This window comes from Brevundimonas sp. TWP1-3, assembly GCF_049896085.1.
Lineage (GTDB): Bacteria > Pseudomonadota > Alphaproteobacteria > Caulobacterales > Caulobacteraceae > Brevundimonas.
In genome coordinates, this window is the sequence record NZ_JAFCTP010000004.1 from 1 (window position 1) to 47,216 (window position 47,216).

Annotated in this window: 41 protein-coding genes; 19 read left to right on the forward strand and 22 right to left on the reverse strand. The window is 65.7% G+C overall.

From position 1 onward, the window contains the following. Positions 1-76 (forward strand): hypothetical protein (locus tag ACP693_RS17320; protein ID WP_425991018.1); only part of this gene is annotated, 76 nt, incomplete at its 5' end. A gap of 334 nt (positions 77-410) precedes the next feature. Here ACP693_RS17320 and ACP693_RS17325 read toward each other — a convergent pair. From ACP693_RS17325 to ACP693_RS17335, 3 genes are all read right to left on the reverse strand, one after another. Then, on the reverse strand, positions 411-1,307 hold the full coding sequence (locus tag ACP693_RS17325; RefSeq protein ID WP_426016355.1) for a pentapeptide repeat-containing protein: 897 nt from the start codon (positions 1,305-1,307) through the stop codon (positions 411-413). 81 nt (positions 1,308-1,388) lie between these two features. Continuing rightward, entirely contained in the window at positions 1,389-1,880 is a 492-nt protein-coding gene (locus tag ACP693_RS17330) for a pentapeptide repeat-containing protein (RefSeq protein ID WP_426016356.1), read from the reverse strand. 574 nt (positions 1,881-2,454) lie between these two features. After that, a complete protein-coding gene (locus ACP693_RS17335; RefSeq protein WP_426016358.1) occupies positions 2,455-5,073 on the reverse strand; it encodes a TSCPD domain-containing protein in 2,619 nt (872 codons plus the stop codon). Positions 5,074-5,280: 207 nt separating this feature from the next. On the opposite strand from ACP693_RS17335, the gene ACP693_RS17340 reads away from it, so the two are divergent. The 3 genes from ACP693_RS17340 to ACP693_RS17350 are packed head-to-tail and all read left to right on the forward strand — an operon-like array spanning position 5,281 to position 6,691. Continuing rightward, entirely contained in the window at positions 5,281-5,673 is a 393-nt protein-coding gene (locus ACP693_RS17340) for an NADH:ubiquinone oxidoreductase subunit NDUFA12 (RefSeq protein ID WP_346496641.1), read from the forward strand. Next, entirely contained in the window at positions 5,670-6,326 is a 657-nt protein-coding gene (locus ACP693_RS17345; protein ID WP_426016359.1) for a DUF2155 domain-containing protein, read from the forward strand. The genes ACP693_RS17340 and ACP693_RS17345 overlap by 4 nt, the downstream gene beginning before the upstream one ends. Positions 6,327-6,346: 20 nt before the next feature. Beyond that, positions 6,347-6,691, forward strand: coding sequence for an EF-hand domain-containing protein (locus ACP693_RS17350; protein WP_426016360.1), 345 nt, complete (start codon positions 6,347-6,349; stop codon positions 6,689-6,691). Between the two features lie 181 nt (positions 6,692-6,872). On the opposite strand, the gene lepB is transcribed toward ACP693_RS17350, so the two are convergent. From lepB to aroQ, 5 genes are all read right to left on the reverse strand, one after another. Then, a complete protein-coding gene (gene lepB, locus ACP693_RS17355; RefSeq protein WP_426016362.1) occupies positions 6,873-7,646 on the reverse strand; it encodes a signal peptidase I in 774 nt (257 codons plus the stop codon). A gap of 92 nt (positions 7,647-7,738) precedes the next feature. Next, entirely contained in the window at positions 7,739-8,329 is a 591-nt protein-coding gene (gene aat, locus ACP693_RS17360; protein ID WP_426019560.1) for a leucyl/phenylalanyl-tRNA--protein transferase, read from the reverse strand. 86 nt (positions 8,330-8,415) lie between these two features. Then, positions 8,416-9,768, reverse strand: coding sequence for an acetyl-CoA carboxylase biotin carboxylase subunit (gene accC / locus ACP693_RS17365; protein ID WP_426016364.1), 1,353 nt, complete (start codon positions 9,766-9,768; stop codon positions 8,416-8,418). Between the two features lie 9 nt (positions 9,769-9,777). Further along, complete coding sequence (gene accB, locus ACP693_RS17370; RefSeq protein WP_346496651.1) at positions 9,778-10,266, reverse strand: acetyl-CoA carboxylase biotin carboxyl carrier protein; 489 nt, start codon at positions 10,264-10,266, stop codon at positions 9,778-9,780. A gap of 47 nt (positions 10,267-10,313) precedes the next feature. Further along, positions 10,314-10,772 (reverse strand): type II 3-dehydroquinate dehydratase, encoded by a 459-nt coding sequence (aroQ, locus tag ACP693_RS17375; RefSeq protein ID WP_426016366.1) that lies wholly within the window; start codon positions 10,770-10,772, stop codon positions 10,314-10,316. 341 nt (positions 10,773-11,113) lie between these two features. Here aroQ and thiS point away from each other — a divergent pair, with 341 nt between their 5' ends. Further along, positions 11,114-11,314, forward strand: a complete 201-nt coding sequence (gene thiS, locus ACP693_RS17380) for a sulfur carrier protein ThiS (RefSeq protein WP_426016368.1) — start codon at positions 11,114-11,116, stop codon at positions 11,312-11,314. On the opposite strand, the gene ACP693_RS17385 is transcribed toward thiS, so the two are convergent. Beyond that, on the reverse strand, positions 11,315-11,461 hold the full coding sequence (locus ACP693_RS17385; protein WP_426016369.1) for a type II toxin-antitoxin system Phd/YefM family antitoxin: 147 nt from the start codon (positions 11,459-11,461) through the stop codon (positions 11,315-11,317). 105 nt (positions 11,462-11,566) lie between these two features. On the opposite strand from ACP693_RS17385, the gene ACP693_RS17390 reads away from it, so the two are divergent. Then, on the forward strand, positions 11,567-12,349 hold the full coding sequence (locus tag ACP693_RS17390; RefSeq protein WP_426016371.1) for a thiazole synthase: 783 nt from the start codon (positions 11,567-11,569) through the stop codon (positions 12,347-12,349). A 658-nt stretch (positions 12,350-13,007) separates the two neighbouring features. Beyond that, positions 13,008-13,268, forward strand: a complete 261-nt coding sequence (locus ACP693_RS17395; RefSeq protein WP_426016373.1) for a hypothetical protein — start codon at positions 13,008-13,010, stop codon at positions 13,266-13,268. Here ACP693_RS17395 and udk read toward each other — a convergent pair. Then, positions 13,265-13,912: a uridine kinase gene (gene udk, locus ACP693_RS17400; protein WP_426016375.1), complete on the reverse strand. Its 648-nt coding sequence runs from the start codon at positions 13,910-13,912 to the stop codon at positions 13,265-13,267. The genes ACP693_RS17395 and udk overlap by 4 nt on opposite strands. Before the next feature lie 157 nt (positions 13,913-14,069). Here udk and ACP693_RS17405 point away from each other — a divergent pair, with 157 nt between their 5' ends. After that, entirely contained in the window at positions 14,070-15,698 is a 1,629-nt protein-coding gene (locus ACP693_RS17405; protein ID WP_426016376.1) for a long-chain-fatty-acid--CoA ligase, read from the forward strand. Positions 15,699-15,714: 16 nt separating this feature from the next. After that, positions 15,715-16,383, forward strand: coding sequence for a DUF1499 domain-containing protein (locus ACP693_RS17410; RefSeq protein ID WP_426016378.1), 669 nt, complete (start codon positions 15,715-15,717; stop codon positions 16,381-16,383). Here ACP693_RS17410 and ACP693_RS17415 read toward each other — a convergent pair. Then, positions 16,380-17,282, reverse strand: a complete 903-nt coding sequence (locus ACP693_RS17415; RefSeq protein WP_426016380.1) for an MBL fold metallo-hydrolase — start codon at positions 17,280-17,282, stop codon at positions 16,380-16,382. The two genes, ACP693_RS17410 and ACP693_RS17415, sit on opposite strands and share 4 nt — an antisense overlap. 66 nt (positions 17,283-17,348) lie before the next feature. Between ACP693_RS17415 and ACP693_RS17420 the strand changes: the two genes are divergently transcribed. Continuing rightward, on the forward strand, positions 17,349-17,495 hold the full coding sequence (locus ACP693_RS17420; protein ID WP_426016382.1) for a hypothetical protein: 147 nt from the start codon (positions 17,349-17,351) through the stop codon (positions 17,493-17,495). Positions 17,496-17,501: 6 nt separating this feature from the next. On the opposite strand, the gene ACP693_RS17425 is transcribed toward ACP693_RS17420, so the two are convergent. Further along, entirely contained in the window at positions 17,502-17,999 is a 498-nt protein-coding gene (locus ACP693_RS17425) for a hypothetical protein (protein ID WP_426016384.1), read from the reverse strand. Positions 18,000-18,294: 295 nt separating this feature from the next. Here ACP693_RS17425 and ACP693_RS17430 point away from each other — a divergent pair, with 295 nt between their 5' ends. After that, entirely contained in the window at positions 18,295-21,252 is a 2,958-nt protein-coding gene (locus ACP693_RS17430; RefSeq protein WP_426016385.1) for a TonB-dependent receptor domain-containing protein, read from the forward strand. Positions 21,253-21,391: 139 nt separating this feature from the next. Next, positions 21,392-21,946 carry a hypothetical protein gene (locus ACP693_RS17435; RefSeq protein ID WP_426016386.1) on the forward strand — a complete coding sequence of 185 codons (555 nt, stop codon included), beginning with the start codon at positions 21,392-21,394 and terminating at the stop codon, positions 21,944-21,946. Between the two features lie 48 nt (positions 21,947-21,994). On the opposite strand, the gene metH is transcribed toward ACP693_RS17435, so the two are convergent. The 4 genes from metH to ACP693_RS17455 all read right to left on the reverse strand — a co-directional run bounded on the left by metH (position 21,995) and on the right by ACP693_RS17455 (position 27,950). Beyond that, on the reverse strand, positions 21,995-24,661 hold the full coding sequence (metH, locus tag ACP693_RS17440; RefSeq protein WP_426016387.1) for a methionine synthase: 2,667 nt from the start codon (positions 24,659-24,661) through the stop codon (positions 21,995-21,997). Between the two features lie 151 nt (positions 24,662-24,812). Next, complete coding sequence (locus ACP693_RS17445; RefSeq protein ID WP_426016388.1) at positions 24,813-25,895, reverse strand: homocysteine S-methyltransferase family protein; 1,083 nt, start codon at positions 25,893-25,895, stop codon at positions 24,813-24,815. A 160-nt stretch (positions 25,896-26,055) separates the two neighbouring features. Next, positions 26,056-26,991: a methylenetetrahydrofolate reductase [NAD(P)H] gene (gene metF / locus ACP693_RS17450; protein WP_426016389.1), complete on the reverse strand. Its 936-nt coding sequence runs from the start codon at positions 26,989-26,991 to the stop codon at positions 26,056-26,058. Then, positions 26,991-27,950 carry an ArsR/SmtB family transcription factor gene (locus ACP693_RS17455; RefSeq protein WP_426016390.1) on the reverse strand — a complete coding sequence of 320 codons (960 nt, stop codon included), beginning with the start codon at positions 27,948-27,950 and terminating at the stop codon, positions 26,991-26,993. Before ACP693_RS17455 ends, metF begins: the two co-directional genes overlap by 1 nt. 119 nt (positions 27,951-28,069) lie before the next feature. Here ACP693_RS17455 and ACP693_RS17460 point away from each other — a divergent pair, with 119 nt between their 5' ends. Further along, positions 28,070-28,456, forward strand: coding sequence for an EF-hand domain-containing protein (locus ACP693_RS17460; protein ID WP_426016392.1), 387 nt, complete (start codon positions 28,070-28,072; stop codon positions 28,454-28,456). Positions 28,457-28,470: 14 nt separating this feature from the next. On the opposite strand, the gene ACP693_RS17465 is transcribed toward ACP693_RS17460, so the two are convergent. The 4 genes from ACP693_RS17465 to ACP693_RS17480 form a co-directional block, all read right to left on the reverse strand. Beyond that, positions 28,471-29,397, reverse strand: coding sequence for a 2-hydroxyacid dehydrogenase (locus tag ACP693_RS17465; RefSeq protein ID WP_426016393.1), 927 nt, complete (start codon positions 29,395-29,397; stop codon positions 28,471-28,473). Positions 29,398-29,426: 29 nt separating this feature from the next. Then, complete coding sequence (gene ettA / locus ACP693_RS17470; RefSeq protein ID WP_135195668.1) at positions 29,427-31,094, reverse strand: energy-dependent translational throttle protein EttA; 1,668 nt, start codon at positions 31,092-31,094, stop codon at positions 29,427-29,429. Positions 31,095-31,206: 112 nt separating this feature from the next. Continuing rightward, on the reverse strand, positions 31,207-32,208 hold the full coding sequence (locus ACP693_RS17475) for an alpha/beta fold hydrolase (RefSeq protein ID WP_426016395.1): 1,002 nt from the start codon (positions 32,206-32,208) through the stop codon (positions 31,207-31,209). Positions 32,209-32,264: 56 nt separating this feature from the next. After that, entirely contained in the window at positions 32,265-32,819 is a 555-nt protein-coding gene (locus ACP693_RS17480; protein ID WP_426016397.1) for an FKBP-type peptidyl-prolyl cis-trans isomerase, read from the reverse strand. 340 nt (positions 32,820-33,159) lie between these two features. Here ACP693_RS17480 and rpoB point away from each other — a divergent pair, with 340 nt between their 5' ends. Continuing rightward, positions 33,160-37,275, forward strand: coding sequence for a DNA-directed RNA polymerase subunit beta (gene rpoB / locus ACP693_RS17485; RefSeq protein WP_346495969.1), 4,116 nt, complete (start codon positions 33,160-33,162; stop codon positions 37,273-37,275). 195 nt (positions 37,276-37,470) lie between these two features. After that, on the forward strand, positions 37,471-41,667 hold the full coding sequence (gene rpoC / locus ACP693_RS17490; RefSeq protein ID WP_409718734.1) for a DNA-directed RNA polymerase subunit beta': 4,197 nt from the start codon (positions 37,471-37,473) through the stop codon (positions 41,665-41,667). Positions 41,668-41,727: 60 nt separating this feature from the next. Here rpoC and ACP693_RS17495 read toward each other — a convergent pair whose 3' ends face one another. Both ACP693_RS17495 and ACP693_RS17500 read right to left on the reverse strand, forming a co-directional pair. Next, positions 41,728-42,507, reverse strand: a complete 780-nt coding sequence (locus ACP693_RS17495; RefSeq protein WP_426016400.1) for a hypothetical protein — start codon at positions 42,505-42,507, stop codon at positions 41,728-41,730. Continuing rightward, positions 42,504-43,217 (reverse strand): hypothetical protein, encoded by a 714-nt coding sequence (locus ACP693_RS17500; protein WP_426016401.1) that lies wholly within the window; start codon positions 43,215-43,217, stop codon positions 42,504-42,506. Before ACP693_RS17500 ends, ACP693_RS17495 begins: the two co-directional genes overlap by 4 nt. 395 nt (positions 43,218-43,612) lie before the next feature. Between ACP693_RS17500 and rpsL the strand changes: the two genes are divergently transcribed. From rpsL to ACP693_RS17520, 4 genes are all read left to right on the forward strand, one after another. Next, positions 43,613-43,987, forward strand: a complete 375-nt coding sequence (gene rpsL / locus ACP693_RS17505; RefSeq protein ID WP_008260482.1) for a 30S ribosomal protein S12 — start codon at positions 43,613-43,615, stop codon at positions 43,985-43,987. Between the two features lie 81 nt (positions 43,988-44,068). Further along, positions 44,069-44,542, forward strand: a complete 474-nt coding sequence (rpsG, locus tag ACP693_RS17510) for a 30S ribosomal protein S7 (RefSeq protein WP_135195309.1) — start codon at positions 44,069-44,071, stop codon at positions 44,540-44,542. A 178-nt stretch (positions 44,543-44,720) separates the two neighbouring features. After that, a complete protein-coding gene (fusA, locus tag ACP693_RS17515) occupies positions 44,721-46,799 on the forward strand; it encodes an elongation factor G (RefSeq protein WP_135195310.1) in 2,079 nt (692 codons plus the stop codon). Between the two features lie 109 nt (positions 46,800-46,908). Beyond that, positions 46,909-47,216, forward strand: a 308-nt coding sequence (locus tag ACP693_RS17520) for a GTP-binding protein (protein ID WP_426050110.1), incomplete at its 3' end; no start/stop codon positions are given.

Here is a 47,216-nt window from a genome sequence, read left to right on the forward strand (position 1 = left end):
CCAAGGCCTGCGCTTCGCCATCCGTGAAGGCGGCCGCACCGTCGGCGCCGGCGTCGTCGCCAAGATCGTCGAGTAGTTAGGACCCGGCCTCAAGTCGCGAGCCTCCGCGAGGCGAGCATAGGCCGGACAAAAGAGTAAGCGTAACAGAGCGGCCCCCGGAGAAATCCTGGGGCCGTTTTGCTTTGTCCGACTGATCTTTTCCCTTCTCTCATGGGGAGAAGGTGGCTCGCAGAGCCGGACGAGGGGGTGCGGTGCTGATCGCGTCGCACAGCGTAACCTCACCCTTTTGCGCAAGACCGATCGCTGCGCTCTCGGGCGCTCAAGCCCTCTTCCCATGGGAGAGGGAAGGGATGGGGAAGTTTGGAAAGCCGGCCGTCAGGGCTCAGAAACGGCTTTCGTCACCGCGCCGTTCAGTTTCCGGCGTTGACGAAGTTGCGCACACGCGGCGGTGTCGGCGTGGCGGGCGTCCGGATGATGCGGATCGAGGTGCTGCGGCAGGCCTGAGGCGTCAGGCGGCCGGGCAGGCGCGTCGAGCCGTCGCCGCAGGCCTCGCTGATCTGGTCCTGGGTCAGGCCGCGCGCGTTCGACAGGTCCGCGCCGCGAATGTCCGTGCGGCGCAGGGAGGCGTTCGAGAAATCGGCGCGGGAGAAGCTCGCGCCGCTCAGTCGCGCTCCGTCCAGGCTGGCGTTCGAAAAGTCCGCGTTCGAGAAGTCGCCGCCCGACAGGTTGGAGGCGTTGACCTCGGCGTTGGAGAAGTTGGCGCCGGCCGCGCGGACGTTGGTGATCGTCGCGCCGAACAGTTCGCTGTTGGAGAAGTTGGTCCCCGCCAGGGTCGCGCCGTTGAAGTTCACCCCGTGCATCTCGCCGCCCGACAGGTCGGCGCGGGTCAGATTGGCGCGGACGAAGGACGACCCTTGCGCCTCGGCCCCGTTCAAATGGGCGCCCGTGAAGTTCGCGGAGGTGAAGTTGGCCCCGACGATCTCGACGCCTGACAGATTGGCGCGGCTGAAGTCGCTGCCGGTGAAGTTGGAGCCCATCATCTCGGCGCCGCGCAGATTGGCCCCGACCAGGGTGGCGTTCATGAAGCTGGCGCCGGTGAAGGTCGCGCCGGTCAGATTGCGGCCGGACAGTTCGCAGCGATTGCACGATCCGCCCAGCGACACCGAACGGGCCACGTCGCGGTCCTGCATCGACATCTCCACCCCGGCGAAGGCCGGCGAGGCGATGAGCGCCGCCCCCCAAGCCGTGCAGAGCGCCAGAAGCGCCAGCGAGGGTTTGACCCGGATATGTTCAGCGATCTGTTTCACGAGACCTGAATGCCCCGAAACCCCTGCCATACCTACTTAAATCGAGGTAACTTCATGAAATCCGGGCAAGGTCGGAGGCCCTCAGCAGGCGGGAATGCGTAGCCCGCGCGGCAGGACGGTCGACTCGTCGCCGCACGCCTGGTTCAACTGACCCTGGGTCAGGCCGGTGGCCCGAGTCAGCTGGGCGCCCGACAGATTGGTCCCAGACAAGGTCGCGCCCGAGAAGCTTGCGCCCTCCAGATAGGCGCCGACGAAACTGGCGTTGGTCAGGTTGGCGCGCGAGAAGTTGGAGCCGGAGAAGACGCCGCCATAGGCCTCGACATCGCGCATGTCGGTGTTGGAAAACCGCGTGCGGTTCATGACGCTCAGGCTCAGGTCCGCCTGACGCAGCCGCGCGCCCGACAGGTTCAGGCCCCGCGCCTCCAGCCCCGAGAAGTCGCCCTGGAACAAGTTGCATCCGGCGCAGGACGACCCGCGCTTCACGCTGGCGATCTGGCCCGCGTTCTGGGCCAGGGCGGGCGCGGCGACGGCCAGTAGGGCGGCGATCAGGCCGAGAGAGAGTGTACGTTTCATGGAATGGGCTCCGACGTTCGATCGTCTTGCAGCAAACCCTAGGCCATAACCCTTAACCTAGCCCTGACTTCCGAAGCCGCGCGAAGTTGATCTAACCTTGGCTTTAAAAGCCATGCGCCGATAGGTGCTGCGATGAAGCCAATCGCTAGAACAGTTCGATCAGAGAAGGCGGGTCGAAGACGTGGCGAGCTATCTGAAACTGCGCCAGCCGCATTCGAAGCCGTACCGAACGCGAACAGCATGAATGAAAAGCCGACAAAATCGTTCAGGTCGCTGACCCACGTTCCATCTCTTGGATGCCCAAGCGTCAGGGTGACGTTCGCAACCAGAAAGGCGAAACCCAACAAGTAAGACCAGTCACGCGAGAGCCAAGACCTCGTATCGAATGGGTAGAGTGCGATCCGATGGACGCCGTAGATCCAGCCCCATTGCAGAACTATAGCAAAGATAAAGAATGCTGCGCCCCAAGTTGTGGGAGCGCCATGATTCATCAACCCGACAAATATTCCCGCGATTGCAGTCAGCGATAGCCAGATTGGGCTGATGTTCGCTAACGCAGCCCACCATTTCGAATTCAAGGCGTGACTGCCTTCGGCTCGGCCCCGCAGGTGTCGCACACCCAGGCGGCGCCGCGTTGCTGAAGGCTGAAGTCGCCGCAGGCGGGGCAGGCGACGGCTTCGCTATTGGCGACGTGGCGCGGCTCGGGCTCGGCCTTCTTGCCGAAGGGCAGGACCACCAGATTGTCGGGCGCCGATCCCCGCGCGAACCCCTTGGAGATGAAGCGGGCGGCGGGCACGGCCTCGTTGGCGTCGGGCTTTCCTTCGCCCAAGCCGTCCGCGTTCAGGTCGTCGGTCCCGGCGTTGGCTAGCTCGTGCCGGTCCAGATACGAGACGCCCAGCTCGCGGAAGATATAGTCAAGGATCGAGGTTGCGGACTTGATGGAGTCGTTGCCGGTGACGCGCCCGGCCGGCTCGAACCGGGTGAAGACGAAGGCGTCCACGAACTCGTCCAGCGGCACGCCGTATTGCAGGCCGATGGAGATGGCGATGGCGAAGTTGTTCATCAGGCTGCGGAAGGCGGCGCCTTCCTTGTGCATGTCGATGAAGATCTCGCCTAGCTCGCCGTCTTCGTATTCGCCGGTGTGGATATAGACCTTGTGCCCTCCCACGGCGGCCTTCTGGATATAGCCCTTGCGCCGGTCGGGCAGTTTGCGGCGCGCCCGTTCCCGCTCGATCACGCGTTCGACCACCCGTTCGGTCGGGGCGGGGCGGGGGGCTTCGCGCACAGGCTCGGCCCGCGCCGCGTCGATGTTCGGCAATGGCAGCAGCGGGCCGGCCGGCGGCGCGGCGCGGGCCAGGCGGATGGCGCGACGACCGTCCAATGCGCCCTGGCTCAGCAGTCTTGCCGCCTGGGCCGAGGTGGTGCGCCAGTCCATCGGTTCGACCGCGATGTCGGCCAGGTCGCTGAACGGTTCGATGGCGCGCCGCAGGTCTGCTGCGACCGCCGCCGGATCGGCCAGCAGGGCAGCGACGGACGCCGGCGCCTCGGGCCAACCGCTCAGGTCGCCATGACCGAAGACCCAGCGCGTCGCCGCCGTCTCGGCCTCTTCGGACACGCCCAGCAGGGTCAGCAGCAAGCCGTCGCCGTCCTCCACGCCCAGCACGTCACGGATGAAACCGGGGTCCAGCACCGGGGCGGCGAAGACCGTGTCGAAATCCTCGGCCCAGGCCAGGGCGTTCTCGATGGCGGCCAGCTCGATATCGGTGAAGCCCAGCGCGCGCAGCGACGCATGATCAATGCCCGGCGCCTCGACTAGGGTGCGCCGCCCGAACGTCCATCGCTCCGCCGCCTCGACATCGCCGCCTGCCGCCGAGATCGCCGCCGCCAGGGCAGGGTTCAGCCGGCGACCGATCTCGCCGTCCGCCGTCTGGAAGACATCGATCGCCGCGATCCGGCCCAGCCCCAGCCGCAGCCGCGCCTCTGCATCCTCGACGAACAGGCCGATGGCCGAGTGCCGCCGCGCCTTGGGCGCGATCACCAAGGCTTTCGACGCGACTGCGGCGAGGGGATGGCTCACCCCCTTCAGCACATCGCGCCGCGCGGCTTGGGTTTCGGCGGCGGCGCCTTTCAGGTCGTCCCAATCGGGGCAGAGACCGCGCACGCTCGCCAACTCGGCCGAGGTCTGCGCCGCCGTCGCCGCGACCAGTCCCGCAAACGCCTGCGCCCGAGCCGTTCGATCATCGTCCGCCGCCAGGGCCTCCAGCAACCCGTCCAGCCCAAGGGCGATCACGCCCGGCGACGCCGCCTGAAGGTCCAGAGCCACCGTCAACAACCGCGTCAGGCCCGCCAGATCGGTCGCCGCGTCGCCGCTCAGGGCCAGCACGGCGCCCAGGTCGATCACGGCCCGACCCGCAGCCATCGTCGCGGTTTCCGCATCGCGCGGGTCGAAGGCGACGATCAGCCCGCCGTCCAGCGTCGCTTCGGCCGCCAGCAGGGCCTCCGGCGCGCCCGCCGCGATCTGCGTCCGGTCCGCCAGGGCGACCAGAGGTGCGCCCTCGATCGTCAGCTCCAGCGCCATGGCGGGCCGTTCGCCGTCGACGGCTCTCAGGATGTCGGCGTCGCTCGCGCCGCACCGTCGCGCCAGCGCCGCCGCCCGACCCAGCGCCGGATTGCGCGAGGGATCGCCGCAGTCGCCACGCGGCCCCTCGCAACGGTCCACCGCATCAGCCACCCCCGCCAGGGCCTCGGCCAGCGCCCGCGCCGCCTGGGCGCCCAGCCGTGCGGCGGCTCGCTTGCCGCTGTGCGTCCTCAGAGTCGCGCCCGCGCCGGGGTCGTTCAGATCGACGACGCCGGCCGCGACCGGCCCCGATCCCGCCGGCGCCGCGAGGCCCAGCCTGAAGGCCCCCGACAGTTCGGCGGCGAACACAGCGGACTCGGCCCGGTCGAACACACCCTCCGCAACGCCGGTCGCGGCCAACCGCTCGACCCAGGCGTCCACGCCGCCGTTCAGCCAGTCGCCCGACATCGGTGTCGCGAATCCCGCCGCCTCGATCCAGTCCAGCCAGGCCTCGATCTGGGCGTCTGACCAGCCGGCGGGCGCCAGCACGGGCTGTACGCTGGCCGGGCGCTCGACGGCGCGGGTCTCCATTGCGACTCGTTCGGCGCGAACGGCGAAGCCGGATTGAAAGCGCATGGCGGCGTCTCTCCGAAAGGTTCGGGCCAGCCTAGGCGGTCGCGCGCCGCTTCGCCAATACATCTGGTGTGCTCAGGCCGTATTGCCCACAAGATATCGATTCAACTGCCTCCGCCTGAACGCTGGACGAAGCGGGCGCGGGTTTCTATGATCCGCGCCAGACGCCGCCTCCCTTTTCGGCGACCCCTTACGGTTGGATTCCACGACGTGTTGAGCAAGATTTTCGGCTGGTGGGAGGGCGCCACGATCGGCACCCGCTTCACCATCGCCAAGCGCGGTCGCTTCGTCGGCCAGGACGAGAACGGCAATCGTTATTTCGAGAGCCGCGACAACGTCAGCTACGACGGCCGCAAGCGTCGCTGGGTCATCTATGACGGCTATGCCGAGGCGTCCAAGGTGACGCCCGACTGGCACGGCTGGCTGCACTACACCTTCGACCTGCCCCCGACCGAGCAGCCGCTGCCGCGTCGCGCCTGGGAAAAGGATCACCTGCCCAACATGACCGGCACGCCCCTGGCCTGGCGTCCGCCTGGCTCGCTGGCCAACGAGGCCAAACGCCCGGCTGCGACCGGCGACTATCAGGCCTGGACCCCCGAGTGAAAACGCGCGGCATCCTGTTGGGCGCGGCGGCTGTCGTCTGCGTCTTGAGCGCAGGCGCGGTGACCGCCAGCGTGCTGCAGGATGCGCCGCGCGACGCTCGCCCGGTCCAGGATCCGATCGGCGACATCCTGCGCAATACGCCGGACCAGCCGTCCGTGCCCACCGAGACGCCGCCGGCCGGCGCGCCTGCGCCGCGTTCGCCCGTCGCGGTGACGCCGCCGCCAGCCATCGTCATCGCCGAGGACGCCGCCGTCGAGGAGAAGGCCGAGGACGAGGTCAAGGCCGAGCGGCCCGTCGCGACCAAGGCCATCGAACAGCCGGCGACTCCGGCCCGCCGCCAGCGTCGCAAGTTCGCGATCATCCAGGCCATCGACAAGGTCACGGCCGAGTCGATGAAGTTCGAGGTCGAGGTCGGCGGTCGCCCCGTGCGCTTCAACCGCAACCTGATCTTCGCCGCCCGCGCCTGCGAGGTCACGACGCCGGACGAACTGACCGAAGACGCCATCGCCTATATGGACGTGTCGCTTCAGCCGCGCGGCCGCGAGACCGCGCCGCGCCAGATTTTCCGCGGCTGGATGTTCGCCTCGTCGCCGTCCGTCAGCGGCGTCCAGAACCCCTATTACGACGCATGGGTCGTGGGCTGTAAGAACTGACCGCCGCGAGGAGGCTGAAGATGGATCGCGATAAGCCGCTCAAGAAAAGCGAAACGGTCGAAATCCGACTGCCCCACGCGACCAAGACCGCCTTCATGGCTCGCTGCCGCGCCGAGGGCCGCACCGCCAGCGACGCCATCCGCCGCTTCATCGACGCCGAACTGAGCCAGACGTCTTCGACGCGACGTTCGCCGCCCCGCCTGGGCTGGCGTCCGCTGCTGGCCGCCGCCGTCGCCGGCGTGGCCCTGGGCGCCGTCGCCGCGCCCTCCCTGGCCCAGTCTTCGCCGACCAGCCGCGCCGCCTTCGACCGGATGGACCGCAATCACGACGGCGTCGTCAGCTTCGACGAATACCGCGCGCGCTAGGTCTTACCCCACAATCCGTCACCCTCGGGCTCGTCCCGAGGGCCCACGGCGGATGCAGGTGTGGTGATGGATGGCGTTAGGCCGCCGCTTGCAACATCGTGCGCTTGAGTTTTGCTTCAACGGTGGGCCCTCGGGACGAGCCCGAGGGTGACGGGGGTGTAGGGGCTACTCTAACCGCTACCTACTGAATGCGGACCCAAAACCGGTCCCGCTGAAGGTTCAGCCAGGTCCAGGGCTTGAACAGGCTCGCGCCCGGCTTCCATGAGGCCAGCACGATCTCGGCCCGACCCATGATGTTCTCGGCGGGCAGCAGGCCGACCCCGACCTCGGCCGGCCAGCGGCTGTCCAGCGAGTTGTCGCGATTGTCGCCCATCATCAGATACTGGCCCGGCGGCACGAGGCGCAGAGGCGTGTCGTCGCCGGGCAGGTCCGGCCCGCCGTCATAGGTTACATAGGTCAGACCGTCGGCCAGGGTCTCGCGCACCTGCTGCACCCGCCGCTGTGGCGCATCATGGTCGGCGACGATATCCAGCCTTGTCTGGCGCACCGCATCGCCGTTGACGAAGACCACGCCTCCGCGCACCTGAACCGTGTCGCCCGGCAAACCCACGACCCGCTTGATCCAGGTCTGTTTCGGATCGCGCGGCAGGCGGAACACCACCACGTCCCCGCGCCGGGGCTCGCGCCCCATGATCCGCCCCGGCGCCATGGGCGGGTCGAACGGCAGCGACGCCGCGCTCCAGCCATACGGATATTTCGACACGACGATATAGTCGCCCGTCACCAGCCCCGGCTCCATCGACGACGAGGGAATGGTGAAGGGCTGGAACAGCAGGATGCGGAGCAGGGTCGCCAGGATCAGGGCGACGACCAGGGTCACGGCGATCTCTCGCACCTCGCGCAGGACGGGCGAGCGGGGCGGGGCCTTGGATAAGACGGATGGGGTCTGGGTCATGCCGCCATTGACCGCCAGACCCGCCGCCGACGCCAATCGGAACCTGTCGGGACAAGCCGAAAATCGTGTCCGGACAGATCAGGCGGACGGCATTATGCCGTGGCCAGGGCCACCGCCTCGACGCCGGTCAGCGGCGAACGCAACGCCGCCTGATCCGGCCTGACCGACAGGGCGGGGGACAGCAGGTCCAGATAGGCCGCCTGAGGCGTCTCCACCGCGCCGAACTGGCTCAGATGCTCGGTCAGGAACTGCGCGTCCAACAGGGTCCAGCCGCCCTTGCGCAACCGCGCGACCAGATGCACCAGCGCCACCTTGGACGCATCCCGCTCGCGGCTGAACATGCTCTCGCCGAAGAAGGCCCCGCCCAGCGACACGCCATACAGGCCGCCCACCAGCCGCTCGTCCCGCCAGCATTCGATGGAGTGGACGAACCCCATGGCGAACAGGGCGGCGTACAGCCGCCGGATCGGCCCGTTGATCCAGGTGTCCTCGCGATCCGGTCCCTGCGCCGCCGCACAGCCGTCCAGCACCGCTTCGAAGGCGGTATCGACCCGTACCTCGAACGGCTCGCCTCGCACGGTGCGACGCAGGCGGCTGGGGATGTGGAAGGCGTCCAGCGGAATGACGCCCCGCTGTTCCGGCTCGATAATGAAGACGCGCGGATCGTCGCGCGCCTCGGCCATCGGAAACACGCCCCGGGCGTAACAGGCCAGCAGGTCCTCGGGGCCGAAACCGCCGAAAGGCCCGCTGGCGCTGAAATCGGGATCTGTCAGGCGTCGCCCTTCTGACGGGCGGCCCACTTCTCCAGCCAGTGGATGTCATAGTCGCCGGACAGGATGTCGGGCTCCTGCAACAGCTTCTGGAACAGGGGGATGGTGGTGTCGACCCCGCCGATGACGATCTCGTTCAGCGACCGCTTCATGCGCGCAATGGCCTCTTCGCGGTCACGGCCGTGGACGATCAGCTTGCCGATCAGGCTGTCATAATAGGGCGGGATCGAATAGCCGGCGTAGATGGCGCTATCCAGACGCACGCCCAGGCCGCCGGGGGCGTGGAAGTCAGTGATCTTGCCCGGCGACGGGGTGAAGGTCTCCGGGTTTTCGGCGTTGATACGCACCTCGATGGCGTGGCCTTTGAACTCGATGTCCTCTTGCGTGAACGACAGCGGCAGGCCGGCGGCGATACGGACCTGTTCGCGCACCAGGTCGACGCCGGTGATCATTTCCGTAACCGGATGCTCGACTTGCAGGCGGGTGTTCATCTCGATGAAGAAGAACTCGCCATCCTCCCACAGGAACTCGATGGTGCCGACGCCCAGATAGCCGATGGCGGCGATGGCCTTGTTGACCGTCTCGCCGATCTGCTTGCGACCCTCGGCCGACAGGGCTGGCGAGGGGGCCTCTTCCAGCACCTTCTGGTGACGACGTTGCAGCGAGCAGTCGCGTTCGCCCAGGTGGACGACGTTGCCGTGGCTGTCGGCGATGACCTGGATCTCGATGTGGCGCGGCTTCTGGAGATAGCGCTCCATATAGACGGCGCCGTTGCCGAAGGCGGCCTTGGCCTCGGACTGGGCGGTCTGGACGGCCTCGACCAGGTCGTCAGCCGTCAGGGCCACCTTCATGCCGCGTCCGCCGCCGCCCGCCGCCGCCTTGACGATCAGGGGGAAGCCGATGGACTTGGACGCCTCGATGGCGGCTTCGATAGTCTCGACCTCGCCGTCCGAGCCGGGAACGCAGGGGATGCCGGCTTCCATCACCGTCTTCTTGGCGCTGATCTTGTCGCCCATGACCCGGATATGCTCGGGCTTGGGACCGATGAAGGTCATGCCGTGGGCTTCGACGATCTCGGCGAAGCGAGCATTTTCCGACAGGAAGCCGTAGCCGGGGTGGATCGCCTGGGCACCGGTGATCTCGGCCGCCGCGATGATCGACGGGATGTTCAGATACGACTTGGCGGCCGAGGCGGGGCCGATGCAGACGCTCTCGTCGGCCAGGCGCACCCACATGGCGCCTCGGTCGGCTTCGGAGTGCACGGCGACGGTGGAGATGCCCATCTCCTTGCACGCCCGATGGATTCGCAGCGCGATCTCGCCGCGGTTGGCGATCAGAACCTTGGTGAACATCAGGGCGCCTTAGGCTTCCAGCAGGACGAGGGGCTCGCCGAACTCGACCGGCTGGGCGTCGCCGACCAGAATGTCGAGAACAACGCCGTCGCGCGGGGCCTGGATCGGGTTCATGGTCTTCATGGCCTCGACGATCAGCAGCGTCTGACCCTTTTTGACCTTGTCGCCTGGCTGGCAGAAGACCGGCGCTTCCGGCGAGGCCTGCAGATACACAGTGCCGACCATGGGCGACTTCACCTCTTCGCCGGATCGGGCGACGATGGTGGCGGGATCGGACGGCATGGAGGCCGGTGCGGCGACCGGGGCCGGCGCGGCGGCTGCAGCCGGCGCAGCGGCATATTGCACCGGCGCGGCGTTGACCGTGATCTCGCGGGCGACGCGGATGCGCAGGTCGCCGCGCTCGACCTCAACCTCGGTCAGGTCGGTCTCGTTCAGGATGTCGGCCAGCTGGCGAACCAGGGCGGCGTCGATTTCGGCGTGTTTCTTGTCATCGGCCATTGGATTTGCGCCTTGTCTTTCGTGGTCTTGAGTAAACGGGACGGGCGTCAGCCGCGTTCCCGAACCTTGGTGAGAGCCGCCTGGACGGCCAGTTCATAGCCTGCCGCGCCGAAGCCTGCGATGACGCCGGTCGCTGCGGAAGACACATAGGAGTGATGGCGAAACGCCTCGCGCGCCGCCGGATTGGACAGATGCAGCTCGATCACCGGGATCGACAGCGTCTTCAGCGCATCGTGCAGCGCCACCGACGTATGCCCATAGGCGGCCGGATTGATGATCAGGGCGTCCGCGCCTTCACGGGCTTCCTGAATCCAGTCCACCAGCACGCCCTCGTGGTTGGTCTGACGAAACACGATGGTCGCGCCGCCCTCTACCTTGGCAGCCGCCTTGACGCAGTGCTGCTCGATGTCCGCCAGGGTGTCGCGGCCATAGATGTCCGGCTCCCGAACCCCGAGCAGGTTCAGATTGGGGCCGTTCAGCACATGAATGACGAGCGTTTCGGCCATGGTTTCCGGAATCGGGCGCTGCTTCGCAGCACAAGAGGGGCCTTTTAGCCGACGCAGGGCCTGGGTCAAACGGTCCCCGCATCGAACTTTACCCAAGGTCACGCCGCGTGGCGCGGATTTCGCAGCCAAGGCCTTATTCGTCCCCGGCCGGGACAGCCTGTGGGAGCGCAGACGATGCGCCAGGACGGCAAACTGATCCTTCGCACCGTCGTGGCCGCCTTTGCGGCCGTGGCGGTCGCCATCGGCGCCTTCCTGTTCGAGGCCGGCTGACCCGGTCTGGCGAACCCGGCCTTCAGCGTCTATCTCAGCCCAGACGCCGCCAGCGCCAGGAGATCAGACGCGTGCACCAGATCCATCTCAACGGCGAACCCCGCCAGGTCCAGGCCGCCACGATCTTGGCCCTGGTCGAAGAGTTGTCGCTGGACCCGCGCAAGGTCGCGGTCGAACGCAATCTGGAGATCGTGCCCAAGTCCCTGCACGCCGCCACCCCCGTCTCACAGGGCGACCGCATCGAACTGGTCCAGTTCGTCGGCGGCGGTTGATCAGGTGAGGGTTTCAGAGCCGTCTAGCGCTTCTATCTTCGCCATCGGTTCGCCGTTCACGGTGATTATAAAGACTTCACCCTCGGCGGCTTCATCGACCAGTCGAGACAGATGAGTCCTAGCGTCTTCGATGTCGATCATCTTCATAAGGTCGCTCCAGCGCACCTGATTTTGAGTATTCTATTTTAAGCGCTCGCTGGCGGCAACAATCCGGCCTTTCGCTTCGCGGCCGGGGCGCGTAGGTCAGGCCCCATGACCGATACAGCCTCCGAAACCTGGTCCGTCGCCGGCCGCACCTTCAACTCGCGACTGATCGTGGGCACCGGCAAATACGCCGACTACGCCCAGAACGCCGCCGCCGCCGAAGCTGCGGGCGCCGAGATCGTGACCGTGGCCGTGCGCCGGGTGAACCTGACCGATCCAAACCAGCCGATGCTGGTCGACTATGTGAAGCCCGACCGGTTCACCTTCCTGCCCAATACCGCCGGCTGTTTCACCGGCGAGGACGCGGTGCGCACCCTGCGCCTGGCGCGCGAGGCGGGGGGCTGGAGCCTGGTCAAGCTGGAGGTGCTGTCCAACACCGCCCACCTCTATCCCGACATGATCGAGACGCTGCGGGCGCTGGACCTGCTGATCAAGGACGGGTTCGACGTCATGGTCTATTGCACCGACGACGTGGTCATGGCCAAGCGGCTGGAAGACGCCGGAGCCGCCGCCATCATGCCCGCCGCCGCGCCCATCGGCTCAGGGCTCGGCATTCAGAACCCCATCAACGTCCGCCTGATCGTCGAACAGGCCAAGGTGCCGGTGCTGGTCGACGCGGGGGTCGGCACGGCCTCGGACGCGACCCTGGCCATGGAACTGGGCTGCGACGCCGTCCTGATGAACACCGCCATCGCCGGCGCCAAGGACCCCATCCGCATGGCCAGCGCCATGAAACACGCCGTCATCGCCGGCCGCGACGCCTATCTGGCAGGGCGTATGCCCAAGCGGATGTATGCCGACCCGTCGTCGCCGCTGGCGGGGCTGATCTGACGAAGTCCCTTCTCCCCTCGGGGGAGAAGGTGGCTCGCGGAGCGAGACGGATGAGGGGGCTGTTTCCGCAGATTCGCTCTTACCGTTTCGAGGCGGACAGATACCCTTCATCCGAGGCCTCCGGCCCCACCTTCTCCCCCAAGGGGAGAAGGAACGCGTAGCGCTGGTTTGGCCCCAGCCATCACAATGACGCTGGTCCATTCTCAGCGAATCCAATCGCTTGCCGATTTATGTCCCCGTTCTCCCATCCCCCCTTCGAAACCGGCGTATTCTAGACCCGTCCCGTTGCATGGAAGGGCTCGCTTGGCCTGCGACCTTGCGGCGGCGGGAGCGGATGGAACGGGAGCCGGGGTGAAATCCCTCCGCGCTGACATCGACTTATGGAGCGGTGTCGGAGGGTCGAGGGGGATACTCGATCGCACTCGGGACGGGGTTTCGCAGACCCCGCCGACCCGTCGCAGGCTTATGGGGTTAGGCGATAAGACCGCCACCGCTCGACGCCCCGAGCTTGCAGGCCAACCTTCCGCGCGGAGCGTCAACCCTTCGTCGAAACGGTACTTACAAACTCACACTCCGGGCGAAGGCCCGGCGCTCCGCCCAGCCCTCCAAAACTTCGCAGCGAAAGCGCGAGGCTGATCACCCCTGTCCGGAGACCCGCATGGCCCACCCCAAACCTCGCCGTCCCAAACCCGGTCGCGGCCTGCCGCCGCCCTACAGACAAACGCCCGAGGAGGAGGCTGAGGACGAACGGCTCCGTGCCCAACTGGAAATCGAATACATCCGTCTGGACGCCATCCTGGTCGAGAAACGGGCGGAGGCCGCCGAACGCGCGCGCATCAGGGCTCTCAATGGCCACCCGCCGGTCGAGCGTGCCGCGCTTCGACCCGGAGAAATCCGGGTCGGGGATCTTTTTCGTTAGTCGTCCAGCAAGCCCTGCAGCAGCGGATGGGCCAGGACCGGCGCGGCCAGACGCACCACGGCCTGGGGGTCTTCCAGGCGCACGGCCGCCGTGGCGTCGGCGACGATGAAGTCGGCGTGGGTGCGCGACGGCTCGGTCAGCCGCTCGTGGCCGGGCCGCACGGTGGCCAGATATTGCGCCACGACCGAATCCGCCGACCGCCCCCGCTCAGCCTGGTCGCGCAACAGGCGGCGGATGAAGCGGATGTCGGACGGGGTGTCCACGAACACCCGGATGTCGAACAGGGCGGTCAGGTCGGGGGTGCACAGAACATGGGTGCCCTCCACGATCACCACCTCGGCCGCCGCGATCCGTTCTCCGCCCGGCTCGCGCCCGTGGTGGATGAAGGAATAGACCGGCGCCGTCACCGTGCGCCCAGCCTTCAGCTCTTTCAAATCCGCGATCATCAGGTCGTGATCGCGCGCCGCCACATCGTCGAAGTCGAAGGTCGCGGCATCGAAGCCGGGCAGGGACGCGGCGTCGCGGTAATAGCTGTCCTCGCGCACCAGCACCGCCGACCCCTGCGGCAAGGCCGAAACCAGCGCCTCCGCCAGGGTGCTCTTGCCGGAGCCGGAGCCCCCCGTGATCGCGATCAATATGGTCATGGGCGGTCTTCTAGTGCGGTCGCGCGGCCGACGCCACGGGGGACGATCCGTCGCGCGGCGGCTGACGTTACGTCACGTTGCTTATCGCCGATCACCGATGTTAGCGTCCGCCCAAGCGTCGCATCCAATCAGACGCAACCAAGGAACAGGAAACGATATGCTGGGCTTGATGCAGGACTGGCCGCTGACGGTCGACAAGATCATCGACCACGCCAAACATTGGCACGGCGACCGCGAGGTGGTGACCCGCTCGGTCGAGGGGCCCATCGTCCGCACGACCTATGCCCAGATCCACGAACGCGCCAAACGCGTGTCCAGCGCCCTGAAGGCCTGGGGCGTCCAGCCGGGCGACCGCGTCGCCACCCTGGCCTGGAACACCGCCAACCATATCGAGGCCTGGTACGGCATCATGGGCATCGGCGGGGTGTGCCACACCCTGAACCCGCGCCTGTTCCCGGAACAACTGATCTACATCATCAACCACGCCGAAGACCGGATCATCTTCGTCGACCTGACCTTCGTGCCGCTTCTGGAAGCCATCCTGCCGCACATCCCCAAGGTCGAGCGCGTCGTCATCATGACCGACGCCGCCCACATGCCGCAGACCAAGCTGCCCAAGGCCGAGGCCTATGAGGACGCCATCGCCGGTCAGTCGACCGACGTCGTCTGGGGCGACTTCGAGGAAAACACCGCCTGCGGCCTCTGCTACACCTCGGGCACGACGGGCAATCCGAAGGGGGTACTGTATTCGCACCGCTCCAACTTCTTGCACACCTTCATGGGGCTTCAGGCCACCGTCATGGGCGCCACGCCCAAGGAGGTGATCCTGCCGGTCGTGCCGATGTTCCACGCCAACGCCTGGGGCATCGCCTTCGCCGGCCCCGCCGCCGGGACCAAACTGGTCATGCCGGGCGCCAAGATGGACGGTCAGTCGATCTATGAACTGATCGAACAGGAAGGCGTCACCTTCTCCGCCGCCGTGCCCACCGTCTGGCAGGGGCTGTTCGCCCATATGAAAGAGCACGGCCTGGGCTTCTCGACCCTGAAGCGTGTGCTGATCGGCGGCTCGGCCTGCCCCGAAAGCCTGATCCGGGGCTTCCAGGACGATTTCGGCGTCGAGGTCACCCACGCCTGGGGCATGACCGAGACCTCGCCCATCGGCACCATCGCCAACCTGCCGCCCGAGATCCTGCGTCTGCCCTATGACGAGCAGATGAAATATCGCCTGAAACAGGGCACGCCGCCGCTGGGCATCGAATTGAAGCTGAAGGACGAGGCCGGGGCCGAACTGCCGCACGACGGCGCCACCTTCGGCCGCCTGATGGTCAAGGGACCGACCATCAGCAACGCCTATTTCAAGGAAGAAGGTTCGATCCTGGACGACGAAGGCTTCTTCGACACGGGCGACGTGGCCACGGTGGACGAGAGGGGTTTCATGCAGATCACCGACCGCGCCAAGGACGTGATCAAGTCGGGCGGCGAGTGGATCAGCTCCATCGAGATCGAGAACATCGCCGTCGGCCACCCCAAGGTCGAGATCGCCGCCGTCATCGGCGCCGCCCATGCCAAATGGGACGAACGGCCGGTCCTGATCCTCAAGCTCAAGCCCGACCATGCGCTGGACAAGCAGGAGCATCTCGACTTCCTGCAGGGCAAGATCGCCAAATGGTGGATGCCGGACGACGTGGTGGCCGTGGAGGACATCCCGCTGGGCGCCACGGGCAAGATCGACAAGAAGCTTCTGCGGGAGCGGATGAAGGACTACCGTCTGCCCGCCGTCGTCTAACCGAACCGGAGCCTGAATGCCGACCAGAAAGCCTGTCCCCGCCGTCCTGCCGTGGCTGACGGCGCTCGCGGCGGCGCCGGTGGTGCTGATCGTGGCGGCGATCGCGGCGACGCGATTCGGCGGCGTCGATCTGTCGGTCAGCTACGATCTGCTGACCTGGACCGTGGCGCGCATCCTGGCCTGGATCGGTCTGGCGGGCGCCCTGGCGGCGGCGGTTCTGGCGCTGCGCGATCTGAAGGGCAGGGGGCTCTACGCCCTGGCCGCCCTGATCCTGGCCGGCGCGACGGTGGCCGGTTTCGTCTTGCGTCAGGGCCAGTACGCCGCGCCGAACCCGCGCGACGTGACCACCCATGTCGAGGAGCCGCCGGCCTTCTCGCGCGCCGCCCAGCATCGCGGATCGACGCCCCAGACCTGTCCCGACCTGAGCGCCGTCCCGACCCAGGTTCTGGCCCAGCAGGCGACCTCGGCCCTGGTGGACGCCGGTTTCGTGATCACCCGCGCCACCACCTTCCAGGTCGAGGCCGTGCATGAAGGCGCCTGGTTCGGCTTCGTCACCGACGCCGTCGTGCGCATCCGACCCGGCCGCACCGACATCCGCGTCGCCGCCCGCGACGCCCGCCCCGACGGCGGCGCCACCTGCCGCCTCGCCGCCAAGATCGCCCGGAATCTGGAGGCCGAACGCTAGGCCAGACGAAAGCGCGCCGTCAGGCCCGGCTCGACGTCGCTGAGGGCCGTCCCGTCCTCGACCAGCTTGATCAGATGGGCCAGCACCGACAGCGACGCCGCCGGCCATAGCCGCTGATCGACGGCGGCGTACAGAACCGGCACCATCTCGGCGACCGTCCGATCCCCCGCCGCCAGCCTCCGAACGATCTGCGCCTCCCGCTCCAGCCGATGGGCGCGATACGCCTCCAGAAACGGCCGCACCTCAGTCACCGGCGCCCCGTGCGTCGGCCACAGCACGTCGAACTCCCGCGCGATGACCGCGTCCAGACTGGTCAGATACTGGCGCATATTCCCATCGGGCGGCGCCACGACCGTCGTCGACCAGCCCATCACATGATCGCCGCAGAACAGGGCGTTCTCCTCGCGCAGGACGAAGGCCATGTGATTTGACGCATGACCCGGCGTGAGCATCGCCTCGATCGTCCAGCAGTCGCCTTCGATCGCTTCGCCTCCCGTCAGCACGACATCGGGCGCAAACTCGGCATCGTGATCCTCGTCCAGGGCGCCCGACGCATGCGTCTCTCGCACCGGAGGCCGGGCCGCCAGAACCCGCGCCCCAGTCGCCTCAGCGAACGGCCTCGCCAGCGGCGCATGATCCCGATGCGTATGCGTCACAAGCACATGGCTGACCCGCCGTCCCTCGACCGCCGCCATCAACGCCGCCAGATGCGCCTGATCCAGCGGCCCCGGATCGATCACCGCGACCTCGGCCCCCGCGCCAGGCCGCCCGACGATATAGGTCCCCGTCCCGGTGGAGGTGAACGGCCCCGGATTGTCGGCGATCACGCGCTGGATCAACGGCGAGACCTGATTGCGCCGCCCATAGGCGAAGTCGAACGCCCGGACGAAGGGGATCATCTCGACGGCTCCGTGTGGCGCAGAGCTTGCGTTAACGCCTCGGTAATCATGCTTGGAGCGCCCGCCATGGCCCGTTCGATCGCCTTCGCTGTATCAAATCGGCTCCCGCTCGTCGCGACCGTCTTCCTCTGTCTCGCCGCGGTGCAACTGATCGCCGCCTCCTGCAGCCCCGAACCCGCGCCCTATGCGGCGCGGGCAGTGATCGAGCGCTGAACGCGACTATTCGCGGCGGACACGGAAGGGCGGATCGTTCGCCACCTTCATCATATAGCTTCCCAGAGCCGCCCGACGCACGGTCACCGGATACTGCCGTTTGGCCGAGAAAAGCACCTCCACCCCATCAGTCTTTCGCCACGTCGATCCGTCATCCAGCATGATCGACCATTCGCCCCTGCCGAGATTCCTGGCCGAGGTCATAGTGGCGGAGATGGATTCCAGGTTGTCCGCCCGACCCGAATTCTCAAACGGGTTCAGCGCCGAGACGTTGAAGCCGAACAACCGGCGCTGATTCTGCTCGACGTCCTGCCGACTGACGACGGCGACTTCTCCAGCGGCCGCCAATCGGGTTGCGGCGGCGTCGAAGCACGCCAATCGCGCGACATCGGCCTCGATCTGGCGGCAACGCGTGACCGGTCCGATCAGGTCGTTTCCGGTGGTCGCGTTATTTTGTCGCGCGTCCGCATGTCCGGCGACCAAACTCGCCGCAATTGCTGACATGATTGCGAGTTTTGATCCGGTTGTCCGGCTAATGTGGGTCATTATGTTCTCGTGAAATTAGCGTCTCGTCCAAGTATATCATTAGAAATCAAGGCGCGCCCGATGTCTCTGGGGCGACCGCTGTGTGTCGTCTTTGCGACAGGCGTGTCTCCAATGTGTTCAAGCGCCGCCTTCTCGCTGGACTTAGGATCGGCGTTGGTATGCTCTCCCGGTCAACCGATCGCATGGTCGGCAAATGGCTATTGATTGGGCGGTTCGTTTCTTAACGACTTAGCTCTTCCCGGGAGAACAAGCCTTGAACACCAACAGATATCGTCGCGGCCTTTTGGCGACCACGATCATCGGCGGCGCCGCTCTGGCGATGGCCGCTACGCCCTCGTTCGCACAGTCGACTGACGACCAAGCGACCGACGTCGGCGAGATCGTCGTCACCGGCTCGCGCATTGCGCGTCAGGACTATCGTTCGACCAGCCCGATCGTCACGGTCACCGCCCAGGATTTCCAGGCGACGGGCTCCGTCACCATCGACACGCTCATCAACGACCTGCCACAGTTCACGCCGTCGATCTCCTCGACTTCGAATAACCCGTCGAACGGCGGCCAAGCCAACATCAACCTGCGTAACCTGGGTTCGAACCGTACGCTGGTCCTGATGAACGGCCGCCGCGTCGTTCCGTCGAACTCGGACGGTTCGGTCGACGTCAACCTGATCCCGACCGCCCTGATCAAGAACATCGAAGTCATTTCGGGCGGCGCCTCGGCCGCCTATGGTTCGGATGCCTTGGCCGGCGTCGCCAACTTCATCCTCGATGAAAATTTCTCGGGTGTTCAGGTCGACGCCCAATACGGCGAAACCGACCGCAGCGACGGCAAGACCGAAAGCTACTCGGTCACCGTCGGCGGCAACTTCGACGATGACCGTGGCAACATGGTGCTGTCGCTGGGGCGCTCCACCCGTGATGTCATCTTCAACGCCGCTCGTGAGTTCTCCGCTATCTCGGGTCCCTCGGGCACCTCGCCGCTGGGTTCGACGATCTTCGACGGCAACAACCTGCCCAGCCTCGCTGCAGTTCGCGCCTATTTCGGTAATGCGACCCTGTCTAACACTGGCGCCTTCGGCTTCAATGACGACAACTCGCTATTCTCGTATACAGGCAAGCTGAACGTCAAGAATCCGGCTGGTGCTGGAAACGAATACACGGCTCCGGGCGCTGACTATACGTTCAACACCGGTCCGCTGAACTACTTGCAGTTACCGCTTGAGCGCTACAACGTTTACGGCGGCGGTCGTTACAAGATCAACGAAAACGCCGAAGTCTATGTGAATGCACTGTTCACACAGTACATCGCCGACACCGAACTGGCCGCCAGCCCTGCCGCCAGCGGCACTGGCTTCCGCGTTCCCGCGACCAACCCGTTCATCACTGCTGATCTGCGGGGCCTGCTGAACACCCGCGCCAACCCGAACGGTTCGTTCCTGCTCAACAAGCGTTTCACCTCGCTGGGCGGCCGTCACTCGACGGAAGAGTACAACATCTACCAAATCACGACGGGCGTCCGTGGTCAGGTTCCGCAAAGCAGCTGGACCTATGACGTGTACGGTTCGTATGGTCGTGTTTCGAACACGACCACGCAGACGGGCAACGTGTCGCGCTCTTCGGTTCAGCGCCTGCTGGACGCGGCGGACGGCGGCGCCAGCCTTTGCGCAGGCGGCTTTGATCCGTTCGGCGTGACGACCCTGTCGGCCGAGTGCAACAGCTACATCGGTCGCTCGGCTCGCAACTCCACTGTCACGGAACAGCGCGTCATCGAAGCCTCGCTGCAAGGCAAGGCGTTTGATCTGCCGGCCGGTGAAGTTCGCGTCGCTCTTGGTGCTCAGTATCGCCAGGATGATTTCGCATTCGGCGCCGATTCCTCGCTCGCACAACAGAACGCTGTGACGCCTCACCTTGGCGCCAATGGCTTGCCGGATGGCGGTAATGTCGGCGGTTCGGAAATCGCCGGCTTCAACCCGACGCCTTCGTTGAGCGGCGGCACGAACTCGAAGGAACTGTTCATCGAAGCCTTGGTGCCGCTGCTTGCGGACCTGCCCTTCATCGAGCAACTGGATCTGAACCTCGGCTATCGCTACGCCGACTACAGCACGGCCGGCGGCACCCAAGCCTACCGTGCGGAACTGGACTGGACCGTCGCCGGCGGTCTGCGCGCTCGCGGTGGTTACAGCCGCTCGGTTCGTGCGCCTTCGATCGGTGAGCTGTTCGCTACCGCCAGCACCGACTTCCCGAACATCGGTGCGCCTTCTGCAACCGGTACTGGCGGCGATCCTTGCGATATCCGCAGCAGCTTCCGTCGAGGCTCCAACGCAGCCGCAGTGCGGGCTCTCTGCTTGGCTCAAGGCGTTTCGTCTCAGGCAATCGACCAGTATACTTATTCGAACAACCAGGTCGAAAGCCGCACAGGCGGTAACCCGGACCTGTTCGAAGAAACCTCGGACAGCTGGTCTGCCGGTCTGGTGTATCAGTCGCAGTTCGCTTCGCCGTGGCTGTCGGGCTTCTCGGCCTCGATCGACTACTACAATATCGAGATCACCGACGCGATCGGCTCCATTGGCGCCCCAGACTCGCTGGCGGGTTGCTTCAACGTGACGGGCGAAAACCCGACGTTCGACGCTTCCAACAGCTATTGCCAGCTGTTCCGTCGCGATCCGCTGTCGGGCAACATCGTCGGAGCCATCGAAAACCAGGCCAACCTCGGCATGATCAAGACGTCGGGCATCGACTTGCAGGCTGACTGGGCATTCAACATCGCCGACATCGGTGGTGGTGATTGGGGCCGTCTGAAGTTCAACACGGTCATCAGCTGGCTTGAGAACTATGAAGACAACGTCGTCGAAGGCGGCGTCTTCACCGACCGTACCGGCACCATCGACAGCTCGTTCGGAGAAACCTTCCCCGAATGGAAAGCTCTGAGTTCGGTGACTTGGGCCAGCGGTCCGTTCTCGGTCGGCGCGCGCTGGCGCCGGGTCGGCGAAGTCACGGTGATCAACACCACCGAAGTTCTGCCTTCGATCGACTACTTCGACCTGAACGGTTCGTGGGCCGTCAACGACACGGTCGCCCTGCGCGCCGGCGTCAACAACCTGACCGACGAACAACCCAACGTCTTCGTCCCGGGCGTTCAGGCCAACACCGACCCGTCGACCTATGACGTGCTGGGTCGCCGCTACTATGTCGGTCTGACCGCCAAGTTCTAAGGCCGGTCAACGACACGAGACTGAGGCGGCGGAGCAACGCTCCGCCGCCTTTTTCGTTTAAGCGCCGCCGTAGAAAAACCATCGGCGTGGGCGAGCGTTGATGATCGTCGCCCGTTCGCGGCGCTCCTGAAGGAAGACCATGCTCAAACTCCTCGTTCCCGGTATCTCGGCCCTGTCGCTGCTGGCCGCAGGCTCTGTCGTCGCCCAAACCCAGGACGGCCCGATCGTCACGGGCAATCGTTCGGGCGAGACCGCCGACGCGCTGAAGACCCGCGAGGCCATCGCCTATGCACGGCCGCTGCCGCGGGGCGCGCCCAGCGCCGACTATCCGCTGGTGGCCTGGTGCGATGCGCTGGTGACGGGGCATGCCGATCTAGGCGACACGCTGCCGACCAAGGCGCCCGAGGATGTGGAACTGGTGCGTCTGGGCCGCTTGGAAGCTCAGGATTTCCGCAGCGCTCTGGTCGTCGCGACGCCGCGTCAGTCAGCAGCGTCCAAGGCCGAGGCAGAACAGGCCGTCGCCGGCGTCAAGGCCCAGTGGGCGACGCTGATGAGCAACCCCGACGCCGAAGCGCGCAGCCAATCTTTCGGCCTGTTCTTCGGTCTGCCCGGCCGTTGCGAACATGCCGCACGGCGTATCCGCAACAATGTCACGACGCCGCCCGCCACGCTGGAAAGCGTCGGCATCAACTAGACGGGATCGCGCGACCTATCTGACAAACACGGCGGCTTGAGCTTCGGCTCAGGCCGCCGTTTCGCGTTTGGCGGCATAGGGATCGTAGTTGAGGATGGGCGCCAGCCAGCGTTCGGCCGTCGCCACGTTCCAGCCCTTGCGACGGGCGTAGTCCTCGACCTGATCCAGATCGATCTTGCCGACGCCGAAATAGTGGCTGCCCGGATGGCCGAAATAGAGGCCCGAGACCGAGGCCGGGGGCGTCATCGCATAGCTTTCGGTCAGGGCCATGCCGGCGTTGTCCTCGGCCTGTAACAGGCGGAACAGCGTCGCCTTTTCCGTGTGATCGGGCTGGGCCGGATAGCCGGGGGCGGGGCGGATGCCCTGATACTGTTCGGTGATCAGGTCGTCGATCCCGGTCGCCTCGTCGGCGGCGTAACCCCACAGTTGGGTCCGGACTTCCTTGTGCAGCCGCTCGGCGAAGGCCTCGGCCAGGCGGTCGGCGAGCGACGTCGCCAGGATGGACGAATAGTCGTCCCCCGCGTCCTTGAACCGTTTGGCGACTTCAAGTTCACCATGGCCTGCCGTGACGGCGAAGGCGCCGATATAGTCCTCGCCGTCCTCGGCGATGAAGTCGGACAGGGCCAGGTTCGGCTTGCCGTTCGACTTTTTGATCTGCTGGCGCAGGGTGTGGAACCGGGCGATCTCTTCGTTTCGGCTCTCGTCGGCGAAGACGATGACGTCGTCGCCGACGGCGCGGGCGGGCCAGAAGCCGACGACGCCTTTCGCCGTGAACCATTTCTCGTCGATGATCCGCTTCAGCATGACCTTGGCGTCCTCGAACAGGTCGCGCGCGGCCTCGCCGACGATCTCGTCGTCCAGGATCAGCGGATAGCGACCGATCAGCTCCCAACTGGCGAAGAAGGGGGTCCAGTCGATGTGGTCGGCCAGATCCTGCAGGTCCCAGGCGTAGAACGATTTCACGCCGATAAAGGACGGCTTGCCGGGCAGGGGCTGGGACGGATCGATGCGGAAGCGGTTCTCGCGTGCCTGGACCAGGGTGGCGCGAGCCTTGACCTCCTGGCCGCGGGCGTATTGCGCGCGGATGCGGATATATTCGTCGCGGGTGGCGGCCTCGTTCTTGGCCCGGTCGGTCTTGGACAGCAGGCCCGAGACCACGCCAACGGCGCGGCTGGCGTCGACGACATAGGTGGTCGAGCCCCGGCGATAGGCCGGCTCGATCTTGACCGCCGTATGGGTGCGGCTGGTGGTGGCGCCGCCGATCAGCAGGGGGATGTCGAAGCCGCGCCGTTCCATCTCGGCGCCGACGAAGACCATTTCGTCCAGCGACGGGGTGATCAGGCCGGATAGGCCGATGATGTCCACCTTGTGCTCGACGGCGGCGTCCAGGATCCGGTCGGCCGGGACCATGACGCCCAGGTCGATGACCTCGTAATTATTGCACTGAAGCACGACGCCGACGATGTTCTTGCCGATGTCGTGGACATCGCCCTTGACCGTGGCCATCAGGATTCGGCCGGCCTGCTCGCGCGGCTTGCCGGCCTTTTCGGCCTCCATGAAGGGCTCCAGCCAGGCCACGGCCTGTTTCATCACGCGGGCGGATTTCACCACCTGGGGCAGGAACATCTTGCCCGAGCCGAACAGGTCGCCGACCACGTTCATCCCGTCCATCAGCGGACCTTCGATGACGTGCAGGGGGCGTTCGAACGACAGGCGGGCTTCTTCCGTGTCGGCGTCGATATATTCGGTGATGCCGTTGACCAGGGCGTGGGCGATGCGGGCGGCGACCGGCTGATCGCGCCATTTCAGATCGACGACGCGGGCGACGCCCTTGTCGCCCTTGTAGTTGGGCGCGATGTCGACAAGCCGCTCGGTGTTGGAGACATTGGTCCGCTGCGGCCGGTTCAGGATTACGTCCTCGACCGCCTCGCGCAGGGTCGGGTCGATGTCGTCATAGACCGGCAGGTCGCCGGCGTTGACGATGCCCATGTCCATGCCCGCCTGGATGGCGTGGTACAGGAAGACGCTGTGGATGGCCCGGCGCACCGGCTCGTTGCCGCGGAAACTGAACGAGACGTTCGACACCCCGCCGCTGATGCGGGCGTAGGGCAGGGTGGCCTTGATGACCTTCACCGCCTCGATGAAGTCGACGGCGTAGTTGTCGTGCTCCTCGATCCCCGTCGCCACGGCGAAGATATTAGGATCGAAGATGATGTCCTCGGGCGGGAAACCGACCTCGTTGACCAGGATATTATAGGCGCGGGTGCAGATCTCGATCTTGCGGGCGGCGGTGTCGGCCTGGCCCACCTCATCGAAGGCCATGACCACGACAGCGGCGCCATAGCGCAGGCATTTGATCGCATGGTCGCGGAAGGCCTGCTCGCCCTCCTTCATGCTGATCGAATTGACGATGGGCTTGCCCTGGACGCACTTCAGGCCTGCCTCGATCACCTCCCATTTGGAGCTGTCGATCATCACCGGCACGCGGGCGATGTCGGGTTCGGCCGCGATCAGGTTGAGGAAGGTCCGCATGGCGACGACGCCATCCAGCAGGCCTTCGTCCATGTTGATGTCGATGATCTGGGCGCCGGCCTCGACCTGTTGCCGGGCGACGTCCAGGGCGGCCGAATAGTCGCCCTCGACCACCAGCTTGCGGAATTTGGCCGAGCCGGTGACGTTGGTCCGTTCGCCGACGTTGATGAAGGTGGGGCGCATTACAGACTTCCGCTCATCCCCGCGAAAGCGGGGACCCAGTGCTTTTGGGAGGCACGGTGCATGGGATCGCGAGCGAAGACATCATGGTGATGGCTATCGCCCAAAGGACTAGGTCCCCGCTTTCGCGGGGATGAGCGGGGAGGGGAGCGTGTCACGCCACCATCTCGAACGGTTCCAGCCCCGATAGCCGCAAGGCCACCGGCCGTTCCGGGATCGCGCGCGGCTTCAGCGGCGAGACTTCTTCGGCCACGTGGCGGATGTGGTCCGGCGTCGTGCCGCAGCAGCCGCCGACGATGTTGACCAAACCGGACGCCGCCCATTCCTCGATGAAGTGGGCGGTCTCGTGCGGTTCCTCGTCGTACTGGCCCATGGCGTTGGGCAGGCCGGCGTTGGGATAGGCGGCGACCAGGGTGTCGGCGACGCGGCTCAGTTCGGCGATGAAGGGCCGCATCAGGTCGGCGCCGAGGGCGCAGTTGAAACCGACGGCGAAGGGCTTGGCGTGGCGCACGCTGTTCCAGAAGGCCTCGGCCGTCTGGCCCGACAGGGTGCGGCCCGAACGGTCGGTGATGGTGCCGCTGATCCAGATGGGCAGGGTGTCCATGCCCTCGTCTTCCAGGTCCTTGATGGCCTTGATCGCGGCCTTGCAGTTCAGCGTGTCGGTGATGGTTTCGATCAGATACAGATCGACGCCGCCCTCGTTCAACGCCTTCACCTGATGGCGATAGGCCTCATAGACCTGATCGAAGGTGACCAGCCGCGCGCCGGGGTCGTTCACGTCGGACGACATCGACAGCATCTTGTTCAGCGGGCCGATGGAGCCGGCGGCGAAGCGCGGCTTGTGCGGCTCCTTCTCCGTCCAGCGGTCGGCGGCGGCGCGGGCCAGTTTGGCGCCTTCCAGATTGATGTCCCACACCGCCTGGGCGTCGAGGGCGTAGTCCTCCTGGGCGATAGTTGTGCCGGAGAAGGTGTTGGTCTCCGAGATGTCGGCGCCGGCGCCATAATACTGGTCGTGCAGGTCCGAGATGATGTCCGGGCGGGTGATGCAGAGGATGTCGTTGTTCCCCTTCATCTGGTGCTTCTCGTCATAGCCGTTGGCGACGACGAAACGGTCGGCGCGGAAGTCGGCTTCGGACAGGCCGCGACGCTGGATCATCACGCCCCAGCTTCCGTCCAGGACCAGGATGCGTTCCTTGGCCGCCTGATGCAGGGCGGCGATGCGTTGGGCGCGGTTCATACTTGATCCTCCACAGCGAGCGAAGCGAAGCGGGGGAGGGGGACCGCCCGAAGGGTGGTGGAGGGGGCGACTTCACACGCCGATGTCTGGGATCGCCCCCTCCACCACTTCGTGGTCCCCCTCCCCCGCGAAGAGGCGGGGGAGGATCTGGTCGTCGGCGTCATTGCGAGGCCTCACGCACGCCCAGCACGCGGCAGATCGCATAGACCAGATCGGCGCGGTTCAGGGTGTAGAAGTGGAAGTCGGAAAAGCCCTCCTCCTGCAGACGGGCGCAGGTCTCGGCGGCGACCGAGGCGGCCAGCAGCTTGCGGGTCTCGGGGTCGTCGTCCAGACCGTCGAAATGGGCCTTCAGCCAGTCGGGAATGCTGGTCCCGCAGGCGCCGGACATCCGGGTCAGACCGGCGAAGTTGGACACCGGCATGACGCCAGGGATCAGGGGAATGGTCACGCCCGCCGCCCGCACCCGGTCGCGGAAGCGCAGGAAAGCGTCAATGTCGAAGAAGAACTGGCTGACCGCACGCGTTGCGCCTGCATCGACCTTGGCCTTCAGCACCTCGATGTCGTGGTCGATGGAGGGGCTTTCGGGGTGGCGTTCGGGGTAGGCGCCGACCGTGACGTCGAACCCGCCGGCGCGGCTTATGGCCTGGGTCAGTTCGGTGGCGTTGGCGTAGCCGTCGGCGCGGGGTTGATAGACGCCGCCGATGCCGGAGCCGCCCGGCGGATCGCCGCGCAGGGCGACGATGTGATCGACGCCGATGGTCTTGTAGCCCGCGATGACCTCATCGACCTCGTCGCGGCTGGCCTCGACGCAGGTCAGGTGGGCGGCGGGACGCAAGGATGTTTCGGTGATGATGCGCTGGACCGTGCGATGGGTGCGCTCGCGGGTGGAGCCGCCAGCGCCATAGGTCACCGAGACGAAGGCGGGGTTCAGCGGCTCCAGCCGGCGGATCGCCTTCCACAGATTGGCCTCGGCCTCGTCCGTCTTGGGCGGGAAGAATTCGAACGAGACGCGCACGTCGTCGCGGTTGGACCCGGCGCGAGCGACAGGGCCCAGGGGCGACAGCAGCAGGGCGCGGGCGTCAGCTAAGGAAGCCATCAGGCGGTCTTTCTGTCCTGGACGCGGCGTTCCGCCGTCCAGATGGTCACGGTCAGGCCCTCGGCGTCGTGGGGCAGGGCGATGGGGGCGGACGGCGTCAGGCCGCCGTCCAGCAGCCAGCCGTTGATCTCGCTGTCGGCGAAACCCAGGCGGCGATGCTGATGCGCCTCGCGCATGTGTTCGAAGTCGTGGGGGGCGAAGTCGATGATGACCAGTCGGCCGTTCGGGCTGACCAGGCGAGCGGCCTCGGCGACGGCGGCGGACGGGTCGGACAGGTAGTGCAGAACCTGGTGCACGATCACCAGATCGGCGCTGGCGGCGGGCAGGCGGGTGGCGAAGATGTCGCCGTGACGCAGCTCGACCTTGTCCAGCCCAGCCTTGGTGACATTGGTGCGGGCGATGTTCAGCATGTTCTGGCTCAGGTCCAGCCCGACCGACATCTTGGCCTTCTTGCCGAATAGGGTCAGCATCCGGCCCGAGCCGGTGCCCAGATCGACGACACGTTCGAACGGTCCGGGGCCGACGGCCTTTTCCAGGGCGGCTTCGACGGCGGTCTCGCTGACATAGAGCGAGCGCAGGCGATCCCACTGGGGCGCGATCTGTTCGAAATAGGTGACGGCGGCTTCCTCGCGATCCCTGCGAACCTCGTCGAGGCGGCGGTGATCGGCCTCGCCGGCATCCTCGGCCAGGATGTCCAGCACGGTGTCGATCAGGCGGCGCGCCTGGGCGTCGTGCGACAGGCGGTAATAGACGCGGGCGCCGTCCGGGAAGCGTTCGATCAGGCCGGCGTCGGTCATCAGCTTCAGATGGCGCGACACGCGCGGCTGGCTCTGGTCCAGGATGCGCGACATCTCCATGACCGAAAGCTCCTCGCCGGCAAGCAGCGACAGGATGCGCAGGCGGGTGGGTTCTCCGGCTGCGCGCAGGGCTTCGACAGTCTGATCGGCGGACAAGCTCATATACTCATATAAAGATATCCTTATATGATTTGGCAAGCGAAATCGGTTCCTTGGCTAGGCCGCGACGGGAATAGTTCGTGCGTGCGTTCAAGGGTTCACAGCCCTTTTGGAGCAGTCCCATGCGTCGCCTGTTGATCACCGCCTTCGCTCTCGCCGCCGCCGGTCCGGCGCTGGCCCAGAGCGACTTTCCCAAACCGCCGATGCCGCAGATGTCCGGTCCGCCGATGGGTGCCCAGATGGGCGGGATGCGGCCGCCGGAACGCGAAAACCTGGCGCAGATGCAGGCGCGGATGACCCAGATGTTCGACCGGCTGGACGCCAATGATGACGATCTGGTCGATGCAAACGAACTGGCCAATGCGCGCGGCGGACGGATGCTGGCGCGGATGGATGCGGACGCGGACGGTCGGGTGACGCGAGACGAGTTCAACATCGGCGTCGACGCCCAGTTCAAGACGCTGGACAAGAACGGCGACGGCGTCGTGACAGCGGACGAACGCCCGTAGCGTCCGCGCTGAAGTCAGGCCACGGGCGTCTTCAGCGGTTCGCCCGCGAAATGCGCCTGAAGGTTCTGCATCAGCAGCATCAGCATGCCCTGCACCCCGGCAGTCGTCGCCCCAGCGGTGTGGGGCGTCAGGACGATGTTGGGCACGTCGGCCCAGCGGTTCGGGTCGGTCGGCTCCTTGATGAAGACATCCAGCGCGGCCTGGCCCAGGCTTCCTGATTTCAGGGCGGCGATCAGGGCGTCTTCGTCCACGACCTGACCGCGCGAGACATTGACCAGCAGACCTTCGGGGCCGAGCGCGTCGAGGATTTCGCGCGAGATCAGGCCGCGATTGGTCTCGTCGGCCTTGCAGGCGACGACCAGGATGTCGCTGGCCTTGGCGAGCGCAAACAGGCTGTCGGCGCGCGGCCATTCGGCGTCGTGCGGGCGGGGCCCCCACCAGCTGACCGCCATGCGGAAGGCCTCGGCGCGGTCGGCGACGGCCTTGCCGATATGGCCGAGGCCGACGATGCCAAGCTTCTGGCCGCCGAGGGAAGCGGTGATCGTGCGCGTCTCGGCGGTCCAATCGCCGGCGCGGACCTGACGGTCGCCCGAGGCGATCTGGCGGCGTGCGGCCAGGATCAGGCCCAAGGCGTGGTCGGCGACGTCCTCGTGATTGACGCCGGGGGCGTGGGTGACGGGAAGGCCCCGGGCCCGGCACCAGTCGATGTCGATGCCGTCATAGCCTGAGGTGAAACAGGCCAGCAGATCGAGGTTGGGCAGGCGTTCGATCAGCGCCTTGTCCAGCGCAGCCTCGCCAGCGACGATCATGACGCGGATGTCGTGGGCGGCCTCGATCGGCGGGCCTTCCCAGAAGCGATAGACGTCGTATGCGCTCTCAAGAAAGCCCGAGAGCGGGGCGAGATGCCGCTGCATGATGAGAACGGCTGGGCGTTGGGTCATGCAGCGGCTCCTCTTGTTCGATCAGGCGATCAGCGCCCGAACTTCTGGTGCTGGATGCGTTTGGGGATGATGCTGTCGGCGCCCAGGCGGCGCATCTTGTCCTGTTCGTAGGCTTCGAAGTTGCCCTCGAACCATTCCACGTGACCGTCGCCTTCGAAGGCGAGGATGTGGGTGGCCAGACGGTCAAGGAACCAGCGGTCGTGGGAGATGACCACGGCGCAGCCCGCGAAACCTTCAAGAGCCTCTTCGAGGTTCTGCAGAGTTTCGATGTCCAGGTCGTTGGTCGGTTCATCGAGCAGGATCAGGTTGCCGCCCGAGGCCAGGGTCTTGGCCAGGTGGACGCGGTTGCGCTCACCACCGGACAGTTGGCCGACCTTCTTCTGCTGGTCGCCGCCCTTGAAGTTGAAGCTGCCGACATAGGCGCGGGTGTTGATCTCGCGCTTGCCGACCATCATCACTTCGGTGCCGCCCGAGATGGCCTGCCAGATGGTTTCGTCCGGCTTCAGGTCGTCGCGCGACTGGTCGACATAGGCCAGCTTGACCGTTTCGCCGACCTTGACCGTGCCGCCGTCAGGGGTTTCCTGACCGGTGATCAGCTTGAACATGGTCGACTTGCCGGCGCCGTTGGGGCCGATGACGCCGACGATGCCGTTGGGCGGCAGCTTGAAGGTGAGGTTGTCGAACAGGGTCTTGTCGCCATAGGACTTCTTAAGGCCCTCGACTTCCAGCACGACATTGCCCAGGCGCGGGCCAGGCGGGATCTGAATGTGGGCGTGAGTCTGGGCGCCGCGCATCGATTCCTGCTCGTCGACCATCCGCTCGTAGGCGGCCAGACGGGCCTTGGACTTGGCCTGACGGGCCTTGGCGCCCGAGCGGACCCAGTCCAGTTCGCGGCTGAGGGCGCGCTGGCGGGCTTCGGATTCCGAGTTTTCCTGAATGACGCGCTTGGTCTTGGCTTCCAGCCACGAGGAGTAGTTGCCCTCGTGTGGGTGGCCCTTGCCGCGGTCCAGCTCCAGCGTCCACTTGGTCACCAGGTCCAGGAAGTAGCGGTCGTGGGTCACCAGGATGACGCAGCCGGGGAAGTTTTCCAGGTGATGCTGCAGCCAGGCGACGGATTCGGCGTCCAGGTGGTTGGTCGGTTCGTCGAGCAGCAGCATGTCGGGCTTGGACAGCAGCAGGCGGGCCAGGGCCACGCGGCGCTTCTCACCGCCGGACAGGTTGGCCGTTTCCCAATCGTCGGGCGGGCAGCGCAGGGCGCCCATGGCCATTTCGATGCGGCTGTCGATGTCCCAGACATCGCCGGCGTCGATCTTCTCCTGGAGGGCGGTCATCTCCTCCATCAGTTCGTCGGTGTAGTTCTCGGCCATTTCGGTGGCGATGGCGTTGAAGCGGTTGACCCACTGCTTCTCTTCACACCAGGCCTCGACGTTCTCGCGGACGTTCAGGCTGTCATCCAGCTTGGGCTCTTGTTCGAGGTAGCCGCGCTTGATGCCGTCGGCGGCTCGGGCCTCGCCCGTGAACTCGGTGTCCAGGCCGGCCATAATCTTCAGCAGGGTGGATTTACCCGAGCCGTTGACGCCCACGACGCCGATCTTGGCGTCGTTATAGAAGCTGAGCCAGATGTTCTCGAAGATCTTGCGGCCGCCGGGGAAGGTCTTGGTCAGACCCTGCATCTGGAAAATATATTGCTGCGCCATGAGGTGCGGTGCGCCCTTCGGGTTCGTCTGATTGGGGAGTTGGCCCGGATGTAGCGATCCTGACGCCCGAGAGCAAATAAGGCGAAAGCCGAACGCACCAAACGATGCCGCGCTAATTGAGCGCCTTCAGCAGGGCTGCGTGGAAGCGGTCGGGGTCCTGGGTCTGGGGCGCGTGGCCCAGGTTGGGGAAGTCGACCAGGGTCGCGTCTGGAATGGCCTCGGCGGTGCGGCGGCCAAGGGCGGGATATTGGCCGAGACGGGCCTGAATCTCGGGCGAGGCGCGGTTGGTGCCGGGGGCGGTGCGGTCCGTACCGCCGATGATCAAGGTGGTCGGGGCGGCGATGCGGGCGAACTCGTGCGCGATCGGCTGGGTGAAGATCATGTCCGAGGTCTGGGCCTGGTTCCAGGCGACGGCGTCGCCGCCCGGTCCGGCGTACATGCCCGCCAGCATGGCGACGGGTTCGTCGTATTCGGGTCGCCACTGGCCGTCGTAATAGACCTTCTGCTGATAGGCCTTGATGCTGTCGAAGCTGGTGCGGCGCTCGTTGGCGTAGGCGGCGTCCAGCGGGGCGTAGGGGACGCCTTCGGCCTGCCAGTCCTCAAGACCGATGGGATTGACCAGAACCAGATGCTCGACGGCGTCGGGATGCTGGATGGCGAACCGGCTGGCCAGCATGCCGCCCATCGAATGGCCGATCACCACGGCGCGGTCGATGTTCAGGCTGTCGAGCAGGCCCTTGGTATTGGTCGCCAGTTGCGGGAGGCTGAACTGATAGGCGGCGGGCTTGGAGGCTTTGCAGAAGCCGATCTGGTCGACGGCGATGACGCGGAAACCGGCCTCGGCCAGGACGCGGATGGTCGGGGCCCAGGTGGCGGCGCAGAAGTTCTTTCCATGCAGCAAGACCGCCGTGCGGCCGTTGGCCGGGCCGGTCGGGGCCACGTCCATATAGGTCATCTCCAGCGGCTGACGCTGGGAGGTGAAGGCATAGGTTTGGACCGGGAAGGGGTAGTCGTAGCCCTCTAGTCGGGGGCCGTAGGTCGGATGGTCCTGGGCCGACGCGGTTGTGGCCGCAAGGAGGAGGGCGAGGAAGGCGGGGAGGAGGGTGCGGATCATGACGAGGCCAACGGTAAAGGCTTGAGCGGCGTTCCGCCCCGCGACCCGTTGTCCGGTCAGCCGGCCGGCTTGACCTCAAGCAGTTCGACCGAGAAGCGCAGGGTCGAGTTGGGCGGAAGCTCGTCGCCTCCGACCCAGCGCGAGCCGTAGCCCAGCGAGGCGGGGATGACGAACTCGTAGATCTCGCCGACGCGCATCAGGGCGACGCCCTCGGTCCAGCCCTTGATGACGCGGTTCAGGGGAAACTCGGCTGGCTCGTTGCGGGAATAGGAACTGTCGAACTCGCGCCCGTCGATGAAGGTCCCGCGATAGTGGACCTTGACCGTGTCGGAGCCGGAGGGCTGGACGCCCTCGGGGTGGGCCTTGCCGACGCGGCGGTATTGCAGGCCGCTTTCGGTGGTGGTCCAGCCGTGACGCGCGCCGTTCCAGGCCAGATAGGCGGTGTTGCCGGCGTCCCAGGCTTCCTGTGGGGTCTGCCCGCCCTGGCCGGCTACGGCGGCCGCGGCATGGGCGGCGGCGGAGGCGGTCTCGGCGTAGGTGACGGGTTCGCCGCGCGTGGCGCAGGCGGACAGGGCGAGAAGGGCGAGCAGGGGCAGGGCGGTGCGTGTCATATGGCGACGCTAGATGACGTCGATGTCGGCGGCAACGGTATTGGGCTGCGGGAATGAAAAGGTTCCTCGGGGCCTTTATTTCGTCGCGAATGCGCGTATATGTGCGCGCTCCGCAACACTCCATATGAGTCTGCGCGCAAGCGCCGAGGCCCGGTCCGTCGCCCTCCGACCGAGCGAAGGCGCGGCTCCTTCCCAGGGAGCCGGTACATTTCAGGCGTCCTGGCTCGGCAGCGGGCCGAGGGTGGATGCCGAAACCCTGGCTGCGGACGCGGAAACGCGCGCCGTGGCTGCTGCATTTCACGCACGGTTTTCCCGGATCGTGCGCCATGGGAAACACTGAATGACTGACGTCGCCCACGATCTCGCCATCAACGGTCAGATCGCTTCCGCCACCTCGTTCACCGGCAAGAAGCGCATCCGCAAATCCTTCGGGCGTATCCCCGAAGCGGTGGCGATGCCCAACCTGATCGAAGTCCAGCGCGCCTCCTACGAACAGTTCCTGCAGCGTGAGGTCCGTCCGGGCGTCCGCAAGGAGCAGGGCATCGAGGCGGTCTTCAAGTCGGTGTTCCCGATCAAGGACTTCAACGAACGCGCCATCCTGGAATACGTCTCGTACGAGTTCGAAGAGCCGAAGTACGACGTCGAGGAGTGCATCCAGCGCGACATGACCTATGCCGCGCCGCTGAAGGTCAAGCTGCGCCTGATCGTGTTTGAAACCGACGAGGAAACGGGAGCCCGTTCGGTCAAGGACATCAAGGAGCAGGACGTCTACATGGGCGACATCCCGCTCATGACGGACAAGGGCACCTTCATCGTCAACGGCACCGAGCGCGTGATCGTCTCGCAGATGCACCGTTCGCCGGGCGTCTTCTTCGACCACGACAAGGGCAAGACGCACAGCTCGGGCAAGCTGCTGTTCGCCGCCCGCGTGATCCCGTACCGCGGTTCGTGGCTCGACTTCGAGTTCGACGCCAAGGACGTGGTCTATGTCCGCATCGACCGCCGCCGCAAGCTGCCGGCCACGACCTTCCTGATGGGTCTGGGCATGGACGGCGAAGAAATCCTGAAGACCTTCTACGAGACCGTGCCTTACGAGAAGCGCGGCGAGGGTTGGGTCACGCCGTACAAGGCCGAGCGCTGGCGCGGTGTGAAGCCGGAGTTCGACCTGGTCGACGCCGACACCGGCGAAGTGATCGCCCAGGCCGGCCAGAAGATCAGCGCGCGCGCCGCCAAGAAGCTGGGTGACACCACGACGTCGCTGTCGCTGGCCGCTGACGCCCTGGTCACCAAATATCTGGCCAATGACGCCGTCAACTTCGAGACCGGCGAGATCTTCGCCGAGGCCGGCGACGAGCTGGACGCCCCCACCATCGAAGTGCTGGAGCAAAACGGCTTCACCACCATCGAGGTGCTGGACATCGACCACGTCACGGTCGGCGCCTACATGCGCAACACCCTGCGGGTGGACAAGAACGACAACCGCGAGGACGCCCTGTTCGACGTCTATCGCGTGATGCGTCCGGGCGAGCCGCCCACCCCGGAAGCCGCCGAGAACATGTTCAACTCGCTGTTCTTCGACAGCGAACGCTACGACCTGTCGGCCGTCGGCCGGGTCAAGATGAACATGCGCCTGGAGACCCCCGAGGTTTCCGACGAGATCCGCGTCCTGCGCAAGGACGACGTGCTGAAGGTGCTGCAGATCCTGGTCGGCCTGAAGGACGGCCGCGGCGAGATCGACGACATCGACAACCTGGGCAACCGCCGGGTCCGTTCGGTCGGCGAGCTGCTGGAAAACCAGTACCGCGTCGGCCTGCTGCGGATGGAGCGCGCCATCAAGGAGCGCATGTCCTCGGTCGATATCGACACGGTGATGCCGCACGACCTGATCAACGCCAAGCCGGCCGCCGCTGCGGTTCGCGAGTTCTTCGGTTCGTCGCAGCTGTCGCAGTTCATGGACCAGACGAACCCGCTGTCGGAAATCACCCACAAGCGTCGCCTTTCGGCGCTTGGCCCGGGCGGTCTGACGCGTGAGCGCGCAGGCTTCGAAGTCCGCGACGTGCACCCGACCCACTACGGCCGCATCTGCCCGATCGAAACGCCGGAAGGCCCGAACATCGGCCTGATCAACTCGCTGGCCACCCACGCGCGCGTCAACAAATACGGCTTCATCGAGAGCCCGTACCGTCGCGTGAAGGACGGCGTGGCCCAGAACGAGGTGGTCTACATCTCGGCCATGGAAGAGTCGAAATACACGATCGCCCAGGCCAACATCGAACTGAAGAACGGCAGCATCGTCGAGGACCTGGTCCCCGGCCGGATCAACGGCGAATCCCAGCTGCTGAACCGCGACGCCGTGGACATGATGGACGTGTCGCCGAAGCAGGTCGTTTCGGTCGCCGCCGCCCTGATCCCTTTCCTGGAAAACGATGACGCCAACCGCGCACTGATGGGCGCGAACATGCAACGTCAGGCCGTGCCTCTGGTGCAGTCGGACGCGCCGCTGGTCGGCACCGGCATGGAAGCGGTCGTGGCCGTGGACTCCGGCGCCGTCGTGGTCGCCCGTCGTGAAGGCGTCGTCGAACAGATCGACGGCACCCGGATCGTCGTGCGCGCCACCGGCGACGTGGACGCCGCCCGCTCGGGCGTAGACATCTACCGCCTGTCGAAGTTCCAGCGTTCCAACCAATCGACCTGCATCAACCAGCGCCCGATCGTGCGCGTGGGCGACCAGGTGAAGGCCGGCGACGTCATCGCCGACGGCCCGTCGACGGACCTGGGCGAACTGGCCCTGGGCCGCAACGCCCTCGTCGCCTTCATGCCCTGGAACGGCTACAACTTCGAAGACTCCATCCTGATCTCGGAGCGCATCGTGCGCGACGACGTCTTCACCTCCATCCACCTCGAAGAGTTCGAAGTGATGGCGCGTGATACGAAGTTGGGCCCGGAAGAAATCACCCGCGACATCCCCAACGTCGGCGAGGAAGCCCTGCGCAACCTCGACGAAGCGGGCATCGTGGCCATCGGCGCCGAAGTCCAGCCGGGCGACATCCTGGTCGGCAAGGTGACGCCGAAGGGCGAAAGCCCGATGACCCCGGAAGAGAAGCTGCTGCGCGCCATCTTCGGCGAGAAGGCTTCTGACGTGCGCGACACCTCCCTGCGCCTGCCGCCCGGCGTCGCCGGCACGATCGTGGACGTTCGCGTCTTCAACCGTCACGGCGTCGACAAGGACGAGCGCGCCATGGCGATCGAACGCGCCGAGATCGAACGCCTGGGCAAGGACCGCGACGACGAGCTCAAGATCCTTGAGCGCAACGTCTATGGCCGCCTGAAGCCGCTGATCGTGGGCAAGAACGCCGTGTCCGGGCCCAAGGGCATCGGCCGTGGCGAGCTGACCGACGAGAAGCTGGCCGAGGTCAGCCGTGGTCTGTGGTGGCAGATCGCCCTGGACGACGAAAAGGCCATGGGCGAGCTGGAGGCGATGAAGCGCCAGTTCGAAGACGCTCGCAAGCAACTGGACCGTCGTTTCGAAGACAAGGTCGAGAAGCTGCAACGCGGCGACGAACTGCCCCCCGGCGTGATGAAGATGGTCAAGGTCTTCGTGGCCGTGAAGCGCAAGCTTCAGCCCGGCGACAAGATGGCCGGCCGTCACGGAAACAAGGGCGTCATCTCCAAGATCCTGCCGATCGAGGATATGCCGCACCTGGAAGACGGCACGCACGTGGACGTCGTTCTGAACCCGCTGGGCGTGCCCTCGCGCATGAACATCGGCCAGATCTTCGAAACCCACCTGGGTTGGGCCGCAGCCGGCCTGGGCAAGCAGATCTCCGGTCTGCTGGAAGCCTGGCAGGGTGGTGGTCAGAAGCAGGCCCTGATCGATCGTCTGACGCATATCTACGGCCCGGAAACCCCGCTGCCGCAGGATGAGGAAGAACTGATCGAGCTGGCGAAGAACCTGTCCAAGGGCGTGCCCTTCGCGACTCCGGTCTTCGACGGTGCGCACATCGGCGACATCGAACGCCTGCTGGAAGAAGCTGGTCTGAACAAGTCGGCCCAGTCGATCCTGTACGACGGTCAAACGGGCGAGCAGTTCAAGCGTCCGGTCACGGTCGGCTACATCTACATGCTGAAGCTGCACCACCTGGTCGACGACAAGATCCACGCCCGCTCCATCGGCCCGTACTCGCTCGTCACCCAGCAACCGCTGGGCGGCAAGGCGCAGTTCGGCGGTCAGCGCTTCGGGGAGATGGAGGTCTGGGCTCTGGAAGCCTACGGCGCCGCCTACACCCTGCAGGAGATGCTGACGGTGAAGTCCGACGACGTGGCCGGCCGGACCAAGGTCTACGAGGCCATCGTCCGCGGCGACGACAGCTTCGAGGCCGGCATTCCCGAGAGCTTCAACGTGCTCATCAAGGAAATGCGTTCGCTGGGTCTGAACGTGGAGCTGGGGAACTCGTAGGCGACGGGGAGAAATCCTCCCCCGTTGGGGGAGGGGGACCGCGTAGCGGTGGAGAGGGCTAGCCCCAGACACCGAACTTGCGGCGGGCCCCCTCCGTCACGGCGCGAAGAAGCGCCGCGCCACCTCCCCCGATGGGGGAGGATTGGTGGGTCTCCATTCTGAATTTTCGCGGCAAGTCCGCAGAAGGAAAACAAGATGAACCAGGAAGTCCTGAACATCTTCAACCCGGTCCCGGTCACCCCGACCTTCGACCAGATCAAGATCGCCCTGGCCTCGCCGGAGAAGATTCGGTCGTGGTCGTTCGGCGAGATCAAGAAGCCGGAAACCATCAACTACCGCACGTTCAAGCCCGAGCGTGACGGCCTGTTCTGCGCGCGTATCTTTGGCCCGACCAAGGACTACGAATGCCTGTGCGGCAAGTACAAGCGCATGAAGTACAAGGGCATCATCTGCGAGAAGTGCGGCGTCGAAGTCACGCTGGCTCGCGTTCGCCGCGAGCGCATGGGTCACATCGACCTGGCCGCCCCGGTCGCCCACATCTGGTTCCTGAAGTCGCTGCCGTCGCGCATCTCGCTGATGCTGGACATGGCGCTGAAGGACGTGGAACGCGTCCTGTACTTCGAGAACTACATCGTCACCGAGCCGGGCCTGACCCCGCTGAAGCAGAACCAACTGCTGACGGAAGACGAGTTCTACCGTTACCAGGAAGAGTTCGGCGACGACGGCTTCACCGCCGAGATCGGCGCCGAGGCCGTCCGCAACCTGCTGATGGGCATCGACCTGCACGCCGAGGCTGAAAAGCACCGCGGCGAGCTGGCGGACAGCCCGTCGGAAATGAAGGCCAAGAAGGCGTCCAAGCGCCTGAAGCTGATCGAGGCCTTCCTGGAATCGGGCAACAAGCCCGAGTGGATGATCCTGACCATCGTGCCGGTCATTCCGCCGGAACTGCGTCCTCTGGTGCCGCTGGACGGCGGTCGTTTCGCGACCTCCGACCTGAACGACCTGTATCGCCGCGTGATCAACCGCAACAACCGCCTGAAGCGCCTGATGGAGCTGCGGGCGCCGGACATCATCATCCGTAACGAAAAGCGGATGCTGCAAGAGTCCGTCGATGCGCTGTTCGACAACGGCCGTCGCGGTCGCGTCATCACGGGCGCCAACAAGCGTCCGCTGAAGTCGCTGGCCGACATGCTGAAGGGCAAGCAAGGCCGCTTCCGTCAGAACCTGCTGGGCAAGCGCGTCGACTATTCGGGCCGTTCGGTCATCACCGTGGGACCGGAACTGAAGCTGCACGAGTGCGGCCTGCCCAAGAAGATGGCGCTGGAGCTGTTCAAGCCGTTCATCTATGCGCGCCTTGACGCCAAGGGCCTGTCGGGCACCGTCAAGCAATCCAAGCGCATGGTCGAGCGCGAGCAACCCGCCGTCTGGGACATCCTGGACGAGGTCATCCGCGAACACCCGGTCCTGCTGAACCGCGCGCCGACGCTTCACCGTCTGGGCATCCAGGCGTTCGAGCCCAAGCTGATCGAGGGCAAGGCCATCCGCCTGCACCCGCTGGTCTGTACGGCGTTCAACGCCGACTTCGACGGCGACCAGATGGCCGTTCACGTCCCGCTGAGCCTTGAGGCCCAGCTGGAAGCGCGCGTCCTGATGATGTCGACGAACAACATCCTGTCGCCCGCAAACGGCAAGCCGATCATCGTGCCGTCGCAGGACATCGTCCTGGGCCTGTACTATCTGTCGCTGGTCAAGGACGGCGAGCCGGGTGAAGGCAAGCTGTTCGCCAACATCGGCGAGATCGACGCCGCGCTGGACGCCAAGGTCGTCACCCTGCACACGCGCATCAAGGCGCGCTGGACGGAACAGGACGCCGAAGGCAAGGAGATCACGAAGGTGATCGACACCACGCCGGGCCGGATGAAGCTGGCGGCTCTGCTGCCGCGCAATCCGAACGTCGGCTATCGCCTGCTCGAAAAGAACCTGACCAAGAAGGAAATCGGCAATCTGATCGACGTGGTCTATCGCCACTGCGGTCAGAAGGCGACGGTGATCTTCGCCGACCAGATGATGGGCCTGGGCTTCCGCGAAGCCGCCAAAGCCGGCATCTCGTTCGGCAAGGACGACATCGTGATCCCGGCCAAGAAGGTCGAACTGGTCGCCGAGACCCGCACCCAGGTCGAGGAGTACGAACAACAGTACGCCGACGGCCTGATCACGCGCGGCGAGAAGTACAACAAGGTGGTCGACGCCTGGTCCAAGGCGACGGATCGGATCGCCGACGCCATGATGGCCGAGATCGCGCAACCGCGCGTGCTGATCGAGGGTGAAAACCCCGACATCAACTCGGTGTTCATGATGGCCAACTCCGGCGCCCGTGGCTCGCAGGCGCAGATGAAGCAGCTGGGCGGCATGCGCGGCCTGATGGCCAAGCCTTCCGGCGAGATCATCGAGACGCCGATCACCTCGAACTTCAAGGAAGGCCTGACCGTCCTTGAATACTTCAACTCCACCCACGGCGCCCGTAAGGGTCTGGCCGACACCGCGCTGAAGACCGCCAACTCGGGTTACTTGACCCGTCGTCTGGTGGACGTTGCGCAGGACTCGATCGTCACCGAGATCGACTGTGGCTCGACGCGCGGCATCACGCTGCGGGCGGTCATGGAAGGCGGCGACGTGCTGGTCTCGCTGGGTCAGCGCATCCTGGGTCGCTACGCGGCCGAGGACATCAAGGAGCCGGGCACCGATAACGTCCTGTTCCCCGCCGACACCTATCTGGTGGAAGAGGTCGCCGAGGTCGTCGAGGCCGCCGGCGTCCAGTCGGTCAAGGTCCGTTCGGCCCTGACCTGCGAGGCGGAAGCCGGCATCTGCGCCCACTGCTACGGGCGTGACCTAGCGCGCGGCACCAACGTCAACATCGGCGAAGCGGTCGGCGTCATCGCCGCCCAGTCGATCGGCGAGCCGGGCACCCAGCTGACCATGCGGACCTTCCACATCGGCGGTACGGCGCAGGTGGCGGAAACCTCCTTCATGGAGGCGACCAACGCAGGCGTGGCCAAGATCACCGGCCCGACCGTCATCGCCGCCCACGGCGACCTGGTCTCCATGAGCCGCAACGTCATCGTGACCGTGGTCGTGGACGGCAAGGACCGCGAGACGCACAAGGCCCCTTACGGCGCCCGCATCCGCGTCAAGGAAGGCAGCGAGGTCAAGAAGAACCAACGTCTGGCGGAGTGGGACCCCTACACCACCCCCATCCTGACGGAAGTCGGCGGCATCATTCGCTTCGAGGATCTGGTCGAAGGCCTGTCGGTCAAGGAAGAAACCGACGAAGCGACGGGTATCGCCCAGCGCGTCGTCAGCGACTGGCGCGCAAGCCCGCGCGGTTCGGACCTGCGTCCGGCCATGGGCGTCACCCTGGGTGACGGCTACGCCAAGCTGGCCTCAGGCTCAGACGCTCGTTACCTGCTGCCCGTGGGCGCGGTTCTGTCCGTGTCGAACGGCGACGAGGTCAAGCCGGGCGAGATCATCGCCCGCGTTCCGACCGAAGGCGCCAAGACCCGCGACATCACCGGCGGTCTGCCGCGCGTCGCCGAACTGTTCGAAGCTCGCCGTCCCAAGGACTGCGCGGTCATCGCCGAAATGGATGGTCGCGTCGAATTCGGTCGCGACTACAAGAACAAGCGCCGCATCAAGATCACGCCGGAAGTCAACGCCGACGGCGTGCAGGCCGAACCGGTCGAGTTCCTGATCCCGAAGGGCAAGTACATCTCCGTCCAGGACGGCGACCTGATCCAGAAGGGCGACTACATCATCGATGGCAACCCGGATCCGCACGACCTGCTGCGCATCCAGGGCGTCGAGGCGCTGGCCGAGTATCTGGTGAACGAAGTGCAGGAGGTCTATCGACTGCAAGGCGTGCCGATCAACGACAAGCACATCGAAGTCATCGTGCGTCAGATGCTGCAGAAGGTCGAAGTCCTGGATTCGGGTGAAACCACCCTGATCCGCGGCGACACCGTCGAAGTCGCCGAAGCCGTTCTGGAAAACCAGAAGGTCGAGAAGCGTGGCGGCCGTCAGGCCACCACCCAGCCCGTCCTGCTGGGCATCACCAAGGCGTCGCTGCAGACCCGCAGCTTCATCTCGGCGGCGTCCTTCCAGGAGACCACCCGCGTCCTCACCGACGCCTCGGTCCACGGCAAGAAGGACATGCTGGAAGGCCTGAAGGAAAACGTCATCGTCGGCCGACTGATCCCGGCAGGCACCGGCGCCTACCTGCGCGCCCTGCAGAAGATCGCCAACGATCGCGACGCAGAGCTGACCCAGGCCCGCGAAGACTCGATCGAGCCGTTGCCGGCCGATCTGCAACTGGAGCTGGAGAGCAGCGAAAGCTGATCTTCCGTTTCGGAGGCGAAGACATGAAGGGGCGGCGCTGGAAACGGCGCCGCCCTTTTTCTATGGCTGACGGCGGCGTTCGCCTCGGTTGATCGTCGTCTCGGCGCCTTGGCGCATATCCACGCCGGGGACGCTGGGCAGCTGGGCGCCGGCGCAGCCCGTGCCAAAGTTCGATCCCACGCAGTCCGCCGGGCCAACCACGCCCACGCCGCCGGACAAGGGGCGGCGGCGTTGCTCCCATTCCGCCAGACGACGCGCACCCTCGCGGGCGAAGGCGGCGTCGCGCTCGGGATCGCCGGTGCCGGTGATGGGGGCGGCGTTCAGGCCGCGCCGCATGGCGTCGTCGCGGCAGTTGGCGCGCTCGGCAGTGCTGAGTTGCTGGGGCGTTGAGCAGCCGATCAGGCCTTGGCGCAGGGTGCGGGCCATGGCGTTCGAACGGTCGTTCGGATTGACCGTCCAGGCGTCGGGCGGGGCGGGGACGCCCTGGGGCGAGGGCGCGGCGATCCGGGGGCGAAGGGGCGCGGGGCGGACATCCTGCGGCGTCTTCGGGCGCGTAGACGGGGCGGCGACGATTTCGCGGGCGTTGCGAGGCGTCGTCGTGGCGTCGCTGGCGGGGGGCGTCTGGACCGGGATGCGCGGCTGCTCGTCGGGCAGGAGAGGGCGCGGCGTGATGTCGACATAGATCGGCGGCGGCTCTGAAACGAAGTCGGGTTTTTTGATGCCGGGCGCCGTGAACGACAGGAAGGCGATCAGGGCCGTGTTGATGACGACCGAGGCCGTCGCCAGCCCAGCCTTGCGCCAGTCGGGTCGTCTGGGGCGGGGCGGGGGCAGGGCGGTCATTCGCGGCGCTTTCTGAGATTGGGTAGGAAGCCGTCCCGCGAGGAGAATAGCTCGACTTGCACGTTCACGCCTTCACAACCGGCGACCGGGTTGGGCCGTTCGCACGGCGGATCGCCTCGGACGGGCATGGCGCGCTGCGCCTCCCACGCGGCCAGACGGCGCGCGCCGTGCCGGGTGAAGGTCGCGTCGCGCTCCGCATTCCCTGTCTCGACGATGGCGCGCGCGTTCTCGCGTCCGGCCCAGCGTTCCTCGCAGCGGCGTCGCGCGTCGGGGTACAGTCGGTGAGGAGCGTCGCAGGACAGGATCCCGGCGCCTGATCCCGGCGTGACCGACCCGACCCGCCACCTAGCGTCGATGGCTTCATCCGCGGCGGGACTGGCCGAGGGCGCGGAGGCCGGCGCGGTTTCTGAGATCTCCGATCCCGGCGAATCATTCCGCGTCGTGGGCGTCATATCGCGAGGCGGGGTGGCGGACGCAGGCCCGTCAGCGACGTGAGCCGTTGCTTGCGGCGCACGCGCCAGCCGTGGCCAGGCGTCATCCAGATAGACGATCATCGGTTCGCTTCGCAGCGGCCGATTGCGCGGACCGAGGTCGGTCAGGGACAGCAGGGCGATCGCGCCGGCGTTGAGGCCCACGGCGGTCGCCGCCAGCCCGGCCTTGCGCCAGTCTAGCTGTGCCCGCCCCGTTCGACTGATTGCAGTCGCGGTCATCGCCCCGTCACCCTTCGTTCGGATCAAGCTGGACGCGAAGCGTGGCGGGTTTCAGGCAACTTGCGGTTCTAATGGAGACGGCCAAGCTTTGAGGGACTGGGCGGCGGTGGCGAGGTGTTAACGCCGCCTCCTTGACCTTGGCCCCTATCGCGCGTAGAAGCCGCCCACTTTCGAGGCGTGGCCGGTTCGCCGGTTGCTGAGATCGTGACAACTTAACGGACGGCCTGTGCGCCGCCGGAACGCCCAAAGCGCGCGTTCCGGTTTTTCTGTTTGGGCGGTCATGCTCTCAGTCTCGATGACACCCGGGCGAGGGGATGGTCCCCCGTTCACAAGAAGGCGAGAGGCGCTTCGGTCGAAAGACACACGCCTCCATCAGAAGTCGAGATAAGTTTCGAATGCCTACGATCAACCAACTGATCCGCAAGCCGCGCAAGCCCAAGCCCACCCGTAACAAGGTGCCGGCTCTGGAGGGTTCGCCCCAGCGTCGCGGCGTCTGCACCCGCGTCTACACCACGACCCCGAAGAAGCCCAACTCGGCTCTGCGTAAGGTCGCCAAGGTCCGTCTGGCCAAGAACGGCTACGAAGCCGTTTGCTACATCCCCGGTGAAGGCCACAACCTTCAGGAACACTCGGTTGTTCTGATCCGCGGCGGCCGCGTGAAGGACCTTCCCGGCGTTCGCTACCACATCCTGCGCGGCGTGCTCGACACGCAAGGCGTCAAGGACCGCAAGCAGCGTCGTTCGCACTACGGCGCCAAGCGTCCGAAGTAAGCCATTCCTCTCCGGGCCGCCGCGCCCGGAGGCCTTTTCGAGATCTTCCCGGCGTGCGCCGGGCACTGCAAGGAATAATCTATGTCGCGTCGTCACCGCGCCCAGAAGCGTGAAGTTCTGCCGGATCCCAAGTTCGGGGACCTGATCGTCACCAAGTTCATGAACTACGTCATGTACGAAGGTAAGAAGGCCGTCGCCGAAAACATCGTCTACGGCGCCTTCGACATCCTGGCCGACAAGAAGAAAGACCAAGAGCCGGTCGCGACCTTCCACGCCGCCCTGGACAACGTCGCACCGTCGGTCGAAGTCCGTTCGCGTCGCGTCGGCGGCGCCACCTATCAGGTGCCCGTCGAAGTCCGCCCCGAGCGCCGTCGCGCCCTGGCGATCCGCTGGCTGGTCAATGCTGCGCGCAAGCGTGGCGAGAACACCATGACGGAAAAGCTGGCCGCCGAGCTGCTGGACGCCTCGAACAACCGCGGCACGGCAGTCAAGAAGCGCGAAGACACCCACAAGATGGCCGAAGCCAACCGCGCCTTCAGCCACTATCGCTGGTAAGCGTCTTAAAACCGCCAACTGCGGTCACTATCTAAGACTATCCGGCGCGGGCGGTTTGAGCTAAATCGCCCGCGCTCGCTTATCCGCACAGACCGATCTCCCGAGGGCGCTGTCCGCGTCCTGAGAACATTCCCAAAGGGCGCCGGTGGCGTCCGAATTTCTGGCAAGGCACGCTTTCATGGCCCGCACGCACGCGCTCAAGGACTACCGCAACTTCGGCATCATGGCCCACATCGATGCGGGCAAGACGACGACGACCGAGCGGATCCTATATTACACCGGCAAGAACCATAAGATCGGCGAAGTCCACGACGGCGCCGCGACCATGGACTGGATGGACCAGGAGCAGGAACGCGGCATCACGATCACGTCCGCCGCGACGACCGCTTTCTGGAAAGAAAAGCGCCTCAACATCATCGACACCCCCGGCCACGTGGACTTCACCATTGAAGTCGAACGTTCGCTGCGCGTCCTCGACGGCGCCGTGACGGTGCTGGACGGCAACGCCGGCGTCGAGCCGCAGACGGAAACCGTCTGGCGTCAGGCCGACAAATATTCGGTGCCGCGCATCGTCTTCGTCAACAAGATGGACAAGATCGGCGCCGACTTCGACGCCTCGGTCCAGTCGATCCGCGACCGCCTGGGCGCCAAGGCCGTGCCGATCCAGTTCCCGATCGGTTCCGAGTCCTCGCTGACCGGCCTGGTCGATATCGTCGAAATGCGTTCGGTCGTCTGGGACAACGACGCCCTGGGCGCCAACTTCACTGTCGGCGAGATCCCGGCTGACCTGGTCGACAAGGCCAATGAAGCCCGCCAGTACCTGATCGACAACGCCGTCGAACTGGACGACGAGGCGATGGAAGCCTACCTCGAAGGCACCGAGCCTTCGGTCGAAGTGCTGAAGAAGTGCATCCGCAAGGCCGTGCTGACCGGCGCCTTCTATCCGATCCTGTGCGGCTCGGCCTTCAAGAACAAGGGCGTGCAGACGCTGCTGGACGCCGTCGTCGACTACCTGCCGTCGCCGCTGGACATCCCGCCGACGCCGGGCATCGACTTCAAGACCGAAGAGCCCGTCGTTCGCAAGGCGTCGGACGACGAGCCCCTGTCGGTCCTGGCCTTCAAGATCATGGACGACCCCTTCGTCGGCTCGCTGACCTTCTGCCGCCTGTATTCGGGCAAGATGGAAACGGGCATGAGCCTGCTGAACTCCAGCCGCGACAAGAAAGAGCGCGTCGGCCGGATGCTGCAGATGCACTCCAACAACCGTGAAGACGTCAAGGAAGCCTACGCCGGCGACATCGTCGCCCTGGCCGGCCTGAAGGACACCCGCACCGGCGACACCCTGTGCGATCCGCTGAAGTCGCCCGTCATCCTGGAGAAGATGGAGTTCCCGGCCCCGGTCATCGAGATCTCGGTCGAGCCCAAGACCAAGGCCGACCAGGAGAAGCTGGGCGTCGCCCTGGCCAAGCTGGCTTCGGAAGATCCCTCCTTCACCGTCTCGACCGACCACGAGTCGGGCCAGACGATCCTGAAGGGGATGGGCGAGCTTCACCTCGACATCAAGATCGACATCCTGAAGCGCACCTACAAGGTCGAGGCCACCATCGGCGCGCCGCAGGTCGCCTATCGTGAATCGCTGGGCCGCAAGGTCGACATCGACTACACGCACAAGAAGCAGACCGGCGGTACGGGCCAGTTCGCCCGCGTCATGCTGACCTTCGAACCCGGCGAGCCGGGCTCGGGCTTCGTGTTCGAGAACTCGATCGTCGGCGGCGCAGTGCCCAAGGAATACATCCCCGGCGTCGAAAAGGGCCTGAACTCCATCAAGGACTCGGGTCTGTTGGCGGGCTTCCCGCTGATCGACTTCAAGGCGACCCTGACGGACGGCAAGTACCACGACGTCGACTCCAGCGTGCTGGCGTTCGAAATCGCGGCCCGCGCCGCCTTCCGCGAACTGAAGGAAAAGGGCGCTCCGAAGCTGCTTGAGCCGATCATGGCGGTCGAGGTCGTGACCCCCGAGGAATACCTCGGTTCGGTCATCGGCGACCTGAACGGCCGTCGCGGCATGATCCAGGGTCAGGACATGCGCGGCAACGCCACCGTCGTGAACGCCTTCGTGCCGCTGGCCAACATGTTCGGCTATGTGAACACGCTGCGCGGCATGTCGCAGGGCCGCGCCCAGTTCACGATGCAATACGATCACTACGAGCCGGTGCCGCAACACGTCGCCGACGAAGTGATCAAAAAGTACGCCTAAGCTTTCCCTTTTCGGAAAGCGGACCTATATGCGCCCGGACCGTAAGGACCGGGCGTCCTTAACCCCCAAACTGCAGGAACCCCGGTTCGGGGACCTTAGGAGCTAGAAAATGGCCAAGGAAAAGTTCGAACGGAACAAGCCGCATTGCAACATCGGCACGATCGGCCACGTTGACCACGGCAAGACGACGCTGACGGCTGCGATCACGATGACGCTGGCGAAGGCCGGCGGCGCGAAGGCTATGGCCTACGCTGACATCGACGCTGCGCCGGAAGAAAAGGCCCGCGGCATCACGATCAACACCGCCCACGTGGAATATGAGACGGCCAACCGTCACTATGCCCACGTCGACTGCCCCGGCCACGCCGACTATGTGAAGAACATGATCACCGGCGCCGCGCAGATGGACGGCGCGAT

What these genes read in the sequence shown, in the direction of transcription:
- ACP693_RS17330 (WP_426016356.1), bottom strand. Translation starts at nt 1,880, where the DNA reads ATGAAACGTACACTCTCTCTCGGCCTGATCGCCGCCCTACTGGCCGTC.
- ACP693_RS17335 (WP_426016358.1), bottom strand. Translation starts at nt 5,073, where the DNA reads ATGCGCTTTCAATCCGGCTTCGCCGTTCGCGCCGAACGAGTCGCAATG.
- ACP693_RS17350 (WP_426016360.1), top strand. Translation starts at nt 6,347, where the DNA reads ATGGATCGCGATAAGCCGCTCAAGAAAAGCGAAACGGTCGAAATCCGA.
- lepB (WP_426016362.1), bottom strand. Translation starts at nt 7,646, where the DNA reads ATGACCCAGACCCCATCCGTCTTATCCAAGGCCCCGCCCCGCTCGCCC.
- aat (WP_426019560.1), bottom strand. Translation starts at nt 8,329, where the DNA reads ATGGCCGAGGCGCGCGACGATCCGCGCGTCTTCATTATCGAGCCGGAA.
- accC (WP_426016364.1), bottom strand. Translation starts at nt 9,768, where the DNA reads ATGTTCACCAAGGTTCTGATCGCCAACCGCGGCGAGATCGCGCTGCGA.
- accB (WP_346496651.1), bottom strand. Translation starts at nt 10,266, where the DNA reads ATGGCCGATGACAAGAAACACGCCGAAATCGACGCCGCCCTGGTTCGC.
- aroQ (WP_426016366.1), bottom strand. Translation starts at nt 10,772, where the DNA reads ATGGCCGAAACGCTCGTCATTCATGTGCTGAACGGCCCCAATCTGAAC.
- ACP693_RS17385 (WP_426016369.1), bottom strand. Translation starts at nt 11,461, where the DNA reads ATGAAGATGATCGACATCGAAGACGCTAGGACTCATCTGTCTCGACTG.
- ACP693_RS17390 (WP_426016371.1), top strand. Translation starts at nt 11,567, where the DNA reads ATGACCGATACAGCCTCCGAAACCTGGTCCGTCGCCGGCCGCACCTTC.
- ACP693_RS17395 (WP_426016373.1), top strand. Translation starts at nt 13,008, where the DNA reads ATGGCCCACCCCAAACCTCGCCGTCCCAAACCCGGTCGCGGCCTGCCG.
- udk (WP_426016375.1), bottom strand. Translation starts at nt 13,912, where the DNA reads ATGACCATATTGATCGCGATCACGGGGGGCTCCGGCTCCGGCAAGAGC.
- ACP693_RS17405 (WP_426016376.1), top strand. Translation starts at nt 14,070, where the DNA reads ATGCTGGGCTTGATGCAGGACTGGCCGCTGACGGTCGACAAGATCATC.
- ACP693_RS17410 (WP_426016378.1), top strand. Translation starts at nt 15,715, where the DNA reads ATGCCGACCAGAAAGCCTGTCCCCGCCGTCCTGCCGTGGCTGACGGCG.
- ACP693_RS17415 (WP_426016380.1), bottom strand. Translation starts at nt 17,282, where the DNA reads ATGATCCCCTTCGTCCGGGCGTTCGACTTCGCCTATGGGCGGCGCAAT.
- ACP693_RS17420 (WP_426016382.1), top strand. Translation starts at nt 17,349, where the DNA reads ATGGCCCGTTCGATCGCCTTCGCTGTATCAAATCGGCTCCCGCTCGTC.
- ACP693_RS17425 (WP_426016384.1), bottom strand. Translation starts at nt 17,999, where the DNA reads ATGTCAGCAATTGCGGCGAGTTTGGTCGCCGGACATGCGGACGCGCGA.
- ACP693_RS17435 (WP_426016386.1), top strand. Translation starts at nt 21,392, where the DNA reads ATGCTCAAACTCCTCGTTCCCGGTATCTCGGCCCTGTCGCTGCTGGCC.
- metH (WP_426016387.1), bottom strand. Translation starts at nt 24,661, where the DNA reads ATGCGCCCCACCTTCATCAACGTCGGCGAACGGACCAACGTCACCGGC.
- ACP693_RS17445 (WP_426016388.1), bottom strand. Translation starts at nt 25,895, where the DNA reads ATGAACCGCGCCCAACGCATCGCCGCCCTGCATCAGGCGGCCAAGGAA.
- metF (WP_426016389.1), bottom strand. Translation starts at nt 26,991, where the DNA reads ATGGCTTCCTTAGCTGACGCCCGCGCCCTGCTGCTGTCGCCCCTGGGC.
- ACP693_RS17455 (WP_426016390.1), bottom strand. Translation starts at nt 27,950, where the DNA reads ATGAGCTTGTCCGCCGATCAGACTGTCGAAGCCCTGCGCGCAGCCGGA.
- ACP693_RS17460 (WP_426016392.1), top strand. Translation starts at nt 28,070, where the DNA reads ATGCGTCGCCTGTTGATCACCGCCTTCGCTCTCGCCGCCGCCGGTCCG.
- ACP693_RS17465 (WP_426016393.1), bottom strand. Translation starts at nt 29,397, where the DNA reads ATGACCCAACGCCCAGCCGTTCTCATCATGCAGCGGCATCTCGCCCCG.
- ettA (WP_135195668.1), bottom strand. Translation starts at nt 31,094, where the DNA reads ATGGCGCAGCAATATATTTTCCAGATGCAGGGTCTGACCAAGACCTTC.
- ACP693_RS17475 (WP_426016395.1), bottom strand. Translation starts at nt 32,208, where the DNA reads ATGATCCGCACCCTCCTCCCCGCCTTCCTCGCCCTCCTCCTTGCGGCC.
- ACP693_RS17480 (WP_426016397.1), bottom strand. Translation starts at nt 32,819, where the DNA reads ATGACACGCACCGCCCTGCCCCTGCTCGCCCTTCTCGCCCTGTCCGCC.
- rpoB (WP_346495969.1), top strand. Translation starts at nt 33,160, where the DNA reads ATGACTGACGTCGCCCACGATCTCGCCATCAACGGTCAGATCGCTTCC.
- rpoC (WP_409718734.1), top strand. Translation starts at nt 37,471, where the DNA reads ATGAACCAGGAAGTCCTGAACATCTTCAACCCGGTCCCGGTCACCCCG.
- ACP693_RS17495 (WP_426016400.1), bottom strand. Translation starts at nt 42,507, where the DNA reads ATGACCGCCCTGCCCCCGCCCCGCCCCAGACGACCCGACTGGCGCAAG.
- ACP693_RS17500 (WP_426016401.1), bottom strand. Translation starts at nt 43,217, where the DNA reads ATGACCGCGACTGCAATCAGTCGAACGGGGCGGGCACAGCTAGACTGG.
- rpsL (WP_008260482.1), top strand. Translation starts at nt 43,613, where the DNA reads ATGCCTACGATCAACCAACTGATCCGCAAGCCGCGCAAGCCCAAGCCC.
- rpsG (WP_135195309.1), top strand. Translation starts at nt 44,069, where the DNA reads ATGTCGCGTCGTCACCGCGCCCAGAAGCGTGAAGTTCTGCCGGATCCC.
- fusA (WP_135195310.1), top strand. Translation starts at nt 44,721, where the DNA reads ATGGCCCGCACGCACGCGCTCAAGGACTACCGCAACTTCGGCATCATG.